Annotated in this window: 53 protein-coding genes (1 of these 53 running past the window's edge); 25 read left to right on the plus strand and 28 right to left on the minus strand. The window is 73.2% G+C overall.

All coding sequences use genetic code 11. The features are described 5' to 3' along the window. Positions 1-122 precede the first annotated feature (122 nt). Positions 123-407 carry a DUF6332 family protein gene (locus ACZ42A_RS34275; protein ID WP_468531224.1) on the plus strand — a complete coding sequence of 95 codons (285 nt, stop codon included), beginning with the start codon at positions 123-125 and terminating at the stop codon, positions 405-407. Here ACZ42A_RS34275 and ACZ42A_RS34280 read toward each other — a convergent pair. Further along, the gene (locus tag ACZ42A_RS34280) at positions 368-1,033 is read right to left on the minus strand and encodes a response regulator transcription factor (RefSeq protein ID WP_468531225.1); all 666 of its coding nucleotides are present in this window, start codon (positions 1,031-1,033) and stop codon (positions 368-370) included. The two genes, ACZ42A_RS34275 and ACZ42A_RS34280, sit on opposite strands and share 40 nt — an antisense overlap. Further along, complete coding sequence (locus ACZ42A_RS34285; RefSeq protein WP_468531226.1) at positions 1,030-2,268, minus strand: sensor histidine kinase; 1,239 nt, start codon at positions 2,266-2,268, stop codon at positions 1,030-1,032. The genes ACZ42A_RS34280 and ACZ42A_RS34285 overlap by 4 nt, the downstream gene beginning before the upstream one ends. A gap of 200 nt (positions 2,269-2,468) precedes the next feature. Between ACZ42A_RS34285 and ACZ42A_RS34290 the strand changes: the two genes are divergently transcribed. Then, positions 2,469-2,945, plus strand: a complete 477-nt coding sequence (locus tag ACZ42A_RS34290; protein ID WP_468531435.1) for an AfsR/SARP family transcriptional regulator — start codon at positions 2,469-2,471, stop codon at positions 2,943-2,945. 48 nt (positions 2,946-2,993) lie between these two features. Here the strand turns inward: ACZ42A_RS34290 and ACZ42A_RS34295 are convergent, their stop codons facing one another. Then, positions 2,994-3,692, minus strand: coding sequence for a TetR/AcrR family transcriptional regulator (locus ACZ42A_RS34295; protein ID WP_468531227.1), 699 nt, complete (start codon positions 3,690-3,692; stop codon positions 2,994-2,996). Positions 3,693-3,838: 146 nt separating this feature from the next. On the opposite strand from ACZ42A_RS34295, the gene ACZ42A_RS34300 reads away from it, so the two are divergent. Then, the gene (locus ACZ42A_RS34300) at positions 3,839-4,303 is read left to right on the plus strand and encodes a nitroreductase family deazaflavin-dependent oxidoreductase (RefSeq protein ID WP_468531228.1); all 465 of its coding nucleotides are present in this window, start codon (positions 3,839-3,841) and stop codon (positions 4,301-4,303) included. Here the strand turns inward: ACZ42A_RS34300 and ACZ42A_RS34305 are convergent. Continuing rightward, positions 4,287-5,552 carry a geranylgeranyl reductase family protein gene (locus ACZ42A_RS34305; RefSeq protein ID WP_468531229.1) on the minus strand — a complete coding sequence of 422 codons (1,266 nt, stop codon included), beginning with the start codon at positions 5,550-5,552 and terminating at the stop codon, positions 4,287-4,289. The two genes, ACZ42A_RS34300 and ACZ42A_RS34305, sit on opposite strands and share 17 nt — an antisense overlap. Positions 5,553-5,684: 132 nt before the next feature. On the opposite strand from ACZ42A_RS34305, the gene ACZ42A_RS34310 reads away from it, so the two are divergent. Next, on the plus strand, positions 5,685-7,040 hold the full coding sequence (locus ACZ42A_RS34310; protein WP_468531230.1) for a M20/M25/M40 family metallo-hydrolase: 1,356 nt from the start codon (positions 5,685-5,687) through the stop codon (positions 7,038-7,040). A 146-nt stretch (positions 7,041-7,186) separates the two neighbouring features. On the opposite strand, the gene ACZ42A_RS34315 is transcribed toward ACZ42A_RS34310, so the two are convergent. The 3 genes from ACZ42A_RS34315 to ACZ42A_RS34325 all read right to left on the minus strand — a co-directional run bounded on the left by ACZ42A_RS34315 (position 7,187) and on the right by ACZ42A_RS34325 (position 9,621). Continuing rightward, complete coding sequence (locus ACZ42A_RS34315; RefSeq protein ID WP_468531231.1) at positions 7,187-8,248, minus strand: NUDIX hydrolase; 1,062 nt, start codon at positions 8,246-8,248, stop codon at positions 7,187-7,189. 142 nt (positions 8,249-8,390) lie between these two features. After that, positions 8,391-8,588 (minus strand): hypothetical protein, encoded by a 198-nt coding sequence (locus ACZ42A_RS34320; protein WP_468531232.1) that lies wholly within the window; start codon positions 8,586-8,588, stop codon positions 8,391-8,393. Between the two features lie 79 nt (positions 8,589-8,667). After that, a complete protein-coding gene (locus ACZ42A_RS34325) occupies positions 8,668-9,621 on the minus strand; it encodes an ROK family protein (protein WP_468531233.1) in 954 nt (317 codons plus the stop codon). A gap of 187 nt (positions 9,622-9,808) precedes the next feature. On the opposite strand from ACZ42A_RS34325, the gene ACZ42A_RS34330 reads away from it, so the two are divergent. Both ACZ42A_RS34330 and ACZ42A_RS34335 read left to right on the plus strand, forming a co-directional pair. After that, entirely contained in the window at positions 9,809-10,903 is a 1,095-nt protein-coding gene (locus tag ACZ42A_RS34330; RefSeq protein WP_468531234.1) for a LacI family DNA-binding transcriptional regulator, read from the plus strand. Continuing rightward, a complete protein-coding gene (locus ACZ42A_RS34335) occupies positions 10,896-11,711 on the plus strand; it encodes a hypothetical protein (protein WP_468531235.1) in 816 nt (271 codons plus the stop codon). Before ACZ42A_RS34330 ends, ACZ42A_RS34335 begins: the two co-directional genes overlap by 8 nt. Here the strand turns inward: ACZ42A_RS34335 and ACZ42A_RS34340 are convergent. The 6 genes from ACZ42A_RS34340 to ACZ42A_RS34365 all read right to left on the minus strand — a co-directional run bounded on the left by ACZ42A_RS34340 (position 11,657) and on the right by ACZ42A_RS34365 (position 18,274). Further along, positions 11,657-13,570 carry a serine/threonine-protein kinase gene (locus ACZ42A_RS34340; RefSeq protein ID WP_468531236.1) on the minus strand — a complete coding sequence of 638 codons (1,914 nt, stop codon included), beginning with the start codon at positions 13,568-13,570 and terminating at the stop codon, positions 11,657-11,659. The genes ACZ42A_RS34335 and ACZ42A_RS34340 overlap by 55 nt on opposite strands. A 96-nt stretch (positions 13,571-13,666) precedes the next feature. Next, on the minus strand, positions 13,667-14,962 hold the full coding sequence (locus ACZ42A_RS34345; RefSeq protein WP_468531237.1) for a DUF6986 family protein: 1,296 nt from the start codon (positions 14,960-14,962) through the stop codon (positions 13,667-13,669). 194 nt (positions 14,963-15,156) lie between these two features. Then, positions 15,157-16,119 carry an electron transfer flavoprotein subunit alpha/FixB family protein gene (locus ACZ42A_RS34350; protein ID WP_468531238.1) on the minus strand — a complete coding sequence of 321 codons (963 nt, stop codon included), beginning with the start codon at positions 16,117-16,119 and terminating at the stop codon, positions 15,157-15,159. Positions 16,120-16,172: 53 nt separating this feature from the next. Beyond that, a complete protein-coding gene (locus ACZ42A_RS34355; RefSeq protein WP_468531239.1) occupies positions 16,173-16,958 on the minus strand; it encodes an electron transfer flavoprotein subunit beta/FixA family protein in 786 nt (261 codons plus the stop codon). A 218-nt stretch (positions 16,959-17,176) separates the two neighbouring features. Further along, entirely contained in the window at positions 17,177-17,716 is a 540-nt protein-coding gene (locus ACZ42A_RS34360) for a flavin reductase family protein (RefSeq protein ID WP_468531240.1), read from the minus strand. 198 nt (positions 17,717-17,914) lie between these two features. Further along, a complete protein-coding gene (locus tag ACZ42A_RS34365; RefSeq protein ID WP_468531241.1) occupies positions 17,915-18,274 on the minus strand; it encodes a thioredoxin family protein in 360 nt (119 codons plus the stop codon). Positions 18,275-18,606: 332 nt separating this feature from the next. On the opposite strand from ACZ42A_RS34365, the gene ACZ42A_RS34370 reads away from it, so the two are divergent. Further along, complete coding sequence (locus tag ACZ42A_RS34370; protein ID WP_468531242.1) at positions 18,607-19,335, plus strand: lysophospholipid acyltransferase family protein; 729 nt, start codon at positions 18,607-18,609, stop codon at positions 19,333-19,335. A gap of 256 nt (positions 19,336-19,591) precedes the next feature. Here ACZ42A_RS34370 and ACZ42A_RS34375 read toward each other — a convergent pair whose 3' ends face one another. The 5 genes from ACZ42A_RS34375 to ACZ42A_RS34395 all read right to left on the minus strand — a co-directional run bounded on the left by ACZ42A_RS34375 (position 19,592) and on the right by ACZ42A_RS34395 (position 24,201). Then, positions 19,592-20,284, minus strand: coding sequence for a B3/B4 domain-containing protein (locus tag ACZ42A_RS34375; RefSeq protein WP_468531243.1), 693 nt, complete (start codon positions 20,282-20,284; stop codon positions 19,592-19,594). A 13-nt stretch (positions 20,285-20,297) separates the two neighbouring features. Next, the gene (locus ACZ42A_RS34380; protein WP_468531244.1) at positions 20,298-20,870 is read right to left on the minus strand and encodes a transglutaminase-like domain-containing protein; all 573 of its coding nucleotides are present in this window, start codon (positions 20,868-20,870) and stop codon (positions 20,298-20,300) included. Between the two features lie 75 nt (positions 20,871-20,945). Beyond that, positions 20,946-22,016 carry a threonine aldolase family protein gene (locus ACZ42A_RS34385; RefSeq protein WP_468531245.1) on the minus strand — a complete coding sequence of 357 codons (1,071 nt, stop codon included), beginning with the start codon at positions 22,014-22,016 and terminating at the stop codon, positions 20,946-20,948. Then, positions 22,013-22,759, minus strand: a complete 747-nt coding sequence (locus ACZ42A_RS34390) for an SDR family NAD(P)-dependent oxidoreductase (protein ID WP_468531436.1) — start codon at positions 22,757-22,759, stop codon at positions 22,013-22,015. Before ACZ42A_RS34390 ends, ACZ42A_RS34385 begins: the two co-directional genes overlap by 4 nt. 44 nt (positions 22,760-22,803) lie before the next feature. Continuing rightward, entirely contained in the window at positions 22,804-24,201 is a 1,398-nt protein-coding gene (locus tag ACZ42A_RS34395; protein ID WP_468531246.1) for a DUF6421 family protein, read from the minus strand. 232 nt (positions 24,202-24,433) lie between these two features. Here ACZ42A_RS34395 and ACZ42A_RS34400 point away from each other — a divergent pair, with 232 nt between their 5' ends. Further along, entirely contained in the window at positions 24,434-25,117 is a 684-nt protein-coding gene (locus tag ACZ42A_RS34400) for a glycerophosphodiester phosphodiesterase (protein WP_468531247.1), read from the plus strand. A 9-nt stretch (positions 25,118-25,126) separates the two neighbouring features. Here ACZ42A_RS34400 and ACZ42A_RS34405 read toward each other — a convergent pair whose 3' ends face one another. Continuing rightward, a complete protein-coding gene (locus ACZ42A_RS34405) occupies positions 25,127-25,666 on the minus strand; it encodes a GNAT family N-acetyltransferase (RefSeq protein WP_468531248.1) in 540 nt (179 codons plus the stop codon). Positions 25,667-25,736: 70 nt separating this feature from the next. On the opposite strand from ACZ42A_RS34405, the gene ACZ42A_RS34410 reads away from it, so the two are divergent. The 4 genes from ACZ42A_RS34410 (at position 25,737) to ACZ42A_RS34425 (ending at position 29,039) form a co-directional block, all read left to right on the plus strand. Next, positions 25,737-26,129 (plus strand): VOC family protein, encoded by a 393-nt coding sequence (locus ACZ42A_RS34410; protein WP_468531249.1) that lies wholly within the window; start codon positions 25,737-25,739, stop codon positions 26,127-26,129. 96 nt (positions 26,130-26,225) lie between these two features. Further along, positions 26,226-27,053 carry a LolA-like protein gene (locus tag ACZ42A_RS34415; protein ID WP_468531250.1) on the plus strand — a complete coding sequence of 276 codons (828 nt, stop codon included), beginning with the start codon at positions 26,226-26,228 and terminating at the stop codon, positions 27,051-27,053. A gap of 94 nt (positions 27,054-27,147) precedes the next feature. Continuing rightward, positions 27,148-27,912 carry a VOC family protein gene (locus tag ACZ42A_RS34420; RefSeq protein WP_468531251.1) on the plus strand — a complete coding sequence of 255 codons (765 nt, stop codon included), beginning with the start codon at positions 27,148-27,150 and terminating at the stop codon, positions 27,910-27,912. 74 nt (positions 27,913-27,986) lie between these two features. Next, entirely contained in the window at positions 27,987-29,039 is a 1,053-nt protein-coding gene (locus tag ACZ42A_RS34425) for an aldo/keto reductase (protein WP_468531252.1), read from the plus strand. Positions 29,040-29,057: 18 nt separating this feature from the next. On the opposite strand, the gene ACZ42A_RS34430 is transcribed toward ACZ42A_RS34425, so the two are convergent. Together ACZ42A_RS34430 and ACZ42A_RS34435 are read right to left on the minus strand one after the other, a co-directional pair. Further along, entirely contained in the window at positions 29,058-29,612 is a 555-nt protein-coding gene (locus ACZ42A_RS34430; RefSeq protein WP_468531253.1) for a MarR family winged helix-turn-helix transcriptional regulator, read from the minus strand. Further along, positions 29,609-31,243 carry an FUSC family protein gene (locus ACZ42A_RS34435; RefSeq protein WP_468531254.1) on the minus strand — a complete coding sequence of 545 codons (1,635 nt, stop codon included), beginning with the start codon at positions 31,241-31,243 and terminating at the stop codon, positions 29,609-29,611. Before ACZ42A_RS34435 ends, ACZ42A_RS34430 begins: the two co-directional genes overlap by 4 nt. A 167-nt stretch (positions 31,244-31,410) precedes the next feature. Here ACZ42A_RS34435 and ACZ42A_RS34440 point away from each other — a divergent pair, with 167 nt between their 5' ends. The 6 genes from ACZ42A_RS34440 (at position 31,411) to ACZ42A_RS34465 (ending at position 35,797) form a co-directional block, all read left to right on the plus strand. Then, positions 31,411-31,950 (plus strand): DUF5134 domain-containing protein, encoded by a 540-nt coding sequence (locus tag ACZ42A_RS34440; RefSeq protein WP_468531255.1) that lies wholly within the window; start codon positions 31,411-31,413, stop codon positions 31,948-31,950. Positions 31,951-32,055: 105 nt separating this feature from the next. Beyond that, entirely contained in the window at positions 32,056-32,991 is a 936-nt protein-coding gene (locus ACZ42A_RS34445; protein ID WP_468531256.1) for a M56 family metallopeptidase, read from the plus strand. Positions 32,992-33,106: 115 nt separating this feature from the next. Then, complete coding sequence (locus tag ACZ42A_RS34450; RefSeq protein ID WP_468531257.1) at positions 33,107-33,778, plus strand: phosphatase PAP2 family protein; 672 nt, start codon at positions 33,107-33,109, stop codon at positions 33,776-33,778. Further along, positions 33,775-34,290 (plus strand): hypothetical protein, encoded by a 516-nt coding sequence (locus tag ACZ42A_RS34455; RefSeq protein WP_468531258.1) that lies wholly within the window; start codon positions 33,775-33,777, stop codon positions 34,288-34,290. The genes ACZ42A_RS34450 and ACZ42A_RS34455 overlap by 4 nt, the downstream gene beginning before the upstream one ends. 9 nt (positions 34,291-34,299) lie before the next feature. Then, positions 34,300-34,989, plus strand: a complete 690-nt coding sequence (locus ACZ42A_RS34460) for an HAD family hydrolase (protein WP_468531259.1) — start codon at positions 34,300-34,302, stop codon at positions 34,987-34,989. 133 nt (positions 34,990-35,122) lie between these two features. Beyond that, positions 35,123-35,797 carry a TetR/AcrR family transcriptional regulator gene (locus tag ACZ42A_RS34465; protein WP_468531260.1) on the plus strand — a complete coding sequence of 225 codons (675 nt, stop codon included), beginning with the start codon at positions 35,123-35,125 and terminating at the stop codon, positions 35,795-35,797. Here the strand turns inward: ACZ42A_RS34465 and ACZ42A_RS34470 are convergent. Beyond that, positions 35,785-37,287, minus strand: coding sequence for an LVIVD repeat-containing protein (locus ACZ42A_RS34470; protein ID WP_468531261.1), 1,503 nt, complete (start codon positions 37,285-37,287; stop codon positions 35,785-35,787). The two genes, ACZ42A_RS34465 and ACZ42A_RS34470, sit on opposite strands and share 13 nt — an antisense overlap. A gap of 192 nt (positions 37,288-37,479) precedes the next feature. Here ACZ42A_RS34470 and ACZ42A_RS34475 point away from each other — a divergent pair, with 192 nt between their 5' ends. Then, positions 37,480-38,124, plus strand: coding sequence for a DUF305 domain-containing protein (locus ACZ42A_RS34475; RefSeq protein ID WP_468531262.1), 645 nt, complete (start codon positions 37,480-37,482; stop codon positions 38,122-38,124). Between the two features lie 32 nt (positions 38,125-38,156). Here ACZ42A_RS34475 and ACZ42A_RS34480 read toward each other — a convergent pair whose 3' ends face one another. Continuing rightward, entirely contained in the window at positions 38,157-38,927 is a 771-nt protein-coding gene (locus ACZ42A_RS34480) for a DUF6214 family protein (protein WP_468531263.1), read from the minus strand. Positions 38,928-39,062: 135 nt separating this feature from the next. Here ACZ42A_RS34480 and ACZ42A_RS34485 point away from each other — a divergent pair, with 135 nt between their 5' ends. Both ACZ42A_RS34485 and ACZ42A_RS34490 read left to right on the plus strand, forming a co-directional pair. Beyond that, a complete protein-coding gene (locus ACZ42A_RS34485; RefSeq protein ID WP_468531264.1) occupies positions 39,063-40,406 on the plus strand; it encodes an FAD-dependent oxidoreductase in 1,344 nt (447 codons plus the stop codon). 130 nt (positions 40,407-40,536) lie between these two features. After that, the gene (locus ACZ42A_RS34490) at positions 40,537-41,946 is read left to right on the plus strand and encodes a nucleobase:cation symporter-2 family protein (RefSeq protein WP_468531265.1); all 1,410 of its coding nucleotides are present in this window, start codon (positions 40,537-40,539) and stop codon (positions 41,944-41,946) included. On the opposite strand, the gene ACZ42A_RS34495 is transcribed toward ACZ42A_RS34490, so the two are convergent. Continuing rightward, positions 41,866-42,258: an ArsR/SmtB family transcription factor gene (locus ACZ42A_RS34495; RefSeq protein WP_468531266.1), complete on the minus strand. Its 393-nt coding sequence runs from the start codon at positions 42,256-42,258 to the stop codon at positions 41,866-41,868. The two genes, ACZ42A_RS34490 and ACZ42A_RS34495, sit on opposite strands and share 81 nt — an antisense overlap. 76 nt (positions 42,259-42,334) lie before the next feature. Here ACZ42A_RS34495 and ACZ42A_RS34500 point away from each other — a divergent pair, with 76 nt between their 5' ends. After that, positions 42,335-43,414, plus strand: a complete 1,080-nt coding sequence (locus tag ACZ42A_RS34500) for an NADH:flavin oxidoreductase/NADH oxidase (protein ID WP_468531267.1) — start codon at positions 42,335-42,337, stop codon at positions 43,412-43,414. Between the two features lie 15 nt (positions 43,415-43,429). Here the strand turns inward: ACZ42A_RS34500 and ACZ42A_RS34505 are convergent, their stop codons facing one another. From ACZ42A_RS34505 to ACZ42A_RS34515, 3 genes are all read right to left on the minus strand, one after another. Continuing rightward, positions 43,430-47,833: an HAD-IC family P-type ATPase gene (locus ACZ42A_RS34505; RefSeq protein ID WP_468531268.1), complete on the minus strand. Its 4,404-nt coding sequence runs from the start codon at positions 47,831-47,833 to the stop codon at positions 43,430-43,432. Between the two features lie 33 nt (positions 47,834-47,866). Further along, a complete protein-coding gene (locus ACZ42A_RS34510; RefSeq protein WP_468531269.1) occupies positions 47,867-48,394 on the minus strand; it encodes a hypothetical protein in 528 nt (175 codons plus the stop codon). 165 nt (positions 48,395-48,559) lie between these two features. Then, the gene (locus tag ACZ42A_RS34515) at positions 48,560-49,888 is read right to left on the minus strand and encodes an extracellular catalytic domain type 1 short-chain-length polyhydroxyalkanoate depolymerase (protein ID WP_468531270.1); all 1,329 of its coding nucleotides are present in this window, start codon (positions 49,886-49,888) and stop codon (positions 48,560-48,562) included. A gap of 315 nt (positions 49,889-50,203) precedes the next feature. Here ACZ42A_RS34515 and ACZ42A_RS34520 point away from each other — a divergent pair, with 315 nt between their 5' ends. Next, entirely contained in the window at positions 50,204-51,025 is an 822-nt protein-coding gene (locus ACZ42A_RS34520; RefSeq protein WP_468531271.1) for a pectate lyase, read from the plus strand. A gap of 80 nt (positions 51,026-51,105) precedes the next feature. On the opposite strand, the gene ACZ42A_RS34525 is transcribed toward ACZ42A_RS34520, so the two are convergent. After that, positions 51,106-51,846, minus strand: coding sequence for a PaaX family transcriptional regulator C-terminal domain-containing protein (locus tag ACZ42A_RS34525; RefSeq protein ID WP_468531272.1), 741 nt, complete (start codon positions 51,844-51,846; stop codon positions 51,106-51,108). A 75-nt stretch (positions 51,847-51,921) separates the two neighbouring features. Between ACZ42A_RS34525 and ACZ42A_RS34530 the strand changes: the two genes are divergently transcribed. Beyond that, complete coding sequence (locus tag ACZ42A_RS34530; RefSeq protein ID WP_468531273.1) at positions 51,922-53,592, plus strand: acyl-CoA dehydrogenase family protein; 1,671 nt, start codon at positions 51,922-51,924, stop codon at positions 53,590-53,592. A 104-nt stretch (positions 53,593-53,696) separates the two neighbouring features. Then, on the plus strand, positions 53,697-55,622 hold the 5' portion of the coding sequence (locus ACZ42A_RS34535) for a HEAT repeat domain-containing protein (RefSeq protein WP_468531274.1). It continues 195 nt past the right edge of the window; the window shows 1,926 of its 2,121 coding nt (coding positions 1-1,926); its start codon is at positions 53,697-53,699; its stop codon lies off the right edge, out of view.

Genomic DNA, 55,622 nt, shown 5'->3' on the forward strand with positions numbered 1-55,622 from the left:
CACCCCCCCCCCGCGGGACACCCCCCCCCCCCCCCCCCCCTCTCCCCCCCCCTCCCCCCCCCCCCCCCCCCCCCCCCCCCCCCCCCCCCCCCCCCCCCCCCGCGGCTGTGAGAATCGCCGTCATGACGAAACACGGGGGACGGCGTGACCAGGCCGCACGGGATGCGATGACCGTCGAGATCGGGTACGCGCTGTGCAGCGCGGCCTTCGCGGCGGCGGTGGTCTTCGGGGCGGTGGCCGGGCCGGTGTGGCTCTTCTCGCTGCCGGACACCGTGGAGACCCTGCTGCTGCGCACCGGCCAGGTGATCGCGCCGGTGCTGTTCCTGGCACGCGTGATCGCGGTGCTGGTCCGCTTCCGGACCGCCCCTCAGCCCAGCCAGCCCGGCCGTACCAACCCGGACTCGTAGGCCAGCACGACGAGTTGGGCCCGGTCGCGGGCGCCGAGCTTCACCATCGTGCGGCTCACATGCGTCTTGGCGGTGAGCGGGCTGACGACCAGGCGGCGGGCGATCTCCTCGTTGGACAGGCCGATGCCGACCAGGGCCATCACCTCCCGCTCCCGCTCGGTGAGCGCGGTCAGCGCGCCGGCCGCCGCGGGCTCCTTGGAGCGGGCGGCGAACTCGGCGATCAGCCGTCGGGTCACTCCCGGGGAGAGCAGGGCGTCGCCCGCGACCACCGCGCGGACCGCGCGCAGCAGTTCGTCCGGTTCCGTGTCCTTCACCAGGAAGCCGGAGGCGCCCGCGCGGATCGCCTCGAAGACGTACTCGTCCAGCTCGAACGTGGTAAGCATGACCACCTTCACATCCGCCGGCCCCGGATCCTCGGTGATCCGGCGGGTCGCGGCCAGGCCGTCGAGCACGGGCATCCGGATGTCCATCAGGACGACGTCGGGGCGCAGTTCGCGGACCGCGCGCAGCGCCTCCTCGCCGTCGGCGGCCTCCGCGACGACCTCGATGTCGGGCTGGGCGTCGAGCAGCGCCCGGAAACCGGCCCGCACCAGGTGCTGATCGTCGGCGAGCAGTACACGGATCACCGGCCCTCCTCCTCGCGATACGGCGGCGACAGCGGCAGTACGGCGTCCACCCGGAACCCTCCGTCGGGGCGCGGGCCCGCCTCGATGGTGCCACCCAGCGCGGCGGCCCGCTCCCGCATCCCGGCCAGCCCGTTGCCGCTGCCGCCCGCGTCGGCGCCGGTCGCCGGGCCGTCGTCGTCGATCCGCAGCCGCAGCGCACCGCCCTCCCGGGCGAGCCGCACGCGCGCATGCCGGGAACCGGAGTGCCGTACGACATTCGTCAGCGCCTCCTGGACGATCCGGAAGGCGGCGAGGTCCGTGGCCGGCGGCAGCCGCGGGGCCGTGCCCTCGACCCGGACCGTGAGGCCCGCGTCCGCCGCCGCCTCCACCAGCTCGGGCAGCCGGCCGAGGCCGGGGGCGGGGGCTCGCGGCGCGTCCCCGGGGGTGCGCAGGGTGTCGAGCACCTGGCGGACCTCGCCCAGCGCCTCCTTGCTGGCGCCCCTGATGGTGGTGAGCGCGGTGCGCGCCTGCTCGGGGTCGGTGTCGAGCAGGGCGAGTCCGACGCCCGCCTGCACATTGATCACGGAGAGGCTGTGCGCGAGGACGTCGTGCAGCTCGCGGGCGATCCGCAGCCGCTCCTCGTCGGCGCGCCGCCGCGCCGCCTGGGCCCGCTCGGCCCGCTCCCGCGTCCACTGCTCGCGCCGGGCGCGGGCCAGCTCCGCGAGCGCCACGATCGCCACCACCCAGGTGGCGACCACCACCTCCTGCCCCCAGGAGGCGGGCTCGTCCCCGGAGGGCGGCAGCCACCGGTAGAGCCAGTGCGCGACCAGCATGTGCGCGGCCCACAGCGTCCCCAGCGCCGCCCAGGCAGCCCGGCGGTGCCCCGTGACGACCGCGCTGAAGCAGGCGACGGCGACCGTCAGCAGGACCGGCCCGTACGGATATCCGGCGCCCAGGTAGACCGCAACCGTCGCCGCCGTCCCGAACACCACGGCCCGCGGATACCGGTGCCGCCACAGCAGCTGCCCCGCCGCCAGGAGCAGCAGCACCCGCGCGAACGGATCGAGGGCCGCCCGCTCGCCCTCCTGGGCCCGCTCGGCGAAGTTCGAGCCGACCAGCACGAAGACGGTGAGCAGCACAGTCGAGCGCCACGGCCACCGGGCCGGCCGCCCCTCCTGCTCGGCGCGGTCCCACCACGGCGGCCCGTGCCGCCACCACATCGGCGGCCCGCCCGGCCGTACGCGCTGCTCCTCCATGACCGCCACGCTAGACCCGAGCCCAGGTAGTCGGCGTCACCCGCGGGAGGTGATCACACGTACTCCTCACGAGGTACGTCCGCTCGGGTCCCGCCGTCCTCCTTCAGCCGGACCCGGCGCAGCGGGCGCGGTGCCCACCAGTTGGCGCGGCCGGCCAGTCGGGCGCCGGGTACCGGCTGACCGGCGCGGACGTCGACGACCTGCGGGAGCGCCGCGCCCTGGTCGACGCGGCCCGTGCCGCGCGGGACGCGGGCCGGGTGGAGCGGGCGGTGGAACTCGCCCGGCGCGCGGAGGAGTTGTGGCGGGGCGAGTTCGCCGAGGGGCTTCAGGCGCCGTATCTGGCGGCGGAGCGCCTGCGCTGGGCGGAAAAGCGCCTCACCGTGCTGGAGGCGCGGCTGAGCGGCGAGATCGCACTGGGCCGGTCCTTCGAGTACGTCCACGAACTCGTCCGCCTCGTCGCCGCGCACCCGCTGCGCGAACGCCTCGTCGAACTCCTGATGCTGGCGATGTGCCGCACCGGCCGCCCTTCCGACGCCCTCACCGCCTACGAGGCCGCCCGTCACCGCCTCGCCGAGGCCCTGGGCACCGATCCGGGGCCCGCACTGCGGTCCCTGCACGCGCGGATCCTGCGGCAGGATCCGGAGGTGGTGCCGGGGGCCGCGGTCGCGGCGTCCTGAGGAGCCCAGCCCGCCCCGCAGAAAACCGCTTCGGCGCCAGTCGCCGGACTACGCGTGGACCAGGCCCACGGAGTGGGCCAGCTGAGCCACCGCGTGGCGGAAGAACGGCTCGCGGTCCTCGACGATCCGGTTGAACTGGCCGAAGACCTCGAAGCCCACCAGCCCGTACAGCTGCGCCCAGGCCGCGACGAGCATCGCCACCACCTCGGGCGGCAGATCGGGGGCGAGGTCCGCGGCGATGCGCTCGGCTTCCGTGCGGAGTCCGGCGGGCAGCGGGGTCTTGGCGACGCCCTTGCCCTGGTGGGCGTCGCGCACGATGCGGATCAGGAGGTGCCCGACGCGGGCGGCGGGCGGGACCGTGGCCTGCGGGGCGGTGTAGCCGGGCACGGGCGATCCGTAGATCAGGGCGTACTCGTGGGGGTGCACCAGCGCCCACGCGCGCACCGCCTCGCACACGGCCGTCCAGCGCCGTACCGGTCCCGCGTCGGCGACCGCGTCGTGCGCGGCCTCGGCGGCCTCGCCGAGGGAGTCGTAGGCGTCGATGATGAGCGCGGTCAGCAGGTCGTCGCGGCTGGGGAAGTAGCGGTAGAGCGCGGAGGAGACCATGCCGAGTTCGCGGGCGACCGCGCGCAGGGAGAGTTTGGCGGCGCCGTCGACCGCGAGCTGCCGGCGGGCCTCGTCCTTGATGGCCTCGGTGACTTCGATCCTGGCTCGGGCGCGGGCGCCGCGCGGGGTGCTGGTGCTCATGCGGGGAAGTCTTCCATGTTTTCGGAGCAGTGCACACAAGTGTGAGCACTGCTCTTGCTTCGGATCGCCGCTCTCGTGCACACTGCTCTCAACCGAGAGCAGTGCTCACAATGCACGGCTCACACGCCACTCCCCGGGGGAGCCCCATGTCCACCCACGTCAAAAAGCCCGGCTGGCTCACCGTCCACGTCTTCAACCGCGCCGTCGCCTGGCTGACCCGCCGCGGCATCAGCATCTGGGGCTCCCGCGTCCTCGCGGTCCGCGGCCGCAAGAGCGGCCAGTGGCGGACCACCCCGGTCAACCTGCTGACCGTCGACGGCCGGCAGTACCTCCTCGCGCCCCGCGGCCACGTCCAGTGGACGCACAACATGCGCGCGGCCGGCGGCGGCGAGCTGCGGCTGGGCAGGAACGTCGACGTCTTCACCGCGACCGAGGTCGCCGACGACGACAAGCCGCCGCTCCTGCGCGCCTACCTCAAGCGGTGGAAGGCCGAGGTGGGCGTGTTCTTCGACGGCGTCGGCCCGGACTCCCCCGACGCCGAGCTGCGCCGTATCGCCCCCGACCACCCCGTCTTCCGTATCGAGATCACGTCGGTCAGGACGACGGGCTGACCTCGGCCTCGGCTCCGGCCCCCGCCCCGGCCTCGGCCGGCGACCGGCGGTCCAGCGCGGTCAGGGCGCGCTGGGCGATCGGGCGGGTGCGGACGATCTCGCCCAGGGACGTCGACCCGCGCGTGATGTCCATGAACGCCCGCCAGGCCGGCCGGAGACCGGTCAGCGCCGCGTGGAACAGGCCGGGCCGCCGCTCGAACGCCTGGAGCAGCCGCTTGCCGACGGCCATCTCCACGCCCAGCCCCGCCTTGACGGCGAACGCGTAGTTCAGGGCCTGCCGACGGGTGTCCACGGCGTCGTGCGCCTCGGCGATGCGCACCGCCCACTCCCCCGCGAGCCGCCCCGAGCGCAGCGCGAACGAGATGCCCTCCCGGGTCCACGGCTCCAGCAGCCCCGCCGCGTCCCCGCACACCAGCACCCGCCCGCGCGACAGCGGCGAGTCGTCGGCGCGGCAGCGGGTCAAGTGCCCGGAGGAGATGCTCGGTTCGAAGCCCGCGAGGCCGAGCCGGCCGATGAAGTCCTCCAGATAGCGCTTCGTGGCGGCGCCTTCGCCACGCGCCGAGATCACGCCGACGGTGAGCGTGTCGCCCTTCGGGAAGACCCAGCCGTAACTGCCCGGGATCGGCCCCCAGTCGATGAGGACGCGCCCCTTCCAGTCCTCGGCGACCGTTTCCGGCACCGGGATCTCCGCCTCCAGGCCAAGGTCCACCTGTCCGAGCTTCACCCCGACGTGTGCCCCTATGCGGCTGGCGCTGCCGTCGGCGCCGACCACGGCCCGCGCCAGCAGGGTCTCGCCGCCCTGGAGCACCACGGCGACCGTGCGCCGGTCCGGCACCGCGGCCCCGTGCTGCTCGACCCGCTGCACGGTGACGCCGGTGCGCAGTTCGGCGCCCGCCTTCTGGGCGTGCTCGACCAGCTGCTGGTCGAACTCCGGCCGGTTGATCAGCCCGAACAGCATCTGCTTGGAGCGCCGGGTGCGGGCGAAGCGTCCGTTGTGGGAGAAGGTCACCGCGTGGACGCGGTCCTTGAAGGGCAGCTCGAAGCCGGGCGGCAGAGCGTCGCGGGAGGGGCCGATGATGCCGCCGCCGCAGGTCTTGTAGCGGGGCAGCTCCGCCTTCTCCAGCAACAGCACGCGCCGTCCCGCGACCGCCGCCGCGTAGGCGGCCGAGGCCCCCGCGGGCCCCGCGCCCACCACGACGACGTCCCACACCTGCCGCACGTCGTCCGCCGAAGAGTTCTCGCTGCTCACGATGGTCTGCCGCTCCCGATCCGCCGCCGCATCTGTCCCTCGCATCCTACGGCGGAGATCACCGAGGGCCGCTGTGGGAGGATCGGCGGTACTCACACCCGTACCAACGTCGCACCCACAAGGAGCGTGCCCATGTCGTCGAATCCGGTCGCCGAGACCGTCGCCTCGCTGATGCCCAGGGCGAAGGCGGAGCTCACCGAGCTGGTGGCCTTTAAATCGGTGGCGGACTTCGACCAGTTCCCGAAGAGCGAGAGCGAGGGCGCCGCGCGCTGGGTCGCCGACGCGCTGACCGCCGAGGGCTTCCAGGACGTGGCCCTGCTCGACACCCCGGACGGCACCCAGTCGGTGTACGGCTACCTGCCCGGCCCCGAGGGCGCGAAGACGGTCCTGCTCTACGCGCACTACGACGTCCAGCCGCCGCTCGACGAGGCCGCCTGGACCACCCCGCCGTTCGAGCTGACCGAGCGCGATGGCCGCTGGTACGGCCGCGGGGCCGCCGACTGCAAGGGCGGCGTGATCATGCACCTGCTGGCCCTGCGCGCCCTGAAGGCGAACGGCGGTGTGCCGGTGCACGTCAAGGTGATAGCCGAGGGCTCCGAGGAGATGGGGACGGGCGGCCTGGAGCGGTACGCCGAGGCGCACCCGGAGCTGCTGGAGGCCGACACGATCGTGATCGGCGACGCGGGCAACTTCCGCGTGGGTCTGCCGACGGTCACCTCCACGCTGCGCGGGATGACGCTGGTCCGCGTGCGGATCGACACCCTGGCGGGCAACCTGCACTCGGGCCAGTTCGGCGGCGCCGCCCCCGACGCGCTGGCCGCGCTGATCCGCGTCCTGGACTCGCTGCGCGCCGAGGACGGCTCGACGACGGTGGACGGGCTGACCGGTGAGGCGTCGTGGGACGGTCTGCAGTACGCCGAGGAGCAGTTCCGCAAGGACGCCAAGGTGCTGGACGGCGTGCGGCTGATCGGTTCCGGTACGGTCGCCGACCGGATCTGGGCGCGGCCCGCGGTCACCGTGCTGGGCATCGACTGCCCGCCGGTGGTCGGCGCGACCCCGTCGGTGCAGGCGAGCGCCCGGGCGCTGGTGAGCCTGCGGGTGCCGCCGGGCGTGGACGCCGCCGAGGCGACCAAGCTGCTCCAGGCACACCTGGAGGCGCACACCCCGTGGGGCGCGCGGGTGAGCACGGAACAGATCGGCCAGGGCCAGGCGTTCCGCGCCGACACCACCAGCCCCGCGTACCAGGCGATGGCCGACGCGATGGCGGTGGCGTACCCGGGCGAGGAGATGCAGTACGCGGGCCAGGGCGGCTCGATCCCGCTGTGCAACACCCTCGCGGCGCTCTACCCGAACGCGGAGATCCTGCTCATCGGCCTGAGCGAGCCCGAGGCGCAGATCCACGCGGTGAACGAGAGCGTGTCGCCGGAGGAGCTGGAGCGGCTGTCGGTGGCGGAGGCGCTGTTCCTGCGCAACTACGCGGCGAGCTGACGCGGGATCGCGGTTCTGCCCTTCATCTCCTTCGGCACGGCGTGCTGTTCACCGGGGACACGGTCGCCGAGTCCCCGGTGAACGGCACGGTGATCCGCTGGTCGGACGGTCCGGAGCGGCGCTCAGGGAGGCGGCGGAGGAGTCGCCTAGCTCTCAACCTGCCGGTCCTCGACCGGAACGCCCGCCTCCAGGTACAGCGCGGCTCCCCGTTCCCGGGCCCGCAGGGCCCAGCGCAGCCGTTCGTAGCGTACGGGGGGCAGCAGGCCGGCGGCCTCCTGTTCGGTGACGAAGCGCCAGGCGCGCAGTTCGGGTCCGGGCAGCAGGACCTGGCCGGTCTCTGCGGAGTCGAGCCGTCCGCCGTCGAAGAGGAGGCGCAGACCGCCGTAGCCGGGGGGTGCGGGCGGTTCCCAGTCGGCGACGAGCAGGCGCGGTACGTCCTCCAGGCGGATGCCGGTCTCCTCGGCGACCTCGCGCATCCCGGCCCGGGCGGGCGCCTCGCCGGGTTCCACGACGCCGCCGGGGAACTCCCAGCCGGGCTTGTAGGTGGGGTCGACGAGCAGCACGCGGTCCTGCTCGTCGAAGAGGAGGACGCCGGCGGCCAGCGTCTCGGCGGTGGGTTCGGGGGTCTGCACGATCTCGCAGACGGGTACGGCGCCCGAGGCGACGGCCTCCGCGATGCGGACGGCGGTCTCGTACGGGGTGAGGGTGCCGTTGTCGATGAGATGGGCGTCGGCGGTGAGCCAGGAGGCGAGGGCGGCGTGGTACGGCTCGATGTGGTCGTAGGACCACTGCCGTATCCGCATCTCGCCGTCGGGCAGGTCCGGGGGGACCTCGCGCTGGGCTATTCGCTCCCGCAGTATCGTTTCGGCCGGGGCGAGCAGCACATGGCGGACGGTGATCCGGCGGGCGGCGAGCCCGCCGAAGATCTCGTCGCGGTACTCCTGGCGGAGCAGGGTCATGGGGACCACGAGGGTGCCGCCGAGTTCGGCGAGCATCGCGGCCGCGGTGTCGATGACGAGCCGGCGCCAGATCGGCAGATCCTGGAAGTCGCCGACCTCGGCGAGGTGTTTGGCCGGCAGCAGCTGTGCGAGTGCGCCGCCGATGACCTCGGGGTCGAAGAGCGTGCTGTTCGGGATCAGTTCGATCAGTTCTCGTGCGGTGGTGGTCTTCCCCGCACCGAACGTGCCGTTGATCCAGACGACGGTCACGTTTCCCCCTCTTCTGTTGGCCCCCTGTGGCTTGCCCGCTCCACCCTGCCACGGAAACCAACCCCCGTTGAGGGGGCACAAACGGAAGGCGCCGGTCCCCGTGGCACGGGGAACCGGCGCCCGCCGGGCCTGAGCGGCTCGGTTACTTCTCCTGCTCGCCGGACGTGTCGTCATCTGACGTGTCCAGGCTGTCGGTGGCGAGGACCGGGTCGAGGCTGCTGACCGTGTCGCCCACGTTGAGGTCGGACAGCTGTTCCCCGAGCGCGTGCGACGGGGTGACCGCCGCGACGACGAATCCGGCGGCGAGGGAGGCGATGGCGAGCATGCTGCGCTTCTTCATGCCCCGTTCAACTGCGAAGCCGGGCCGAGGTCACGCCCGGGCCGGCAGGAGGTGGCGACGGCCGAACGTTTCCGCTCCGTCACACCCCCGCCGCCGCGGCGTCCGTGCGCCGGGTCAGCACCGCGGCGGCCGCGCCCACCAGGCCCGCGTCCGTGCCCATCTGCGCCGGGGCCACGGTGAGCTGCCGGACGAAGGAGAGGGTGGCGTAGTCGGTGAGCGACTTGCGCAGCGGTGCGAAGAGGACGTCGCCCGCGTTGGCCACACCGCCGCCGATCACCGCGATGTCGATCTCGACGAGGGTCGCGGTGGCCGCGATCCCGGCCGCCAGCGCCTGGGCGGCCCGCTCGAAGGAGGCCACGGCGACCGGATCCCCGGCCCGGGCCGCGGCGGCCACCGCGGCGGCGGAGGTGTCGCCGTCCAAGCCGGGCCGCCAGCCGTTCTCCAGGGCGCGCCGGGCGATGTTCGGGCCGCTCGCGATGCGCTCCACACAGCCGCGTGCTCCGCACGGGCACGGGTCGCCGTCGAGGTCCACGCTGATGTGACCGATGTGGCCCGCGTTGCCGGTCGGGCCGGGGTGCAGCCGCCCGTTCAGGACCAGGCCGCCGCCGACGCCCGTGGACACCACCATGCACAGCGCGTTGGCGTGCCCGCGCGCGGCGCCCTGCCAGTGCTCGGCGGCGGTGATCGCCACGCCGTCGCCGATCAGCTCGACCGGCAGCCCGCCGGTCGCCGCGCGGACCCGCTCGACCAGCGGATAGCCGCGCCAGCCGGGCACGTTCACCGGGCTCACGGTGCCCGCGGAGGCGTCGACCGGACCCGCGCTGCCGATGCCGACGGCGACCGCCCTGCTCCACAGCGGCACGGCGGCCAGCTCGGCGAGGACGTCCTCGACGGCCCGCATCACGGTGTCGCCGTCCTCCTGTGCGGGCGTCGGGCGCTGCGCCCGCACCACGATCCGGCCGCCGCCGTCCACCAGCGCGCCTGCGATCTTGGTGCCGCCGATGTCGAGCGCGGCCACGAGGTCGGTGTGCATCAGAGTCGGATCTCCCCGTCAACCAGGTGTGTTCTCCCCGTCGACCAGGGGAGACGGTCCGGCCGGTCCTGCGGTGGGGCGCGGGTCCGGAGTGTGCGGTGGACAGTGTCTCCTGGGCATGACAACGTTGTCCAGGCTCTATGCTCGACGCCACATCCTCACACCACCCCATGGACCGACGCACCCCGTGGATCACAGGACAGGACACCGCACCGTGCCCGAGACCATCCGCCGAGCCGCCGACCGTCTCCCCGGGAACCGCTACGGCAACCGGCCCACCATGAAGGACGTCGCGGCGCGCGCCGGGGTCGGGCTGAAGACGGTCTCCCGGGTCGTCAACGGCGAACCGGGCGTGACCCCGGAGACCGAGCAGCGGGTCCAGGAGGCCATAGCGGCGCTGGGCTTCCGCCGCAACGACAGCGCACGGGTGCTGCGCAAGGGCCGCACCGCCAGCATCGGCCTGGTCCTGGAGGACCTCGCCGACCCGTTCTACGGCCCGCTGAGCCGCGCGGTCGAGGAGGTGGCCCGCGCCCACGGCGCCCTGCTGATCAACGGATCCAGCGCGGAGGACCCGGACCGCGAGCAGGAGCTGGTGCTGGCGCTGTGCGCCCGGCGGGTGGACGGGCTGGTGGTGATCCCGGCCGGTGACGACCACCGGTATCTGGAGCCGGAGCTCCGGGCGGGCGTCGCCACCGTCTTCGTGGACCGGCCGGCCGGGAAGATCGACGCCGACGTGGTGCTGTCCGACAACTACGGCGGCGCCCGCGACGGCGTGGCCCATCTGATCGCGCACGGGCACCGGCGGATCGGCTTCATCGGTGACATGCCCCGCATCCACACCGCCGCGGAGCGACTGCGCGGCTACCGCGCCGCCATGGAGGACGCGGGCATACCGGTCGAGGACTCCTGGATATCCCTCGGCGTCACCGACCCGGCGCGGGTGCGCCGGGCCGCCGAGGAGATGCTCTCCGGCCCCGCGCCCGTCACCGCGGTCTTCGCGGGCAACAACCGGGTGACCGTCACGGTGATCCGGGTGCTGGCCGAGCACGGCCGCCGGGTCGCGCTGGTCGGCTTCGACGACATCGAGCTCGCCGATCTGCTCCAGCCGGGTGTCACGGTCGTCGCCCAGGACGCGGCCGCGCTCGGCCGTACCGCCGCCGAGCGGCTGTTCCGCCAGCTGGACGGCTCCCTGGTCGTCCCGGAGCGGATCGAGCTGCCGACCCGGCTGATCACGCGCGGCTCGGGCGAGCTGCCCCCGGCCGACCAAGGGACCAATGGTTGACCACCGTGACCTTGACGACTGTTCGCTGCGCGCGCTCGGCCTCGCCGTCGCGCCGCGCGACCACCCGCTGACCTACCCAGGGGCCTGGCCCGAGGAGTCCGGACTCCTCACCGGGGACCGGCTGTTACCCCTGGACCGGCTGGTGTACCAGGACCGCGTCCCCGTCCTGGCCGTCGGCTCCAACGCCTGCCCCGGCCAACTGCGCCACAAGATGGACGAGTTCGGCATCGACTCGCCCGTGCCCATGGTGAAGACCCGGGTGACCGGCCTCGACGTGGGCGTCTCCGCGCATGTGAGCCGCATGGGCTATGTGTCCGCGTCCCCGTTCGCGGCGCCCGGCGTGGTCCGGGAGCTGTTCGTCATCTGGCTGGACGCCGAGCAGCTCGCGGTCATCGACGCCAGCGAGGGCGTGCCGGTGCCGGACGGCAACTTCAGGCGGGCCTGGCTGCCCGCTCCCGAGGTGCGCATCGACCTGGCGGACGGCACGACGCTACCGGGCGCGTACGCGTATGTGAACCGGCGCGGAGTCCTGCACAACGGCACGGGCGCCCCGCGCCGGCATCCCGGCCGGCAGCACACCCTGCTCGGCGAACTCCTCGTCACCCTGCCCCGGTTACGGGAGCTGTTCGGGGTGACGCCGGAGGAGTTCTCCGCGCGGGCGCGGGCCGACCGGCGGCTGTGCGAGCGGGGGACCCGGCTGTTCGCCGAACAGAAGCTGGTGACGGTGTCCGGTCTGGAGCGGTACGTACGGCCTCAGCAGACCGGAAGTCCGGGCACCGGGGCGTCGTTGTCGCCGCCCTCGATGTAGACGTCGCTGACGTACACGCCCGTGTTGCCGCTGTCGTCGTCGGTCTTGGCCCACCAGACGTTGGTCCACTCGCCGTAGGTCTCCCGGCGGCCCAGGTTCTGCTGGCAGTAGAAGTAGTTGGTGCCCGCGTTGAGGACGCCCGCCTCGGCGCCGGAGGCGGTGTAGGACGTGGCGGTGCGCCAGACCTGGCAGTTGTACTTGCCGCCGCCGATGGGCTGGCAGGAGGGTGCGGGTGCGGTGGCACCGCCTCCGCCGGTCGTGCCGCCGTCGCCGGAACCGCCGCCGCTGCCGCCGGCCGCGGTGCGGGTCGGGGACGGCGCGCGGGACGGGGCCTCGGTCGTGGGGTCCGTCGTCCGTCCGGTGCTCCGGGTCGCGTCCGGGGTCGTCTCCGCGCCGTCCCGCTGCCCGGACGGCGTGGGTTCGGCCGAACGGGAGGCGTCGGCACGGCCGGTCGCCGAGGGTGTGCCGGTCGCGGAGGAGTCGACGGGCGCGGTGGTGCGTGCGCTCGCCTGCGGATCGCCGGACGAGTCACCGAGGAGGGCGACGGTGACGCCGGTCGCGACGAGGACGGCGGTGACGGCCGCGGCGGCGAGCAGGGCACGACCCTTGCGACGGGGCGGGGTGCCGGGCGGTATGGGGCCGGTGACGGCCGGCGCGCCGGATGTCCCCGGGGCGCCGGGTGCACCGACGGGGCCTGTCGGGCCGTATCCCTGCCCGCCCGGGGCGCCGGGGAGCCCGTGTCCGGGGGTGCCGTGGCCCGGTCCTCCGCCGGCGGCGTGTGCCTGCGGTCCGTCAGCGGCGAAGCCCTGCCCGTCACGGGCGGCGAAGCCCTGACCCTCGGGCGCGTTGAAGCCCCGCTCCCCCGCTATGGCCTGCGGCGGTCCGAAGCCCGGTGGGACGGAAGGGACCGCGCGTTCGGTCTGTACGCGCGGCGGGCCGTCGGCGGGACCGCTGTGGAGCGGTGCCGTGGGGACGTCCCTGTCCGGGGCCTGGGCGACGGCCTCCAGGAGGTCGCGCCCCCGTTCGGCGTCGGGACGGGAGTCCGGGTGCTTGTCCATCAGTTGCCGCAGTACTGGGGCGAGCGGTCCGGCGCGGCGGGGTTCCGGGAGGGGTTCGGCCACGATCGCCGTGAGCGTGGAGTACGTCGACGTACGGCGAAACGGCGAGGCACCCTCCACGGCGGCGTAGAGGGTGGCGCCGAGGGCCCAGACGTCGGAGGCGGGGCCCGGTTCGGCGCCCTGGGCGCGTTCGGGGGCCAGGTAGTCGAGGGAGCCGACGATCTCGCCGCTGCGGGTCAGGTGGGTGGCGGAGCCGTCCCCGGGGTCGTCCATGGTGGCGATGCCGAAGTCGGTCAGGACCACGCGGCCGGAGCGGTCGAGGAGGATGTTGCCGGGCTTGACGTCGCGGTGCAGGACACCGGCGCGGTGGGCGGCGGCCAGGGCGTCCATGACCTTGGCGCCGATTCCGGCGGCCTCGCGTGCGTCGAGCGTGCCGCGCTCGCGCAGCACATCGTCCAGGGACGGTCCGTCGACCAGTTCCATGACGATCAGCGGGCGGCCGTCGACCTCGGCGATGTCGTGCACGGCGACGACCCCGGGGTGGCGGACCCGGGCGGCGGCGCGGGCCTCGCGCTGCATCCGCAGCCGCAGATCGGCCAGTTCGGGACCCGCGGTGTCGGTGTAGGTGCGCAGTTCCTTGACGGCGACCTCGCGGCCCAGCACCTCGTCGACGGCTCTCCAGACGACGCCCATGCCGCCGCGCCCGAGCCGGTCCGTCACCCGATACCGCCCGGCCAGCAGCCGACCGACCCCGTCCGGCTGTCCGTACTCCCCGTGCTCCCCGTACTCCCCCGAAGACACCGCTGCCCCGTTCCCTGTGACACGTCATTGCGTGGCGTACAGGGTACGGGGCAGGAGTGACAGCGGTAGGCCGGTGGGGCCGCCGTGACCCGGTCGCTACTGGGCGGAGGCCGTCAGGTCGCCTCGCCGGGGCGCGGCGAAGCCCTCGAGGTCGGCCCGGGTCAGCCCGGTGAGCTTGGCGACCTCCGCGATGTCGAGGGCGCCGCAGTCCAGGCCGCGCAGGAGGTAGCCGCTGAGCGCCTTGGCGGTGGCGGGCTCGTCCATGACGTCGCCGTCGGTGTGGTTGGCGTAGCGGGCGAGGCGGGCGGCGGCCTGTTCGAAGCCCTCGCGGTAGAAGGCGAAGACGGCCGCGTAGCGGGTGGGGATGTGGCCGGGGTGCATATCCCAGCCCTGGTAGTAGGCGCGGGCCAGGGCACGGCGGGTGAGCCCGTAGTGCAGCCGCCACGCGTCGTGGACCTTCTCGGTGGGGCCGACCGGGAGGACGTTGGTCGAGCCGTCCGACACCCGTACGCCGGTACCCGCCGCCGCGACCTGCATGATCGCCTTGGCGTGGTCGGCCGCGGGGTGGTCGCTGGCCTGGTAGGCGGCGGAGACGCCCAGGCAGGCGCTGTAGTCGAAGGTGCCGTAGTGCAGGCCGGTGGCCCGGCCCTCGGCGGCCTGGATCATGCGGGCGACGGTGGCGGTGCCGTCGGCGGCGAGGATGGACTGGCTGGTCTCGATCTGGATCTCGAAGCCGATCCGGCCGGGCTCCAGGCCGTGCGCCTTCTCGAAGGCCTCGAGGAGCCGGACCATGGCGGTGACCTGCTCCGGGTAGGTGACCTTGGGCAGGGTGAGGACCAGCCCGTCGGGCAGTCCGCCGGCCCGCGTCAGGCCGGTGAGGAAGATGTCGAGGGTGCGGATGCCGCGGTCGCGGACGGCCGCCTCCATGCACTTCATACGGATGCCCATGTACGGGGCGGCGGTGCCGTTCGCGTACGCCTCGGCGATGAGGCGGGCGGCGCGGGCCGCGTCCCGGTCCTCGTCCGCGCCCTTGTAGCCGTCCTCGAAGTCGACGCGCAGGTCCTCGATGGGCTCGCGCTCCAGCTTGGCGCGGACGCGGGAGTAGACGGGCTCGGCGAGGTCGTCCGACAGGCCGAGGACGGCGGCGAAGGAGGCGGCGTCCGGGGCGTGCTCGTCGAGGGCGGCGAGGGCCTGGTCGCCCCAGGAGCGGATGGTGTCGGCGGCGAAGACGTCACCGGGTACGTAGACCGTGTGGACGGGCTGCCGGGTGCCGGGGTCTCCGGGGTAGAGGCGCTCCAGTGCGGCGTCGACCGGCGCGAGGGAGGCGCTGATCTCCTCGCCGACGGCGCCCGCGAGGCTCGTCGCCACCTGCTCCTGCTGGCCCTGACCCATCCCAACACCCTCCTGTTTTCCGCTGTACGGAATCAACAATCCGTAGAACGAAGTTATCCGGGGGCCTTCCCGCTGGTCAACACCCGTCCGCAGCATGGTCCGCCCTCGCCACCCCTCCCGCGCGCCGGGCCGGGACGAGACGAGGCCCCCGTGACCGTCGGCGGTCACGGGGGCCTCGGAGGCGCTGTGCGGGATCAGCCCTTGCGAGCCTTGATCTCCTCGGTGAGCTGCGGGACGACGTCGAACAGGTCGCCGACGACGCCGTAGTCGACCAGCTCGAAGATCGGGGCCTCGGGGTCCTTGTTGATGGCCACGATCGTCTTCGAGGTCTGCATGCCCGCGCGGTGCTGGATCGCGCCGGAGATACCGGAGGCGATGTACAGCTGCGGCGAGACCGACTTGCCGGTCTGGCCGACCTGGTTGGTGTGCGGGTACCAGCCCGCGTCCACCGCGGCACGCGAGGCACCGACGGCCGCACCGAGGGAGTCGGCGAGGGCCTCGATGATCGCGAAGTTCTCCTTGCCGTTGACACCACGGCCACCGGAGACCACGATCGCGGCCTCGGTCAGCTCCGGACGGCCCGTCGACTCACGCGGCGTACGGCCGGTGATCTTCGTGCCGGTGGCCTTCTCGGAGAAGGTCACGGACAGGGCCTCGACCGCGCCGGCGGCCGGGGCGGCCTCGACTGCGGCCGAGTTCGGCTTGACCGTGATGACCGGGGTGCCCTTGGTGACACGGGACTTGGTGGTGAAGGCGGCGGCGAACACCGACTGGGTCGCGACCGGACCCTCGTCGCCGGCCTCCAGGTCGACGGCGTCGGTGATGATGCCGGAGCCGATGCGCAGCGCCAGACGCGCGGCGATCTCCTTGCCCTCGGCGGAGGACGGGACCAGCACGGCGGCCGGGGAGACAGCCTCGTAGGCGGCCTGCAGGGCGTCCACCTTCGGCACGACCAGGTACTCGGCGTACTCGGACGCGTCGTGGGTGAGGACCTTCACCGCGCCGTGCTCGGCGAGCGTGGCGGCGGTGTCGGCGGCGCCGTTGCCCAGCGCGACGGCGACCGGCTCGCCGATGCGGCGGGCCAGGGTCAGCAGCTCCAGGGTGGGCTTGCGGACGGCACCGTCCACGTGGTCGACGTAGACGAGGACTTCAGCCATGGGACTTCTTCTCTCCTGCTTGCGAAGTTGAGGGGCGGTCAGCGAAGCCGGGCTCAGATGAACTTCTGGCCCGCGAGGAACTCAGCGAGCTGCTTGCCGCCCTCGCCCTCGTCCTTGACGATCGTGCCGGCCGTGCGGGCCGGGCGCTCGGCCGCGGAGTCGACCGTGGTGTAGGCACCCTCGAGACCTACCTCCTCGGCCTCGATGTCCAGGTCGGACAGGTCCCAGGACTCCACCGGCTTCTTCTTGGCGGCCATGATGCCCTTGAAGGACGGGTAACGCGCCTCACCCGACTGGTCGGTGACGGACACGACCGCCGGAAGCTGCGCCTCCAGCTGCTCGCTCGCGGCGTCGCCGTCGCGGCGGCCCTTCACGACACCGTCCTCGACGGAGACCTCGGACAGCAGGGTGACCTGCGGGACGCCCAGGCGCTCGGCCAGCAGGGCCGGTACGACACCCATGGTGCCGTCGGTGGAGGCCATGCCGGAGATGACCAGGTCGTAGCCGGCCTTCTCGATGGCCTTGGCCAGGACCAGGGAGGTGCCGATGGCGTCGGTGCCGTGCAGGTCGTCGTCCTCGACGTGGATGGCCTTGTCGGCACCCATGGAGAGGGCCTTGCGCAGGGCGTCCTTGGCGTCCTCCGGGCCCACCGTCAGGACGGTGACCTCGGCGTCGTCGGCGTCCTCCGCGATCTGCAGCGCCTGCTCGACCGCGTACTCGTCCAGTTCGGAGAGCAGACCGTCCACGTCGTCACGGTCGACGGTCAGGTCATCGGCGAAGTGCCGGTCGCCAGTGGCGTCGGGCACGTACTTCACAGTGACAACGATCCTCAAGCTCACGCCGGCTCTCCTACTGCATCGACATTTCTCGGCTGCCTCTTGCAGGCAGCATAGGCGCCCCAAGTGGCCGCTCCCGACCGGGGCGACCTGCGCTCCCAGCCGAAATATTACTCGTCAGTACACCCAGTTCGTGCCCGCTAAGCAAGCGCTTTGAACTGTGACCTTCGCAACGCAGCGTAACCGGAACTGGACGCCTTCGCAGGCCGACCCGTGCGTGATCAATCACGCAGCGCGGTGAACCGGCCCTGGTGGTAGAGCAGCGGACGGCCGGTGCCGCCGGCGTCGCCGACGACGATCTCGGCGAGCACGATGCGATGGTCCCCGGCGGGCACCCGCGCGTGGACCCGGCACACCAGCCAGGCCAGGACCTCGTCGAGGACCGGAACGCCCTCCGGACCCTCGCGCCACGCGGTGGGCGAGCCGAAGCGGTCGGCGCCGCTGCGGGCGAAGGTGGCGGCCAGCTCCCGCTGGTGCTCGCCGAGTATGTGGACGCCCACGTGGTCCGCCTCGGCGACGGCGGGCCAGCTGGAGGCGCCGGTGCCGATACCGAAGGAGAGCAGAGGAGGATCCGCGGAGACGGAGGTGAGGGAGGTGGCGGTGAAGCCGACCGGGCCGGATGCGCCTCGCGCGGTGATCACCGCGACGCCGGCCGCGTGCCGCCTGAAGACGGCGCGGAGCAGGTCGGGAGAGGCGAGCTGAGGTGTGGCTGGGTCGGGGCCGATCAGATCGGGACTGGCCAGATCAGGGGTTGCCGTCATGGGGTTGGCCTTCTGAGGGTGAGGGCGAGCGGGTCCGTGGCTGCTCAACAGCCCGGACAGCGTGCGCTCGCGGTGCGGGCGAGGTCGATGTGCGCCCGCCCGAAGAGAAGGAGTTCCGAAGGCATAAGGTCAGGCTGACGATAGCTGGCATGCACAGTCAAGTGCGTACCGGATTCTGGGAGCTGGGTCACGCCGGTCTCAGACGGCTTCGCCGAGCGCCGCGATCACATCGGCCTTGCGCGGCTGGCCGGTGGCCCGCCGGACGACCCGGCCGTCGGCGTCGAGCACCAGCACGGTCGGCGTCTTGAGGATGTCCAGGCGTCGGACGAGGTCCAGATGCGCCTCGGCGTCGACCTCCACATGGCGGACACCCGGCACCATGCCGGCCACCTCGCCGAGGACCCGCCGGGTGGCCCGGCAGGGGGCGCAGAACGCACTGGAGAACTGCACCAGCGTGGCGCGCTCGCCGAGTGCCGCGCCCAACTCGGCCGCATCGAGCCGCTTTTCCTCGTCCCGCACGCGCACGCGCACTCTCCCGCTCCGCCGTCGTCGCAGCACTCCGTGGACGCTCGCCGCGTCCGGTCATCACTGTCCTGCAGCGTTCACAAGACCGCAAAGATTCCCGGCCCCCGGAGTCTCCCGCTGCATCTCCGGTCCTCGCGAGATGTACCTGCTCGCGCGGCGCGTCACGGTACGCGCGGAGTAAAGGGCGCGTAAAAGCCCAGGTGATCATGGGGTCGACGTGACGAGGATCTCGCCGTGGACGGGCACCAGGACTGGCTCCGCGTTCGTTCTTGGGGCACGATCTGCGAGATGCCGTAAACCTACGGCTGCGTAACTTTCCACTGGGAGTCCCTTCCCAGGCAGAGAAGGAAGGGTCCACCTCGTCCATGGCAGAGCTCGTCTACCGCCCCGTCATCGGTCTCGCCCGCACGATGTTCAAGGTGTGGGACCTCAAGATCGACTGCCAGGGCTCGGAGAACATCCCGCGGTCGGGCGGCGCCGTGCTGGTGAGCAATCACATCAGCTATCTGGACTTCATCTTCAACGGGCTGGCCGCGCTGCCCCAGAAGCGGCTGGTGCGGTTCATGGCCAAGGAGTCCGTCTTCCGGCACAAGGTGTCCGGGCCGCTGATGCGCGGGATGAAGCACATCCCCGTGGACCGCAAGCAGGGTGAGGCGGCGTACGCGCACGCCCTCGACTCCCTGCGCTCCGGAGAGGTCGTCGGGGTCTTCCCGGAGGCCACCATCTCGGAGTCGTTCACGCTGAAGAGCTTCAAGTCGGGCGCCGCGCGCCTGGCGCAGGAGGCGGGCGTGCCGCTGATCCCGATGGCCGTGTGGGGCACCCAGCGGCTCTGGACCAAGGGCCACCCTCGCAACTTCAAGCGCAGCCACACCCCCATCACCATCCGGGTGGGCGAGGCGATCGAGGCGTCCCGCGACAAGTACGCCGGTGCGATCACCCGGCAGCTGCGCGAGCGCGTGCAGGAGCTGCTGGAGGCCGCGCAGCGCGCCTACCCCGTCCGCCCGAAGGACACCGACGACCCCTGGTGGCTGCCCGCCCACCTCGGCGGCACCGCCCCGACGGCGGAGCAGGTCCGGGCGGCCGAGGCACGCTGACCGCACCCCCGCGAGGGGCCGGCCCTCACCGGAGTCGGCGAGGACCAGCGGGACGGCCGTGCCGATGGCCGGCGGGGCGAGTGCGACGGCGGAGGTGAGCAGCCGGTGCCGCTTCAGCCGGTCGAACAGCCCGCCGGTCGCCTCGGTTTCGTCCGCTGCCACTCCCCATCACGCATGACTTCCGCTGCCACTCCCCCATCACGCATGGCGGGGACACCGGCGACCGTGACGGACCGGCGGCGCGGCGGGGTGCCCGTCAGGCGGGGGCGTGCACGGTGATCCGCGCGCCGGGGCTGAACTTCTCCAGCAGCTCGGCGAGTTCGGCGCCCGCCGTCTCCACGTCGGCGACCGGCATCGGCGCCAGGCTCTCCAGCAGGAAGATCCCGGAGACGGTCTCCTCGGTGAGCCGGGTGCGCGGGCCCTGGCGCCAGTTCCAGCGGCGGCAGGTCACGCCGAGGTCGTCGCGCCACACCACTTCGCCCGCGTCGGGGTGTTCGACGACCTCCTCGCCGCCCGCGACGGTCACGAAGTCCTCCTCGCCGGTGGCCCGGACGAGGCGCATCCCGCCCTCGATACGGTCGATGTCCTCGCCGCCGACCGGGATCAGATGGGCGACGCTGATGGCGTTGTAGAGGTCGACGAGGAGGTTGATCCGGGGCAGCCCGGCGTCCGAGAGGGCCCGCTTCGCCAGCGCCTCGGCCGAGTTGCGGGTGCGGGAGGGCTTGGCCCCGAAGGCCGTGTAGGCCTCGCGCCAGGCGGCCATATGCGGGTCCTCGTGCGGGGCGCGCCCGTCGAGGCGTACGGCGAGCCGGCGGGCGGCGTCGTCGAGGAGTGCCGCGCTCGCCTCCGTGCTCGGCCCGCCCACGAGTCCGTGCGCCTCGACGGCGATGTGGGTGAAGCCGGGCGCGAGGGCGCGCACCTCGTCGGACACGGTGAGCGTGAGGGTCATGGTCCGCCTTGCCTCAGAGTGCGGTGGGGAGGGTCTGCATCAGGTGCTCCCGGTCGGTGGCGGCCTTCAGGGCGCTGACGACGGCCGGGTGAGGTACAGCATACAGGACTGGATAGTCCATCTCGTTGGACTTCGGATCGGTCGCGAAAGCCAGCCGTTCGCCGTCGAGGGAGAACCGGGCGTCGATCCCGCCCACATTGCCCCGGGGGTCCTGGCGGTGCCAGGCGCCGTGGAAGCGGACGGCGACCAGGCCGTGCACCACGTCGAACTTCTGGTAGCAGAGCGCGGTGGGGATGTCCTCCGCGCGCAGCAGCGCGGTGAGCGCGTGGGCCTTGGCGTAGCAGATGCCGGTCCCCTGCTCCAGCACGTCGGAGGCCCGCCAGGTGACCCGCATGTCGCCCGAGTCCTGGGAGTGCGGGATGGCGTCACGGACGAATTCGAAGGCGGCTCGCGCATATTCATACGAGTCCGAGACATCGCGGGCGAGGCGGGCGGCCGTGTCCCGCACCAGCGGATGGTGGTGGTCGATGACCTCGTCGGCGGCCAGATAGGCGGACAGGTCAGGGGTCTGCTGGATCAGCTCCATGCCCGCAGAGCATAGGTATGCGACCACCTGGCAGTCAATTACTTTCCAGGCGGCCGCATATCTATGCATACGGCGTCAGCGGGCCATCTCCTCCTTGAGTGCCGCCACGAACGCGTCCACGTCCTCCTCGGTGGTGTCGAAGGCGCACATCCAGCGCACCACACCGGCCGCCTCGTCCCAGAAGTAGAAGCGGAACCGCTTCTGCAGGCGCTCGCTCACATCGTGCGGGAGCTTGGCGAAGACGCCGTTGGCCTGCACTGGGTAGAGGATCTCCACGCCGTGCACCGCCCGGACGCCCTCGGCGAGCCGCTGGGCCATCTCGTTGGCGTGGCGGGCGTTGCGCAGCCACAGGTCCTTGGCGAGCAGCGCCTCCAGCTGCACGGACACGAAGCGCATCTTCGAGGCGAGCTGCATGGACATCTTGCGCAGGTGCTTCATCTTCCGGACCGCGTCCGGATTGAGGACGACGACGGCTTCGCCGAACAGCGCGCCGTTCTTCGTCCCGCCCAGCGAGAGGATGTCGACGCCGACCGCGTTGGTGAACGTGCGCATCGGCACGTCCAGCGAGGCGGCGGCGTTGGCTATCCGGGAGCCGTCCAGGTGCACCTTCATGCCGTGTGCGTGGGCGTGCTCGCAGATCGCGCGGATCTCGTCGGGGGTGTAGAGGGTGCCCAGCTCGGTGCTCTGGGTGATGGACACGACCTGCGGCATGGCGCGGTGCTCGTCCTCCCAGCCCCAGGCCTGCCGGTCGATCAGCTCGGGGGTGAGCTTGCCGTCGGGGGTGGGCACGGTGAGCAGCTTCAGACCGGCCATCCGCTCGGGGGCGCCGCCCTCGTCGACGTTGATGTGGGCACTCTCGGCGCAGATCACCGCGCCCCAGCGGTCGGTGACGGCCTGGAGCGCGACGACGTTGGCGCCGGTGCCGTTGAAGACCGGGAACGCCTCCGCCGTCGCCCCGAAGTGGCTGCGGATGATCCGCTGGAGGTTCTCGGTGTACGCGTCCTCGCCGTACGCGACCTGGTGCCCGCCGTTGGCCAGGGCCAGGGCGGCGAGCACCTCCGGGTGGGCCCCGGCGTAGTTGTCACTGGCGAAACCGCGGACCTCCGGGTCGTGATGACGACGCGCGTCGGTCTTCGGGGGGTTCACGGCTTCTCGGTCAGCCACAGACGGTTTCCGTTCACTTCCGCGGCGGGCTTGTCCCAGACGTCGGCGATGGCCTCGGCGAGGTCCTTGACGTCCGTGAAGCCCGCGAACTTCGCGTTGGGGCGCTCGGCGCGCATCGCGTCGTGCACCAACGCCTTCACCACCAGGATGGCAGCCGCCGAGGTGGGCCCCTGCTCGCCCCCGGCCTTGCGGAAGTAGTCGGCCAGGGCCAGCGTCCACGCCTCGGCGGCGGCCTTGGCGGCGGCGTACGAGGCGTTGCCCGCGGTGGGGCTGCTGGCGCCGGCCGCGCTGATCAGCACGTACCGGCCGCGGTCGCTGCGCTGGAGCGCCTCGTGGAAGGCGAGGGAGGTGTGCTGCACGGTGCGGATGAGCAGCAGCTCCAGCAGGTCCCAGTCGTCCAGGTTGGTCTTGGTGAAGGTCTCGCTGCCGCGCCAGCCACCGACCAGGTGGACGAGGCCGTCGACCCGGCCGAAGTCCTTCTCGATGCGGGTGGCCCAGTCGCGGGTGGAGTTCAGGTCGAGCAGGTCGACCGTGTCCCCGACGACGGTGGCGCCGCCGTGCGCGTAGCGGGCCGCGTCCACGGCCGACGCGAGCCGCTCGGGGTCGTTGTCCGAGCCGATGACGGTCGCGCCCGCCTCGGCCAGCCGCAGCAGCGTCGCCCGCCCGGCGGGGCCGCCCGCACCGGCGACCGCGATCACCGCACCGCTGAGAGCCCCGTTCCCCATGTCCTTCGCCTCCTGCTGAGCAGTGTTCTCGGTACGGCGGTCGCTCACGCGGCGATCCGCTCGGCGCTGTCCGCCGTGATGCCGCGCGTCGACGCGATCACATTCTTCAGCTTCTTGGACAGTGCCTCATAGAACATGCTCAGCGGAAACTCGTCCGGAAGCACGTCATCCACGAGCTTGCGCGGCGGCTGGGTCAGATCCAGGGCGTCCGGGCCCTTGGCCCACTTGGAGCCGGGGTGCGGGGCGAGGTAGGTGGAGACCAGCTCGTAGCCGGCGAACCAGTGCACGAGCTTCGGGCGGTCGATGCCGTCGCGGTACAGCTTCTCGATCTCGGCGCACAGCTGGTTGGTGACCTCGGGGGCACGCTTCCAGTCGATGGACAGCTTGTTGTCCGTCCAGCGCAGCACGTCGTGCTTGTGCAGGTAGGCGAAGAGCAGCTGGCCGCCGAGGCCGTCGTAGTTGCGGTTGCGGTCGCCGGTGACCGGGAAGCGGAACATCCGGTCGAAGAGGACGGCGTACTGCACGTCACGGGCCTGCGGGACGCCGTCCGCCTCGAGCTTCACGGCCTCCTTGAAGGCGGTGAGGTCGCAGCGCAGCTCCTCCAGGCCGTACATCCAGAACGGCTGGCGCTGCTTGATCATGAACGGGTCGAACGGCAGGTCGCCGTGGCTGTGGGTGCGGTCGTGGACCATGTCCCAGAGCACGAAGGCCTCTTCGCAGCGCTTCTGGTCGTGGACCATCGCGGCGATGTCCTCGGGCAGCTCCAGGCCGAGGATGTCGACGGCCGCGGCGGTCACCCGGCGGAAGCGGGCGGCCTCGCGGTCGCAGAAGATGCCGCCCCAGGTGAACCGTTCCGGCGCCTCGCGCACGGCGATGGTCTCGGGGAACAGGACGGCGGAGTTGGTGTCGTAGCCGGCCGTGAAGTCCTCGAACTTGATGCCGCAGAACAGCGGGTTGTCGTAGCGGGTGCGCTCCAGTTCGGCCAGCCACTCCGGCCAGACCATGCGCAGCACGACCGCTTCGAGGTTGCGGTCGGGGTTGCCGTTCTGCGTGTACATCGGGAAGACGACCAGGTGCTGGAGGCCGTCCGCGCGGTGGGCGGCGGGCTGGAAGGCCAGCAGCGAGTCGAGGAAGTCCGGCACCTGGAAGCCCTCGTCGGCCCAGCGGCGCAGGTCCTTCACCAGGGCCGCGTGGTAGGCGGCGTCGTGCGGGAGCAGCGGGGACAGCGTCTCGACGGCCTCGGCGACCTGCCGTACGGCGGCCTCGGCGTCCGCGCGCCGCGGGGCGCCCTCGGCCTCGAAGTCGATCGATCCGTCCGTGGACTGCCATGGCCGGATCCGCTCCACGGCATCCTTGAGCACGGGCCACGCCGGGTGCTCCACCACCCTCGCCGCCGGAGGAACCTGGCCCTCCGCACCCACCTGCACAAGAATTTCCGTCATGTCCCATCCTCCACTGGAGAACCTTGCGTAAGGACACCGTATGCATACGGGGTTTCTTCCAGCAAGAGGAGGCTCGGGAAATTATCCTGCGCACCCCCCATGGTCACCGAACTTTTTCCTGCCGGACGCGGCGGAATGGGACGCTCCGGCAGGAGGCGTGCACGTTCGGCTCCCTTCCGGGGCAAGCCCACTAGGCTGGCGGGCCTGTCCGTCGACGGGAAGCGAGCGAACCTTGAACTTCCTCACCATCGGTCATCGCGGAGTCATGGGTGTCGAGCCCGAGAACACCCTGCGGTCCTTCGTCGCCGCCGAACGGGCGGGCCTCGACGTCATCGAACTCGATCTCCATCTGAGCAAGGACGGCGCCCTGGTCGTCATGCACGACGCCGAGGTGGACCGCACGACCGACGGCAGCGGCCCCATCGCCGACAAGACTCTCGCCGAACTGCGCGCCCTGGACGCGGGCGACGGCGAGCGGGTCCCGGTCTTCGAGGAGGTCCTGGACGCGGTGAGCACCCCGCTCCAGGCGGAGATCAAGGACGTGGCGGCGGCGCGGGCGCTGGCGGAGGTGATCCGGAAACGGGAGCTGGCCGGGCGGATCGAGGTGTCCTCGTTCCACGACGAGGCGATCGCGGAGACGGCCCGGCTGCTGCCCGGCGTACGCACCGCGCTGATCGCCAGCCGCTACAACACGGACATCGTGGACCGCGCGGTGCGGGCCGGTGCCCGGACGGTCTGCCTCAACATCCGCCGCCTCACCCTGGAGATCGTCGAGCACGCGCGCGCGGCCGACCTGAGGATCATCGGCTGGGTGGTCAACTCGCAGACACACCTGCGGCTGGTCCGGGCCCTGGAACTGGACGGCGCGACCACCGACTACCCGGACATCAAGCGCACCGGCCGCTTCACCGCGTGACCGCGGGACTCACACCAGCGGCTTGACCAGCAGCTCGAACCGGAGGTCCGGGCGCTGCGGGATGCCGAAGCGCTCGTCGCCGTACGGGAAGGGGGACGTCTTTCCCGTACGGCGGTAGCCGCGCCGCTCGTACCAGGCGATCAGGTCCTCGCGCACGGAGATCACCGTCATGTGCATCTCCCGTACGCCCCAGCCCTCGCGCGCCTGCCGCTCCGCCTCCGCGATGACCACCTTGCCGAGCCCGGCGCCCTGGAGCGTCGGGCTGACCGCGAACATGCCGAAGTAGGCGTGCTCCCCGCGGTGTTCGAGCTGGCAGCAGGCGACGACGGTGCCGTCCCGCTCCACCGTCAGCAGCCGGCTGTCCGGCGACTTGATGACCTCCAGCACGCCCTCCGGATCCGTCCGCTGCCCTTCGAGGATGTCCGCCTCGGTGGTCCACCCGGCCCGGCTGGCGTCCCCGCGGTACGCCGACTCGATCAGCGCCACCAACGTGTCGACGTCGGCGTCCGTGGCGTCGCGGAAGGTCAGTCCGGTGGTCGCGGTGTCCATGCGGTGCGTCTCCGATTCTCGGCGCGGCTCGGGCAGGGACGAGGGTAACTCCGCGACTAGGCTCCGCCACATGGTGCATGTACTCGGCAGCCGGATCCTGCTGCGCCCCATGGACCCCGAGCGGTCCCGGACCTTCTACGGCGAGCAGCTGGGCCTCGCCGTCTACCGGGAGTTCGGCACCGGTCCGGAGCGGGGCACCGTCTACTTCCTCGGCGGTGGCTTCCTGGAGCTCTCCGGCCGCTCCGACATCCCGCCCTCCCCCGCCGTACGGCTCTGGCTCCAGGTCGCCGACGTCGACACGGCCCACGACGAGCTGCGCGCCCAGGGGGTGGAGATCGTCCAGCCGCCGGTACGGGAGCCGTGGGGGCTGATCGAGATGTGGGTCGCGGATCCGGACGGGACGCCGATCGTGCTGGTGGAGGTGCCGGCGGATCACCCGCTGCGGTACCGGCCCGGGATCTGATTTCGTGATCGCACTGTTGTACGGCCACCGGTAGGATCCCGGCGCGAGGCGGTGCCGCAGTGGCCGAGTGCTCGCCCTGGACCCTCGGAGAATCCCATGCGCCGTCCTCTCGTGCTGACCGCTGCCGCCGCGCTGCTGTGCGCCGGCTGTTCCACGGCCGATACCGGAAACCGCGATGCCGGGAACCGCGAGGCCGGAAAGCGCGACAAGCCGGCGGCCGCGTCGCCCTCGTCCGACCCCGGCTCCACCGTGCGGGCGGCCGTCAAGGGCCTCCGCGAGGACAGCGCCCGGTTCCACCAGAAGATCGTGCTGGCGGGCGGGGGCGAGGAGTACGGCCTCACCGTGACGGGCGCCTTCGACTTCGCGGCGGACAAGGGGCACCTCGGGGTCGACCTCCCGGGCGGTGCCATCGACCACAGCGACGAGGTGTTCGCGGGCGGCAAGATCTACGTCAGCGGTGTCGCGGGCATCGACGAGGACGCCTGGGGAGTCATGCCCCGGGACGAGGCGGAGGTCCACTACCTGCTGCGGGCCCCGCTCAACGACCCCGAGCACGTCCTCCAGCAGATCGCCGCGATGCGTGAGACGTCCCGGGAGGGCGAGGAGACCGTCCACGGTGTCCGCGCCGTGCGCTACCGCGGCATCCTCGACCACGAGACCGTCACCCTGCGCATGGCCCCGGACGTGAGCGTGAAGATGGACCAGGCCCGCGACATGCTGGGCAGCGACCTCCCGGTCTTCGCCGACGCGTGGGTCGACGGCGAGGGGCGGCTGGTGCAGACGCGCATGAGCGTGGACATGTCCGGTGCGCGCGTGACGACGACCATGACCCTGTCGGACCTCGGAAAGCCGGTACGCGTAACGGTTCCGCAGGCCACGGACACGCTCCCCGTCACCAGCGCGACCGGCATCCTGAACGGCTGAGCCGGATGGCCGTCGGACGGGCCCGCGGCTAGCGTGCTGGACGGTGGGGCGCCTCGGCGTCCCGACGTCCTTGCCCGCCTGCGGAGGGAACGCCATGAAGCTCGACGCGCCGGTGACCGGCGGGCCCTGCTGGACGGAGCTGGGGACCAGCGACCTGGCGGCGGCCAAGCGGTTCTACGAGCGGCTGTTCGGCTGGCGGTGTGAGACGGACCCGCGCCAGGAGGCGGGCGGCTACAGCATCGCCCACCTCGGCGACGCGCCGGTCGCGGCGCTGACCCCGCGGTACCAGGAGGGGCAGCCGGTGGCGTGGAACGTGTCGTTCGCCGTGGCCGACGCGGACGCCACCGCCCGGCTGATCGAGGAGGCCGGCGGGAAGGTGCTGGTCGGGCCCATGGACGTGTTCGACCTGGGCCGTTTCGTGGTGGCCCTCGATCCGGGTGGGGCCGCCTTCCAGCTGTGGCAGGCGCGGGACTTCCGCGGCGCCGGGGTGTTCAACGCGCCCGGCTCGCTCGGCTGGGTGGAGCTGCTGACCCGCGATCCCGCACGGGCGGAGCGCTTCTACACCACGGTTCTCGGCTGGACCGTGCGCCCCTCGCAGCGCTATCCGCGGTGGGGCGTGGACGACGCCGACTTCGGCGGCATGATCACCATGGACGACAGGTTCCCGCACGAGGTGCCCCCGCACTGGCTGCCGTACTTCGCCGTCGCCGACGTCGACATCACCGCCGCGACCGCGACCGAGGCGGGCGGCACGGTGCTCATGGAGCCCACCTCGGTACCCGAGGGTCCGCGGATCGCGGTGCTGCGGGATCCGCAGGCTGCGGTGTTCGGCGTGTACCGGGCCGCCCACGGGTGGTGAGCGGCGGGGCTTGCGCTGGAGTGCGCTCCAGCCCCTAGCGTCGACCGCACGAACGGCTCGAAGGGGAAAGCGACGTGCGGTACACACTGTTCGGCAGGACCGGTCTGCGGGTGAGCGAGCTGAGCCTGGGCGCCATGGTCATGGGCGACGGGCTCGCATACGGCTCGGACAAGGACACCAGCGCCCGGATCGTCGACGCCTACGCGGACGCCGGCGGCAACTTCGTCGACACCGCGAACATCTACACCGGCGGCGCCTCGGAGCGGATCCTGGGCCAGGTGCTGGAGGGGCGGCGCGACGAGTTCGTGCTGGCCAGCAAGTACACGTGCGGGATCCGCGAGGGCGACGTCAACGCCGCCGGCAACCACCGCAAGAACCTGGTGCAGTCGGTGGAGGCGAGCCTGGAGCGGCTGCGCACCGACCGACTGGACGTGCTGTGGGTGCACGCCCGCGACAACTTCACCCCCGTCGAGGAGGTGATGCGCGCCCTCGACGACCTGGTACGGACCGGGAAGGTGCTGTACATCGGCGTCTCCGACTGGCCGGCCTGGGAGATCGCGCAGGCGAGCACGCTGGCCGAGCTGCGCGGCTGGACGGCGTTCGCGGGCTCCCAGCTGCGCTACAACCTGCTGGAGCGCACCCCGGAGCGGGAACTGCTGCCGCAGGCGCGGGCGTTCGACCAGGCCGTGCTGGCGTGGGCGCCGCTGGCGGCCGGGAAGCTCACCGGGAAGTACCTACGGGGCGAGCCGGGCCGGCTCGGCGCATCGGGCGGTACGGCCGACGCGCGGGAGGAGGCCGTCGTCCGCGCCGTCGTGGAGATCGCCGAGCAGGGCGGCTGGAGCCCGGCGCAGGTGGCGCTGGCCTGGCTGCTGGGCCGGCCCGGGAACGTGGTGCCGATCGTCGCGGCGAGCAAGGAGAGCCAGCTGGCCGACAACCTGGGCGCGGTCGACGTCCGGCTCGACGCGGACGCCGTCGCCCGCCTCGACGAGGTGAGCGCCGTACCGCTGGGCTTCCCGCACGACTTCCTCCGGGAGCCGCAGGTCACCCGGACCGTCTACGGCGACCGGTGGGCGGAGATCGACGAGCGCCGCTCCACCTACCGGCGCACCGCCCACGACGTCCTCTGAGGTGAGCGCCGGGCGGGTTCAGGTCCGCAACCCGCCCAGGCGCCCCTCCAGCTGGGCGAGCAGGTCGCCGAGCAGCGCGGCCAGTTCGCCCTGCTCGGTGGTGCCGAGGCCGGACAGGACGGTGCTCTCGTAGGCCAGCTGGTCGGGCAGGAGCGCGTCGACCAGCTCGCGTCCGGCGTCCGTGAGCCGCAGGTGGGCCACCCGGCGGTCGCGGGTGTCGCCGCGCCGCTCGACCAGTCCGCGCTCGGTGAGCTGCTTCAGCCGTTTGGTGACGGCGGCGCCCGAGGAGAAGGTCTCCCGGGCCAGTTCGCCGGGGGTCAGCTCGTGACCGGTGCGGCGCAGCGCGCCGAGCAGGTCGAACTCGGGACGGCTGAGCCCGGCCCGGCGCAGCGGGGCGTCCTCGGCCTGCTGGAGCAGGGCGGCGCAGCGGTTGACCCGGCCGACGATCTCCATGGGTCCGGTGTCGAGGTCGGGGTGGACGGCCCGCCACTGCCGTACGACGGCGGACACGGTGTCGGCCCGCACGGCCTCGCGGCCCTCTCCGGCATCCGGCCGCCCGTTCGTCGCCGTCATGGCCGTACATCCTCCGTGGTGTCGTCCGCTCGCCCCTCCAGGATCACGCCCCGGCGGCGTACCGTCTCGGCGAGCGTACGGTGTCCGGCCTGTTCGGCGCGGTCGACCCGGTTCTGGGGCGGGGTGCGCTGCCACCATTCGCCGGACGCGGCGTCGGCCGTGGCGCGCAGCTCGACCAGGGCGGCGGCGAGGGCGCGGCGGGCGGCCTCCAGGGCGCCGGGGGCGGGGTGCGGTTCGGCGAGGAGCCGGGCGGCGCGCTCGCGGGCGCGTTCGGCGGCGGCGAGGGCGTGCCCGAGGCGGGCGCCCGCGCGGCGGTTGGTGACCGCGACGGCGGCGGCGAGGCCGACCAGCGCGCCGACGAGGGTGTCCACGATCCGCTCGGTGACCAGGTCGCCGGGGTCCTGGTAGCCGGTGAACTCGGTGATGAGCAGCGCCATCGGGGTCACGCAGACGCTGCCGAGCCAGTAGTTGCGGCTGATCAGCGCCTCGGCACCGAAGCTGAAGGCGAGACAGCACAGCACGAGCGCGGCCTGGCCGAGGTGGGCGAGCGGGGCGACGGCGGCGAAGACGAGGACGCCGGCCAGATTCCCGACGACCCGCTGCACGCTCCGGCTCCAGGTGAGGGCGAGGTTGGCCTGGTAGAGGGCGGCGGCGGTGACCAGGGCCCAGTAGGGGCGGCCGATGCCGAGCGCGAGGGAGGCGTATCCGGCGAGGGCGCAGCCGAGGGCGGTGCGGGCGGCGATGGGCGCGAGCGGGACCAGCCGGTGCCACAGCCGTTCGGCGCGGCCCTCGTCCGCGTCCGGCTCGGGGGCCGCCGGCTCGCCGTCGTGCGGGATGGGGCCGGTGCCGCGCAGCGAGCGGGCCCAGGTGCGCAGCCGCTCCGGGTCCGCGTCGGCGGGGGCGGCGAGGGCGATCTCGGCGCGGACGAGGAGGTGCGCGAGAGCGGGGCGGGCGGACGCCGAGCGGGCGCCGCCGGCGAGCAGGGCCTGCCGGGCGGCGAGGACGGCGGCGGTGGCGGCCGTACGGGCGCGGGCGTGCCCGGCGCCGGTGCCGCGGGTGGCGGCGTACGCGGCGGCGGCGTTCAGGGCCTGGGCGGTGGCGCGGCGCTCGGGGCCGTGCGGGCGCAGCAGCCCGGGCGCCATGCACACCAGCCAGGCCCAGCCGCCCGCCGCGAGGCCCAGTGCCAGATGGCCGGGGACCTGGCCGAGGCTCTGCGGGGCGAACAGGGCGGCGGAGCTGACGAAGGTGAGCACCACGTTGCCGGGCGGCCCGAGGCGGGTGGCGTCGCAGAGCGCCTTCTGCGCGGCGGCGAGCAGCGCGCCGACGGTGACGAGCACGGCCGCGTTCCCGGTGAGCGAGGCCGCGACCAGGGACACCGCGAGGCCGCCCAGCATGCCGAGCACCACCAGGGCCAGGACGCGGGCGCGGGCGGCGTACGGGCGGTTGTGGGCGTAGAGCGCGCAGAGGGACCCGGCCATCGTGTACATGGCCAGGTCGAGGCGGCCGAGCGCCAGCAGGGTCAGGTTGGGCGGCGCGATCGAGACGACGACGCTGAGCGCGGGCTTGAACCAGATCTCGGACGGGCGGCCGAGGCGCAGGGCGGCGACGAGCGGGAGGGGACAGACGGGCATACTCACAAATTTAGCAGGTGTTTTACTTGTGAATAAACTTCAGTGGCCGTGATCAGCTGCTCCCCGCGCTCCGCCGAACGCTCCCCGTGTACACCCTTGCGCTCGCATGCGCGCCGCACGGCCCGGGCATCGCTTCCCGTGGACCGACGTCGAGCGGGGAGGTGCCTGTGCACGGACCGGCTTCGCCCGGCTGGCTGCTGGTCGCGCTGTGCGCGGCGACCGGGGCGTACTGCCTGCTGAGGATGCGCAGCGCGGTGGAGGAACAGCGCCGGGCCGCGGGTGCCGAGGCGCTGATGGGGTTCGGCATGGCCTCGATGGCGGTGCCGTCGGCGGCGTTCACCCCGCCGGGGTGGGCCGGACCCGTCTACGCGGCGGTGTTCGGCGCGGCCGTGCTGCACGCCCTGTGGGCGGCGCGGCGCAGCGCCCACCATCTGCACCATCTGGTGGGAGCCGCGGCCATGGTCTACATGGCGGTCGCCCCGGGGGGCCACCACGGGGGCGGCGGCTCCGGCGTTCCGCTGGTGACGGGCGCCCTGCTGCTCTACTTCACCGGGTACGTGCTGCTGACCGGCGCCCGGCTGATCCCCGTCCCCGTGCCGGCGGGCGCGCCCCGCGCGGCCGTGGGCTGGGGCGACCGGCCGGAGCTGGCGCGGGCGTGCCGGCTGTCGATGGGGATCGCGATGGTCGCGATGCTGATGCCGATGTGAGGACCGCCTCGTGGGCGGGCCGCGCGACGAAATCCGTCGTGGTCTGCGTCACTTTGCGGCACCGGGCCGTACCGCCGAGTAGCCGTCGCTCATAGGGTTGACCCCATGATGGTCCCCGCGGCACTGCTGCTGCTCGGCGCCCTGACCGCCGTGGCGGCCCCCCGGCTGCTCGCCCGGGCCGACTGGCCGGACCGTGAACCGGTGGTCGCCCTGTGGGTGTGGCAGTGCGTGGTGGCTGCGGTGCTGCTGTGCTGCGCGCTGTCGATGACCCTCAGCGCGGCGGCCGCCTGGCAGGCGGTGCGCGGGCATGTGTTCGCACCGGCGCCGCACGCCGTCGTGGAGGCCTACGCCCTCGGCGCGGCCGGCCCCTGGGCGGCGACGACCGCGGTGACGCTCGCTCTCGGCGGGGTGTGGACCGCGGCCATGCTGGTCCGCGAGGTGGTACGGGCTCGCGCCCGGCGTCGGCACCGGCGCGCCGAACTCCTCCTGCGGGCCCCGCTGTTGCCCGGCGAGGAGGCCGGGGAGGGACGGCTCGTGGTGCTGGAGGGCGAGCGGCCGGACGCCTGGTGGCTGCCGGGCACGGCACCCCGGCTCGTCGTCACCACCGCCGCGCTGCGCCGGCTGAAAGGGCGTCGGCTGGATGCCGTACTCGCCCATGAGCAGGGCCACGCGCGGGCGCGGCACGACTGGCTGCTGCACTGCTCGGGCGCGTTGGCAGGCGGGTTTCCGCAGGTGCCGGTGTTCGCGGCGTTCCGGGACGAGATGCACCGGCTGGTGGAGCTCGCCGCCGACGACATGGCCTCGCGGCGCTTCGGCCGGCTGACGACCGCGCTGGCGCTGGTGGAACTCAACGAGGACCGGGGCGTCTTCGGGCCCGGCCCGGCCCCGCAGGCGTACGTCCCGCAGCGGGTGCACCGCCTGCTCACTCCCCCGGACCGCCTCACCGCGGCCCGGAGACTGGGGCTGACCGCGACGGCGGCGCTGGTACCGGTGGTTCCGGTGCTGGTGGCGTTCGTCCCCGGGCTGCGGGCGCTGGGATAGGCGCACGGAGGGCGTACGGCGGGCCCTGCCGCGGAGGTCCGGGCGGACGCGCCCAAGCCCGGCCTCGTACCCCCCGGTTTGACCGCCCGCCCCGCCCGTCCGCGAGGATCGCACCATGCACACCCGCTCCGTCGACGCCCCGCCCCGTCCTCCGCGGCAGCGCCGCGCCGTGCGCGCCGGTTCCGGTCTGGCGCTGTGTTCGGTGTTACTCCTCGTCCTCGTCGCCGCCGAGTGGCGGCCGTTGCTCTCCTTCGACGGCGATGTCGCCCGCACCACCCACCGCTGGGCGGTCGACGAGCCGGGACTCACTCATGCCTGCCGGATCCTGACGGACTGGGTCTGGGATCCGAACACCATGCGGATCCTGTGCGGGGTCGCCGTGGTGTGGCTGGTGTGGCGGGCCAGAGACCGGTGGACGGCCGTGTGGCTGGCGGTCACGGTGGCGCTCGGCACCGCGCTCCAGCAGTCCCTGAAGGCCGCGGTGGGCCGCGCCCGGCCGGTCTGGCCCGACCCGGTCGACTCCGCCCACTACGCCGCCTTCCCCTCCGGTCACGCCATGAGCGCGACCCTCGTGCTGGGCCTCTTCCTCTGGCTCCTGCACCGCCACGGCGCCGGCCGCACCCTGTGGCGTACGGCGGTCGCCGTGGTGGCCGTCTCGGTGGCCGGCGTCGGCCTGACCCGGATCTGGCTGGGCGTCCACTGGCCGACCGACGTCCTCGGCGGCTGGCTGCTCGGCGCGACGGTGGCCGCCCTGGCGGTCGCCGTACACCAGCGACTGCGACCATGAGTACGCCGGCACGGCGGTACCGCTACGTCGGCCCGGAGGACCTGCACCGCGCGGTCCCCCCGGGCACGACGGGCCACGTGCTCCGCACCGCCGCCGACCTCGACGCCTGGGCGGTCGAACGCGCGGGCGCGGAGCAGGCGGAGCCGTTCACCTTCGTCGTCACGCCGGACGCTCTGCTGCGCCTCGCCCCGCGCCGCAGCGAGCACGTCGCCTGCGCCGGCGGCGGAGACGTCCTCGCGGCGGGCGAGATCTCCTTCAGCCGCGCGGCGGGACGCTGGACCGTGTCCGAGGTGAGCAACCAGTCGACCGGCTACTGCCCCGACCTCGACTCGTGGGCCGCCGTGGCCGCCGCCCTGGACCGGGCCGGCGTCGGCCGTCCCGAAGGCTTCACGCAGGAACTCGTGTTCCGGCGCTGCGTTGGCTGCCGGGAGCTCAACGTGGTGCGTGAGGCCCATTTGGTCTGCGTCTTCTGCGACGAGGACCTGCCCCCGCACTGGAACGTGGCTCCGTAGGATCACCGCATGACCGCCGTACTCTTCGACTTCTCCGGGACCCTCTTCCGTATCGAGTCCACCGAGTCCTGGCTGCGTGCCGTGCTGGCCGAGCGGGACATCGCGCTGCCCGAGCCCGAACTGGCCGAGGTGGCGCGGGCGTTGGAGGCGGCGGGGGCGCTGCCGGGTGGGGCGAATCCGCGGCGACTGCCCGCGGAGATCGCCGAGTTGTGGGAGGTCCGTGACGAGAGCTCCGAGGGGCACCGGGCCGCCTACACCGGCCTCTCCCGCCAAGTGCCGCTGCCGGACGAGGACTTGCACGACGCGCTGTACGACCGTCATATGAGCCCGGCCGCCTGGACGCCGTACCCGGACGCCGTCGAGGTGCTGGCCGGTCTGCGCGAACGCGGCGTCGCCGTCGGGGTGGTCAGCAACATCGGCTGGGACCTGCGCCCCGTCTTCCGCGCACATGGACTGGACCGGTTCGTCGACACGTACGTCCTGTCGTACGAGCACGGCGTCCGCAAGCCGGACCCGCGGCTGTTCCAGGTCGCCTGTACGGCCCTCGACGTCGACCCGCGCACGGTGCTGATGGTGGGCGACGACCGCCGCGCGGACGGCGGTGCCGCCGCCCTGGGCTGTGCCGTGCACTTCGTGGACCACCTGCCGGTCGACCGGCGCCCCGACGGACTGCGCCCGGTCCTCGACCTGATCCCCTGACAGCCGCCGACCGCCTCGGACGATCCCCCGCGTCGCCCGAGGCGGTCGGCACTCCCGACCAGGCCCGGGCACGGGCCGGTCAGGATGCGCTGAGTATAGTTGGCTGGCAGCCAGTCAACGCAGGAGTTACAGGATGTCCCCTCGAAGCGCCGCGGTCAATGAAGAGTTGCGGCGTCGTTCCCGGGAACGCCTGCTTCAGGCGGCGGTCGAACTCGTCAACGAACGCGGGTACGACGCCACGACCTTGGGAGACATCGCGGACCGGGCGGGCTCGGCGCGCGGACTGGTGTCGTACTACTTCCCCGGCAAGCGCCAGCTGGTGCAGTCGGCCGTGCACCGGCTGATGCACCGCACGCTGGAAGAGGCGCTGGAACGCGAACCGCGTACCGAGGACGGCCGGGAGCGGATGGCGCGGGCCATCGACGCGATCCTCGGCCTGGCCCGCGACCGTACGGTGCTGATGCGTCAGCACATGGCGGGCCTGTTGCAGGCGGAGGGCTTCGTGCAGTGCCCGGAGCAGCAGCGGCTCGCGGAACTGCTGCGCGACACCGTGGCCCGGCACGGCTCACGGGACGCCGGCACCGACTACCCGATGCTGCGGGCCCAGCTCATGGGCGCCGTCTACGCGATGGTGCTGCCGAACGTGGGGATGCCGATCTCCCCGCTGCGCGCCGAGCTGTTCCGGCGCTACGGTCTCGACTGGGACATGGGCTCCCCGCCGGACACCGTGGCGCCCGGCGGGGAGTGTGAGCGGGATCTGTCACGGTTCTTCGCGACGGAGTCCCCGGCCGTCGATCAGTCGAAGTAGTCCGGCTGCGTCTGGACGTTCAGCTCGCTCATCCGCACCCGCTTGGCGGGATCCGTGAGCCGGTCGTCGATCCTCAGGACGTCGAAGCCCTTCGCCATGTCGTTCGAGTAGATGTGGCCGTTGTAGTAGTACGCCGACCAGGAGCCGCCGCTCGTCAGGCGCTCGGTGCTGATCGGGCCGCGCTCGAAGTAGGCGATCTCCTTCGGCTTGGACGAGTCGGTGAAGTCCCAGACGGAGACGCCGCCCTGGTACCAGGCCTGGACCATGAGGTCCTTGCCCTTGACCGGGATCAGCGAGCCGTTGTGGGCCACGCAGTTCTCGGTGTCGGCCTGGTGCCGGGGGATCTTGTAGTAGCTGCGGAAGACCAGCTTGCGGTGGTCGCCCTTGCCGACGATGTCGTAGATGCCGTCCGCGCCGCGGTTCGGGCCGATGGCCGCGTTGCAGGTGGCCGCGCCGCCGCCGCCCAACTCGTCCGTGAAGACGACCTTGTTGGCCTTCTGGTTGAAGGTCGCCGAGTGCCAGAACGCGAAGTTGACGTTGTCCTGCACCTGGTCGAGGACCTTCGGGTGCTCCGGGTCCTCGATGGAGAACAGGATGCCGTCACCCATGCACGCGCCCGCCGCCAGGTCCTTGGACGGCAGCACGGTGATGTCGTGGCAGCCGGTGGTCTTGGAGACGCCGGGGTTGGTCGGCCCGCCCGGGTTGCCGCCGCCGTCGGGGCCCTCACCGGGGAACAGCACCGGGAAGCCCACGACCGCCGCCTTCTCGGGGGCGTTGCGCGGCACCTTGATGACCGAGATGCCGTCGTGCGGTGGCCGGCAGTCGGGGTACGCGGCGTTCGGCGAGTACGAGGAGACGTAGATGTAGACGTTGCGGCGCTCGGGCACCAGCGTGTGGGTGTGCGAGCCGCAGGCGGTCTCGACGGCGGCGACGTACTTCGGGTTCCGCTTGTCGCTGATGTCGAAGACCTTCATGCCCTCCCACGAGGACTTCTCGGTCGCCGGCTGGGTGGTGCTGTTGCAACTGCTGTCGCTGCGCGAGGAGTCGGTGGACAGGAACAGCAGGTCGCCCGAGACGGAGATGTCGTTCTGCGAGCCGGGACACAGCACCTGGGCGACGGTCTGCGGGGCCTTCGGGTCGCTGATGTCGAAGATGCGGAAGCCGTCGTAGTTGCCCGCGAAGGCGTACTTGCCCTGGAAGGCCAGGTCCGAGTTGGTGCCCGGCAGCACGTCCTTGGGGATGTTCGTCAGGTGCTGGATGTTGGCGGAGTGGACGATCTGGTCCTGGGCGGGTATCTCCCCGTTCTCCACCGCCTCCTTCACTTCTTCGCGGGTGCTCTCCGACACCCGCTTCTCGGCGGCCGGCGAGTCCCCCGGGTCGGGGGTGGCGACCGCGGGCTGTGCGGTGATCAGCGCGGCCAGGAGCCCGGCGGCAGCCGTGGCGATTCCCAGGCGTCTGCGCCGTGTTCGGGGATTACTCAACAGGGTCACTGCATCCTCCCTTGTTCCGTTCGCAAGGGAACGGTTCACGGACCCCCGAAGTATCGTCTTCATCATGCACAAATCAACAGGGGGCAACAGAGATGTAATGAATGTTTTCAACGAACACTGCTCACCGGCGTGTTAAGACGGTCTCCGGCACTCACGAGGTGCCCCGCATCCCGCCCGTCACAGGAGGTCGTCGTGCTCTTCCGCCGCACGTTGCGTGTCACGGTCCCGCTGACCGCTCTGGCCGTACTCGGACTCGGCGCCTGCGACGCGCAGTCGACACCCGAACCGGACCGGGCGAGCGGCCCCTCGGTGCTCGTCCCGGGCGAGCCCGGGGAGGCGAACCGGACGCTGTCCGCGGAGGAGGCGGCTCAGCAGCGCGCCGACGACGACACACCCAACTCGGCGGACGTCGACTACGCCCGGATGATGATCCTGCATCACACGCAGGCCCTGGAGATGACCGAACTCGCCCCGGACCGCGCCGAGTCGACGCAGGTGAAGAAGCTGGCCGAACGCATCGCGGCGGCCCAGGGGCCCGAGATCGGCGTGATGAAGGCCTGGCTGAAGGAGCACGGCAAGAAGGAGGCGGACGAGGGGCATGAGCACCACGCCATGCCGGGGATGGCGACCGAGGCGCAGTTGAGGAATCTGCGCGCGGCGCGCGGGAAGGCCTTCGACGAGCTGTTCCTGACGCTGATGATCACCCATCACGAGGGGGCGATCACGATGGCCACGGACGCCAAGTCCCAAGGGAACAACGTGAAGATCGAGGAGATGGCGGACGATGTGATCGCGCAGCAGACCAGCGAGATCACGCGGATGCGGCGGATGCTCTGACGTCCCTCGGCCGTCGCCGCTCCGCCCCTCCCTCAGCCGCGCCGGGCGTGACGCGGCGTCAGGAAGCCGTCGTCACGCGCCTGGGCGATCAGCCTGAGGGACTTGCGGCGGCTGTGCCCCGTCGCGCACATCACCGCGAGCACCGGGTCGACGCCTTCCTCCTGGGCGGCCCGGTACTGCCGCGCGACCAGCCGCCGCCCCTCGATGCCGCGCGGCCACGGCGGCCGGGCCCGGCGCGGCCCCGCGCCCTCGCCTGCCTCCGCGCAGTCGTCGTCCGCGTCGCAGCCGTCTTCCTGGGCGGCGGCCTCGGACGCGACCGGGCAGTCGTCCACGGCGCCGGTCGGGACCCGGCGCTTGTCGGCGGCCTGGGTCACGGTCCGGCACGTGTCGGCGGGCTCGGTCGCGACCCGGCACTCGTCGACGGCCTCGGTCGCGACCCGGCACTCGTCGACGGCCTCGGTCACGGCCCGGAACTCGTCGACGGCCTCGGTCACGGTCCGGCGCTTGCCGACGGCCTCGGTCGCGATTCCGCAGGCCTCGGACAGCGGCCCCTCGATCCAGTCGGCGAGCACCGCCAGATCGTCGAGGGAGAGCGCGGGGCGGGCCCGGACGTCCTCCAGGGAGACGTTCCCGTCCGCGGCCACGGCCAGCGCCTCCACCTCGGCACCGTCGGCGAAGGCCAGCCGCACCTGGAACCAGGCGGTCGAGCCGCCCTCCTCCCGCACCTCCCACGCGGGCCACACGGACACCGCGCCGTCCTCCGGCCGACGGTCGGAAAGATCAAGAAAGGATGCTTCAAGCACACACGGAACGTAACCGCATGATCACACTCCATACGAACGGACACGCGCCGCTCCCCGGTACGGCACCCTGTCAGCGCAGCCCCGGCGGTGCGATGCTGGAAGCGACCAGCGAACACGGGACAAGGGAGTTCCGCCGTGCTGCGTATCGCCGTCGTGGGCTCCGGGCCCAGCGGGGTCTACTCCGCCCAGACCCTCGTCCAGCAGGAACCGCTGGCCCGGGTCGACGTGCTCGACCGGCTGCCGTGCCCGTACGGCCTCGTGCGGTACGGCGTGGCGCCGGACCACGAGAAGATCAAGTCGCTCCAGAACAATCTGCGCACGGTGCTGGAGCACGACCGGGTGCGGTTCCTGGGCGGCGTCCAGGTCGGCGCCGGCGGGGTGCCGGCCGAGCGGCTGCGGGAGCTGTACCACGCGGTGGTGTACTGCGTGGGCGCCGCCACCGACCGGCGGCTGGGGATCCCCGGCGAGGATCTGCCGGGCAGCTGGTCGGCGACACAGTTCGTGTCCTGGTACAGCGCCCACCCGGACGCCGTCGACGACGGATTCGTGCGGGACGCCCGGTCGGCCGTGGTCATCGGGGTCGGGAACGTCGCGGTGGACGTCACCCGGATCCTGGCGCGCGGCGCGGCCGAGCTGAGCCCCACCGACATGCCGGACGCCGCGCTGCGCGCGCTCGCGGCGAGCCGGGTCACCGAGATCCAGATGGTCGGGCGGCGCGGACCGTCCCAGGCCCGGTTCACCACCAAGGAGCTGCGCGAACTGGGCGCGCTTCCGGAGGCCGACGTGACCGTCGACCCGGCCGAGCTGGCGCTGGACCCGGCCTACGCCGACCCGTCGGCGCTGCCCGCGCCGCAGCGCCGCAACGTGGAGGTGCTGCGCGGCTGGGCGGACCAGGTGCCGCGGGGCGCGCCGCGCCGGATCCGGCTGCGGTTCTTCCTGCGCCCCGTCGAACTGCTCGCCGAGGAGGGGCGCGTGGGCGCGGTGCGGTTCGAGCGGACGGTGCCGGACGGGCGGGGCGGGGTGACGGGCACGGGCGAGTTCCAGGTGGTCGAGGCGCAGGTGGTGCTGCGCTCGGTCGGCTATCGCGGACTGCCGCTGGAGGGGCTGCCGTTCGACGCCGACAGCGGCACGGTGCCGCATCAGGCCGGGCGGGTGCTGCGCGGCGGGATCGTCGCGCCGGGCGAGTACGTCGCCGGCTGGATCAAGCGGGGCCCGACGGGCGTCATCGGCACCAACCGCCCGTGCGCCAAGGAGACGGTGACGTCGCTGCTGGAGGACGCCCCCCTGCTGGTCCGCCGTGAGGTGCCGGATGATCCGCTGCCCGCGCTGCGCGCCGAGGGCGTCCAGCCGGTGGAGTGGGAGGGCTGGCGGGCGATCGAGCGCGCGGAGGCGGAGCTGGGGGCCTCGCTCGGGCGCGGCGTGGTCAAACTCCCCGACTGGCAGTCCCTCATGACGGCGGCGCACGGCAACGCCCTTTAGGGGCGCGGGGCTGTATCCATATGCGGCTCCGCCGCGTGGGCGCGAGCAACCATCCACGACCGGCACCGGGAAACCAATCAGCAACACCCCCGAAATCAACAAACTGTTCAACGCGCCTACGGTCTCGGGCATGGCTCAAACCACCCCTGCGCACCCCGTGGACGAAGTTCCCCCCGTCCGCCAACTCGCCGCCTTCGGCCTGCAACACGTCCTCGCGATGTACGCCGGCGCGGTGGCCGTACCCCTGATCGTCGGCGGAGCCATGCGGCTGCCACCCGCCGACCTTGCGTACCTGATCACCGCCGACCTGCTGGTGTGCGGCATAGCCACCCTCATCCAGTGCATCGGCTTCTGGCGTTTCGGCGTCCGGCTGCCGATCATGCAGGGCTGTACGTTCGCCGCGGTCTCGCCGATGGTGCTGATCGGGACGACGGGCGGCGGACTGCCCGCGATCTACGGCTCGGTGATCGTCGCGGGCCTCGCGATCGTGCTGCTCGCGCCCGTCTTCGGCCGGCTGCTGCGCTTCTTCCCGCCGCTGGTCACCGGCACGGTGATCCTGATCATCGGCGTCTCGCTGCTGCCGGTCGCGGGCAACTGGGCCGCGGGCGGCGTCGGGGCGGAGGACTTCGGGGAGCCGAGGAACCTGGCGCTGGCCGCCTTCGTCCTGGTGGTGGTGCTGGGTGTGCAGCGGTTCGCGCCGGTGTTCCTGAGCCGGATCGCGGTGCTGATCGGGATCGTGGTGGGGCTCGCGGTGGCGGTGCCGTTCGGGTTCACGGACTTCGACGGGGTCGGGGACGCCGACTGGGTCGGCATCAGCACGCCGTTCCACTTCGGGGCGCCGGTCTTCGAGGTGTCGGCGATCGTGTCGATGCTGGTCGTGGCGCTGGTCTGCATGACGGAGACGACCGGTGACTTCATCGCCGTCGGCGAGATGACCGGACGCAGGCTGGAGCCCCGCGCCCTCGCGGACGGGCTGCGCGCCGACGGTCTGTCGACCGTGCTCGGCGGTGTCTTCAACACCTTCCCGTACACCGCCTACGCGCAGAACGTCGGTCTGGTCGGCATGACCCGGGTGCGCAGCCGCTGGGTGGTCGCGGCGGCCGGCGGCATCCTGGTGCTGCTCGGGCTGCTGCCCAAGCTGGGCGCGGTGGTGGCGGCGATTCCGGCGCCGGTGCTGGGTGGCGCGGGTCTGGTGATGTTCGGGACGGTCGCGGCGAGCGGTCTGCGGACGCTGGCCGAGGTCGACTTCAGGGGCAACCACAATCTGACGGTGGTGGCCGTCTCGGTGGCGGTCGGCGTGCTGCCGGTGGGCGTGCCGACGGTCTACGACAAGTTCCCCGACTGGTTCCAGACCGTGATGCACAGCGGCATCAGCGCCGGCTGCCTGACCGCGATCGTACTCAACCTGCTCTTCAACCACCTGCCCGGGAAGGGCGACCGCGTGCCCGCGAAGGGCGGTTCAGCCGTCGCCGAGCCGGGCGGACTGGCGGGCGGCGGCGGCGAGGAGGGCGTCGAGAAGTCCCGGGAAGAGATCGTCTAGGTCGTCCCGGCGCAGGCCGTTCATCTTGGCCGTGCCCCGGTAGATCTGCCGGATGACCCCGCTCTCGCGCAGCACCCGGAAGTGGTGCGTGGTGGTGGACTTGGTGACCGGCAGCACGAAGTGCGAACAGGAGAGCTCGTCGCCGTCGGCGGCGAGCTCTCGCACGATCCGCAGCCGCATCGGGTCGGACAGCGCGTGGAGCACGTCTTCCAGCCGGATCTCGTCGCGTGCCGGGTGGGGCAGGGTGCGGCTGGCACTGGCGGTGGTCACGGCTGGCTCCACTTCGTCGGGACTCCATTGTACGAGAGTCATCGTAGTTTGACATCTGCCGTACTACGATGCCTATCGTACGAGTGAAGCCCCCGGTCCATGACGAACGGAGCCCTCCGTGACCGCCCTCTTCGAGCCCTACGCCCTGCGCGACGTCACCATCCCGAACCGCATGTGGATGCCGCCGATGTGCCAGTACTCCGCGGCCCCCGAGGGGCCGGAGACCGGCGTGCCCCACGACTGGCACTTCGCGCACTACGCCGCCCGCGCGGCCGGCGGCACCGGCCTGATCATCGTCGAGGCCACCGCGGTCAGCCCCGAGGGCCGTATCTCGCCGTACGACCTGGGCCTGTGGAACGACGCGCAGGTCGAGGCGTTCCGCCGGATCACGCGCTTCCTGGCCGACCAGGGCACCGTCCCCGCGATCCAGCTCGCCCACGCCGGCCGCAAGGCCGCCACCGACCGACCCTGGAAGGGCGGGGCGCCGCTCGGTCCGGACGCGTACGGCTGGCAGCCGCTCGCGCCGAGCCCGGTCGCCTTCGACGAGCGCCACCCGGTGCCGAGCGAGCTGACGGTCGAGGAGATCCGGGAGATCGTCGGCCAGTTCGCCGACGCCGCCCGCCGGGCCCTCGCCGCCGGTTTCGAGATCGCCGAGATCCACGGCGCCCACGGCTATCTGATCCACGAGTTCCTGTCCCCCTACTCCAACCACCGCACCGACGCCTACGGCGGCTCGTACGAGAACCGCACCCGGTTCGCCCTGGAGGTCGTCGACGCCGTACGGGCGGTGTGGCCGGACGACAAGCCGCTGTTCTTCCGTATCTCGGCGACCGACTGGCTGGAGGAGGGCGGCTGGACCGCCGACGACACCGTCCGCTTCGCCCGCGACCTCCAGGCGCACGGCATCGACCTGCTCGACGTCTCCACCGGCGGCAACGCCTCCGCCGTCCGCATCCCCACCGGCCCCGGCTACCAGGTGCCCTTCGCCGCCCGGGTGAAGGCCGAGACCTCGCTGCCGGTCGCGGCCGTGGGTCTGATCACCGATGCCGAGCAGGCCGAGAAGATCCTCGCCAACGGCGAGGCGGACGCCGTGCTCCTGGGCCGGGAACTGCTGCGCAACCCGTCGTGGGCCCGGCATGCCGCCCGGGAGCTCGGCGGGGAGGTACGGGTGCCGGACCAGTACCACCGGTCGGTCTGAACACCCGCCCGCCGTTCACTCGACGGCCGCGGACACCTCGGTCACGGCCGGTGCCGGCCGCGCCGGACCGAGGCGGGCCGGTCGGTCCTGGGACCTGCTCTGTGAACCGCCCGCACGGGCCACCCGGAGCACCGTCCGCTCCAGCTCCGGCAGCACCCGCTGCCCCGCCACCGCGAGGGTGATCGCCATCGCGACGCCCGCCCAGGCGACCGGGCCGAGCGGGGTGCAGCCGACCAGACGGCTGGCGCCGGGGGTCTCGACGAGGACCACCAGGGCGGCGGCGGAGCCCAGGGCGGTGAGCTGGACCAGTGGGCTGTCGCGGCGGTCGAGCAGGGTCTGCACCAGCTGGGTGCCGACCACGGCGCACAGGGCCATCGTCGTCGTACGGCGGGCCGTACCCGGGGTGAACCGGCCGAACAGCCAGGCGGCGACCGCGCCCAGGCAGGTGGTCAGCGCCCGGTGCCGGATCTGCCGCATCAGCGGCGCGCCCAGCAGCGAGGTGCCCAGCGGCCCGCCCGACTGCGTGTCGGCCGGGTCCTGCTTCGGGGTGACCGCCACGGCCATCGCCGGGAACAGGTCGGTGAACAGGTTCACCAGCAGCATCTGACGGGTCGACAGCGGCGCGGAGCCCGCGAGCAGCGTGCCGAGGATGCCGAACCCGACCTCGCCCGCGTTGCCGCCGATCAGGATGGCGACGGCGTCGGCGACGCTGTGCCACAGGGCGCGGCCCTCGCCGACCGCCTCCACGAGGACGGTCAGGTCGGCGTCGGTGAGCACCAGGTCGGCGGCGTTGCGGGCGGCGGCCGAGCCACGGGCGCTGATGCCCACGCCAACGTCGGCGGCCCGGATGGCGGCCGCGTCGTTGGCGCCGTCGCCGACCATCCCGACGACCCGGCCGGCGTCCCGCAGCGCCTCCACGACCTGCAGCTTCTGCTCGGGCGCGACCCGCGCCACGACGTCCGCGTCCCGCAGCATCCGGGAGCGCTCGGCGCGGTCCGCGGCGGCCAGGTCGTCGCCGGTGACGACGGCGGTGTCCTCGGGCCAGCCCAGATCCAGGGCGATCGCCCGGGCGGTCTGCGGATGGTCGCCGGTCAGCATCACCGGGCGGGCGCCCGCCGCGCGCAGCCCCTGCACCAGGGCGGTGGACGTCTCGCGCGCCACGTCGGCCAGCGCGAGCAGCCCGGTGAACTCCAGGTCGCGGGGCGGCTCGTCGCAGACGTCCGTGTCGCTCTCGGCGTCGGCCAGGCGCCGCTTGGCCACGGCGAGCACCCGCAGACCGTCGCGCGCCAGCGCCTGCGCGGTCTCCGCCGCGTGCTCGGGCAGGTCGCGGCAGGCGGGCAGGACGGTCTCGGGGGCGCCCTTGACCGCGAACACCCGGACGCCGTCCGCCGCGCGGCCCACCGCGGCCGCGTAGCCGCGGCCCGCCTCGAACGGCCGCGCCTCGGTCTGCGTCCACTCCGGGTCCTGGCCCGCCGCCTCCAGCACCGCCTCGTCGGTGGCGTGCACCGGCTTCTCCCCGTCGCCGTTGAGCTGCGGACACGCGCGTACGGCGATGCGCAGCACCTCGGAGTCGCCCGCCTCGCCCGTCTTGCGGACCGTGCCGTCGGCCTCGGCGACCCGGACCAGGCGCAGCCGGTTCTCGGTGAGAGTGCCGGTCTTGTCGAAGCAGATGGTGTCCATCCGGCCGAGCGCCTCCAGGGTGCGCGGGGTGCGCACCAGGACGCCGCGCCGGCTGAGCCGCCGGGCCGCCGCCAGCTGGGCCACCGTCGCCACCAGCGGCATGCCCTCGGGGACGGCGGCGACCGCCACGGCCACGCCTCCGCTGACCGCCTCGCGGATCGGGGCACCGCGCAGCAGCGACAGCCCGGTCACGGCGGCGCCGCCCGCCATGGTGAGCGGCAGGGCCTGGCGGGTGAGCTCCTGCAGCCGGCCCTGGACGCCCGCGGCCGGCGGGGTGCGGGCGGCGAGGTGCACGGCGCGGGCGGCCTCGGTGCGGTCGCCGGTCTCGACGACGACGGCCCGGGCCTGCCCGGCCACCACGGTCGTCCCCTCGAACACCATGCAGCGGCGGTCCGGGACGGCGGCGCTCGGGGTCGGCTCCACCTGCTTGTCGACCGGCAGCGACTCGCCGGTCAGCGCCGATTCGTCGACCTCCAGGCCGTCCTCCCACAGCAGCCGGGCGTCGGCGGGCACGACGTCGTCGGCGTTCAGCTCGATCACGTCGCCGGGCACCAGCCGGGCGGCGTCCACGGTGCCCGGGCCGTGCCGCCGCCGGTCGCGGCGTTCCACGGCCGGGCCGATGCCGTCGGCCGTCACCCGCGCCTTCTGCTTCTGCTCGGCGACCAGTCCGGACAGGGCCCGCTCGGCCCGCAGCCGTTGCAGGCCGCCGACCAGGGCGTTGAGGTCGAGCGCGCCGACCACCAGCAGTGCGTCCGCGACCGAGCCGAGGATCGCCGACGCCGCCGAGCCGACCGCCAGCACCGGGGTGAGCGGGTCGTCCAGTTCGTTGCGTACGGCGCGGGCGAGCCGGAACGACCAGCGGGCCGGAGCCATGGCCGGCTTCCGCCCGAGGGTGCCGACCGCCTCGCGCACCCGGCCCACCGCCTGCTCCACGGCGGTCTCCTCGGCCTCCAGCCGGTCGGCCAGCCGGGCCTGCACCGAGCGCGGGTCCAGCGCGTGCCAGGCCACCCGCGGCCGGGGGTGCGGGGCCCGCGCCAGCGCCACGCCGACGGCCGCGCGCACCCCGCCGAGCAGGGCCGCCGCGGCCGCGGCGTCGACGGGCGCGTGGCGTAGTCCGGGCAGCCACGGGTTGCCGCTCTGCCGCCGCTGTTCGCCGACGGCGACGAGCAGCCCGGACAGGGCGGCGCCGGACCGGGCCAGCGTCTGCGAGCGGCGCCCGACCCGGCGGGCGGCGGGCACCGCGGCCAGCAGCCGCCACACGTCGGGCAGGCCGTCCGGGGTGAGCACGTCCGCGCCCCAGGCGACGGCCGCGTCGCGGTCGGCGAGCGCGACGGCCAGGTCCCCGGCGAACAGTCCCTCCAGGACGTCGATGTCGTCGGAGGACGCGGGCCGGGCCACGGTGATCACACAGCCGCCGTCGCGCAGCCGCTCCACCGCCTCGGCGGGCGGTCGGCCGGCGGGCACGATGTGGTCGGCGAGGCCGATGAAGTCGGCGAGGGCGGGATCATCGCCCACGACCACGCGCAGCCCCGCGCGGCGGGCCGCGTCGAGGACCGGCTCGGCCCACGGGTCCGCGTCGCCGTCCGCGGTGCGCAGCGCGCTGGGGTGCAGGAAGACCGTCCCGGCCGTCTCGAGGCGGCGCAGCCGCTGCTGGTCGCGGATCATGACGCCGGTGCGGGCCAGCGCGCAGCTGAGGGCGGCGTGGAAGGCGGCGGGCCCGTAGCGGGCGGCCTTCGGGGAACCGGCGAGCACCGCCTCCGCGGCCTCCGTCGCGTCGTGCTTGACCATCAGGGTCGCGAGGGCGCCCACCAGGCTGCCGGACTCGGCGTGCACGGCGTACTCCTGGGCGGGCGTCCGGCGCAGCGGCGGGCGCGGGAACCGGTCCATGGCCACACCGTCCCGGTAAGGCACGCACAGCCGGTCGTGGACGGCGTCGAACGCGGCCGCCCGGGTCAGCGTCTCGGCCAGCGCGCAGGTGCGCAGCGAGCCGTCGAGCAGCAGGGCGACGGGGTTCTGTCCGGCGCCGTGGACGACCGCGTTGAGGGTGGCCAGCACGAGGTCCGCGCGGGAGTCGCCCAGCCGCCCGCGCAGCCAGGAGCGGAACCGGGGGTGCTCACGGAGCAGGGTGTTGCCCGCCGTCACGAACTTCGGCGAGGGCGGCAGCCGCAGCGCGGAGGCGGTGAACGCGGCCCCGAGGCCGAGCGCGTCGGCGCCCAGCGCGGCCACGGCGGTGCGCACCCCGATCGGGTCGCCGGGGTGCGCGAACTCCTCCACCGACTCGTCGTCGGGGGTGAGCCCGTACCGTTCGGCGAGGTCGGCCGCCTTCTCCAGCACCGTGTCGGCGACGGCGGCCTCACTCGCGGCCACGACCAGGCGGGACAGCCCGCCGTCCCAGTACGCGTAGGCCACGTCGGGCCGCTCCATGAGGGCGGCGGCCACCCGCCGGGCGGCGTGCGCCGTCCCGCCCTCCTCGCGCGTCCGCTCGGGTGCGGCGGTCTTCAGCGCGAGGTGCGCCCGCCGCCCCGACCGCCAGTCACGCCGCTGGCCGGGCAGCGCGGCGGCCCGCGCCACCCGGGCGACCCGGACGGCGGAGTCCGCCCCGCGCACTCCGGCCCGCGCGCCCACCGCCGCGGCGCCCGCGGCCATGCCCACGGCGGGCGCGGTTCCGCGCGCCAGCAGCCGGGGCCCGGCCAGCAGGGCCCCGGACACAGCCGTCACCGGCCCCGTCAGCAACCCCATCGCCCATCCTCGGTTCGTGTGTGTCACCTGGGTTCAGCTCGTGGTCGCGGTGTGCCGCCGGGACGCCGTGCGCCGGTGGGCGGTCGCCGCCTTGATGGTCGTCATACCGGCCCCGTGCGTCTTCAGCGTCGTACGGCCGGGGGATGCCGCCGTAGGGGTGTCGGACGGCGGTTCACCCATGGCCCGGCTCGTCGTCATCGACGTCGTACTGCCGCCGGACGCCGCCCGCTGCGAGGCGGCGCTGGTCGTCGCCCTGGCGGCCGGCGCGCGGCCTGCTCCGGCTTCCTGCTTCTCCTCCTGCTGTCCGGGCTTCGGCTGGGTCAGCCAGGCCACCGCCGCCCCGGCGATCGCGACGGGCCATTCGACGACGCCCGCGACGCCGAGCAGCCCGGCTCCCGTGTAGACGGCGATCCGGCGCCCGCGCGGTGACACGGCCCCGACCGTGTCCAGCGTGCTCTCGGCGGCCTTGCTCACCATTCCCGCGCCGGGCACCCGGCGCAACGCCGAACCGGTGAACCGCACCGGCTCCGTGATGACGGACGACGGCTTCAGCCGTGTCATGACGCTCCCCGCCTCCCTGCAGATCGGCTTGTGCACGGGCCCGAGTTCCCGGAAAACACCTAGTCACCCGTGGGGAGCGGAGGAAACACGAGTGGCCGGGGCACTTTCCCCGGCCACTCCGCGCGGCGCCCGTCGACCGGGCGGCCTTCGGAACGCTCCCGTCGGTCAGGCGGTCGTACAGGCCGTTCCGTTGAGCGTGAAGGCGCCCGGCGACGCGCTGGTGCCGCCGTGGTTCGCCTGGTAGCCGATGCTCACGCTCGCGTTCGGCGCGATCGTGCCGTTGTAGGCGGCGTTCGTGGCCGTCACCGCCCCGGAGGCCGGTGCGTACGTGGCGCCCCAGCCGTTGGTGATGGTCTGGCCGGCCGGGAGGGTGAAGCCCAGCTTCCAGCCGTTGATCGCCGTGGTGCCGGTGTTGGTGATGGTCACGGAGGCGGTGAGGCCGGTGTTCCAGGCGCTGGTGGTCACCGTCACCTTGCAGCCGGCCGGCTGCGGCTGCGGGGCCGGGCCCTGGCCGTCCAGGCCGAAGAAGGTGAGCACGCGGGCGCCCATGGTGCCGTAGGCGTACAGGTTGTGCCCGACACCCTGGAGGCTGACCGCCTCCACGGGAGCCCGGTCACCGGTGCCGCCGTAGCGGGTGCGGGTCCAGCCGGTGGCGGGGGTGTCGGTGGACGCCGGGGTCTGGCTCACGCCCAGGACGTTCGTCCACTGCTTGATCTCCTCGCCGAAGTTCGGGTAGCGCAGCACGTCGTCCTCGGTGCCGTGCCACAGCTGCATCCGGGGCCGCGGGCCGGTGTAGCCGGGGTACGCGCCGCGGACCAGGTCGCCCCACTGCTGCGGGGTGCGGGTCACGGTGCCGTTGGCACAGGCGCTGTTCCACTCGGAGCCGTCGGTGGTGGCGAAGCAGCCGAAGGGGACGCCGGCGAAGGCGGCGCCCGCGGCGAACACGTCCGGGTAGACGCCGAGCAGGACGTTGGTCATCATCGCGCCGGAGGAGATGCCGGTGGCGAAGACGCGCTTCGGGTCGGCGTCGTAGGTGGTGAGGACCCAGTCGACCATCGACTTGATGCCGACCGGGTCGCTGCCGCCGCCGCGGCGCAGCGCCTGGGGCGAGGAGACGTCGAAGCACTTGCTGGACCTGGTGACCGACGGGTAGACGACGATGAAGCCGTAGCGGTCGGCGAGCGAGGCGTACTCGGTTCCGTTGTACATCGCCGGCCCGGAGCCGGTGCAGTAGTGGACGGCCACCAGGACCGCCGGGTTCGGGGTGACGCTCTCCGGGACGTACAGGTACATCTGGAGGTTGCTGGGGTTGCTGCCGAAGTTCGTGACCTCGGTGAGGGTCGCGTAGGGCACGTCGGCGGCGGCGTCGGTGCGGGCGGCGGCCGGGGGCGCGGTGAGCAGCAGCGCGGCGAGCAGCGGCACCAGCGCTCCGTAGAGCGCGACGAGTACCGAACGCAGAGGTCTCCTCGCGGTGTTGCCGGCGGTGGCGGACACGTGGTTGTCCCTTCCTGATCGCGGCTCGGGGTCATCGGTGAAGGGAACGCGATCCCGTGGAAGCGCTCCCACACCGTCACACGGGAGCCGCCGCGCCAACGTTCAACCGGGCCCCCTTCGCCTCAGGACTGGCCGAATCCGTTCTGCGCGAAGCGTTGACCAGAAAGCGCTTGCCCTCTACGGTCCGTTCAACAGTGTGACCGGCTGGCATCCGCCAAGGCCGAAAAGGTCAAGTCAGTCACACCGGGCGTTCAGCAAGGAGCACGACAGTCACATACAGGAACGACGCCAGCACTTCCGAAGGGACGCACCCGCATGCGTACACACCCCCACACGAGGAATCGGGGCACGGCCTCCGCGACACGACCGCGCGACCGCCGGCGCGCACTGACCGGCGCGCTGGCCACCCTCGGGGTCTCGGTTGGCATGCTCATGACCACCGGGGCTCCGTCGGCGAACGCCGCCACCTGGCCGACCCCGACCAGCAGTCAGCCGGTGACCGCCACCATCACCCTGAACGCCTCCAAGGACTACGGGATGCAGCGCCTGTACGGCAGCGGCGCCCTCGGCACGGGTGACCAGGACGAGAACCAGCAGCCGATCCTCAAGCTGGCCGACGGCGTCACGCTGAAGAACGTCATCATCGGCGCGCCCGGCGCCGACGGCATCCACTGCATGGGCAGCTGCACGCTGCAGAACGTCTGGTGGGAGGACGTCGGCGAGGACGCGGCCACCTTCCGGGGCGGCACCAGCGCGACGTACCACGTCATCGGCGGCGGCGCGAAGAAGGCCACCGACAAGGTCTTCCAGCACAACGGCGGCGGCACGGTGAACATCTCCAACTTCGCCGTGCAGGAGTTCAAGACCCTGTACCGGTCCTGCGGCGACTGCTCCACGCAGTACACCCGCAAGGTCAACCTCAACACCATCGAGGTGACCGGGACCGGCACCACCGCGCGGCTGGTCGGCATCAACGTCAACCGCAACGACGTGGCGACGCTGCGGAACATCACGATCCTCAACGACGCGAGCCGCAAGGTCATCCCCTGCCAGAAGTACAACAACAACACGGCGGTGGGCACGGGCCCGGACAGCACCAACTGCCTGTACTCCACCTCGGACATCACCTACCGCTAGGAGCGGTGTCCCCCGGTGAACCCGGCCGTACGAAGCGCCCCCGCACGGCGCTTCGTACGGCCGTCACGCTGTCCGGCGCGTCAACCGCGCTCCACGCGCGCGTGGACCTGCGCCGCCAGCTCCCGCTGGTAGTCCGTGTAAGCGGCCCGCAGTGCCGTACCCGGCCAGTCGGCGGGCAGCAGCGGTGCGGGCAGCACCGGGTCGGCCAGCAGATGGCGGACGACGGCCGCGAACGCGGTGAGCCGCTCGACCGGTCCGGGGGCGCGGTCGACCCGGTCGAGCAGGGTCCGCGCGGTGGCCGCCCAGGTGTCCAGCGGCCACAGGGCCGCGGCCAGTTCGGCGGCGGGCCGGCCGGGGCGGGCCGTGTAGTGCTGGGCCACCCGGTCGAGGTCGTCCGGCAGCGGGCGGCGCAGGTTGGCGGGGCGCAGCCAGACGCCCTCGCGCAGCTCGGCGAGGCGCAACGAGGCCAGCCGGGCGCGCAGCTCGGCGCGTTCGGCGGGCCCGCGGCCGGTCGCCGTGACGACCACCATCTCCCAGTCGCCGTCCCACGCGCGCGTGTGCGGCCGTACGGCCTCGTCCTGGCGGCGCTGGCGTTCCAGCAGCCGGTCACCGATGCGGTAGCCGGTGCCGGTGCGCCGCAGATCCCCGGCGGCCGTCATCCGGCTGAGCGCGGCCCGCAGCGTCGAGCCGCCGACGCCGAACGGCGCCACCACGCGGGCGAGGTCCTTCGCGGGCAGCTCCGGGGGGTGCGCGCCCAGCAGCAGGCTCAGCACGACCGACCGCGCGGACAGCGGGCGCAGGTCGGGTTCGTTCGTCGGCATGGGCTCGTACTGTACGGGGCGGAGCTGGGTGTTGCAGTATTGCTGCGGTCGCAGCATAAGTGCAACACTCCCTCCATGGCCTCGACAGTCGCGCACCCGCAGCAGGACGCCGCCCACGCCGAAACCCACGCCGTCACCAACCAGCCTCCGCCCCTCGCGCCGTACGACGCGGCGGACGACGTCGCCCTCCTGGAAGGCCTGCGTCGCGAGGGTGCCGGGTGGGCCGAGGAGGACATCCGGCGGCTCGGCCGGCGGGCCGGGAGCGAGCAGGCACAGGAGTGGGGCGACCTGGCCAACCGGCACGAACCGGTGCTGCGCACCCACGACCGCTACGGCCACCGGATCGACGAGGTCGAGTTCCATCCCGCCTGGCACCACCTGATGGAGGTGGCCGTCGCCGCAGGGCTGGCCGGAGCGCCCTGGGCGGACGACCGGCCCGGCGCCCATGTCGCGCGGACGGCGGGCGGGCTGGTGTGGGGACACGCTGAGGCCGGCCACGGCTGTCCGACGTCGATGACGTACGCGGCGATCCCCGCCCTGCGCCGCGAGCCCGGGCTGGCCAAGCTCTACGAACCCCTGCTCACCAGCCGGGAGTACGAGCCCGGCCTGCGGATCCCCACGGAGAAGCGGGGACTGCTGGCCGGGATGGGGATGACCGAGAAGCAGGGCGGGTCCGACGTACGGACGAACACCACGACCGCCACGCCCACCGCCGAACCCGGCGTCTACACGCTGCGCGGGCACAAGTGGTTCACGTCGGCGCCGATGTGCGATGTCTTCCTGGTGCTGGCGCAGGCCCCGGACGGCCTCTCCTGCTTCCTCGTCCCGCGCGTGCTGCCGGACGGGACCCGCAACACGTTCCGTATTCAGCGGCTGAAGGACAAGCTGGGCAACCGCTCCAACGCCTCCTCCGAGCCGGAGTTCGACGGCACCGTGGCCTGGCTGGTCGGCCCCGAGGGACAGGGCGTCAAGACCATCATCGAGATGGTCAACTGCACCCGCCTGGACTGTGTGATGGCCTCCGCGACCCTGATGCGCAAGACCCTGGTGGAGGCGGGGCACCATGTGCGGCACCGGACCGCGTTCGGGGCGCGGCTGCTCGACCAGCCGTTGATGCGCAACGTGCTCGCCGACCTCGCCCTGGAGTCGGAGGCCGCGACGACCCTGACCCTGCGGCTGGCGGGCGCCGCCGACCGCGCGGTGCGCGGGGACGCCGGGGAGCGGGCGCTGCGCCGGATCGCCACCGCCGTCGGCAAGTACTGGGTCACCAAGCGCGGCCCGGCCTTCACCGCCGAGGCGCTGGAGTGCCTGGGCGGCAACGGCTACGTCGAGGACTCCGGGATGCCCCGGCACTACCGCGAGGCTCCGCTGCTGTCGATCTGGGAGGGCTCCGGGAACGTCAACGCCCTCGACGTCCTGCGGGCGCTGGGCCGCGAACCCGCCGTGGCAGAGGCCCTGTTCGCCGAACTCGCCCTGGCCCGCGGGGCGGACCCTCGGCTGGACGCGACGGTCAGCGGGCTGAAGGACGGCCTCGCCGAGGCGTCGCCCGTCGGGGCCCGCAGGCTGGTGGAACGGATGGCGCTGGCCCTCCAGGCCTCCCTGCTCGTCCGGTTCGCGCCGTCGGCCGTCGCCGACGCCTTCTGCGCGACACGGCTGGGCGGCGACGGGGGCTACGCGTTCGGCACGCTTCCCGAGGCGGCCGACCTCGACGCGATCCTCGACCGGGCGCTCCCCGGCGACGGCTGACCGCCCGCGCGGGGTTTGGCGCACGGTCGCCGGTCGCTTCCCGCGTTGTCAGTGCCGTGGTGCAGACTCACGATCGACCGGCACCACGCCTGGGGGAGGACGACGTGTTCACGGGGATCGACGAGGTCGACTGGGCCTCGATGCGGCATGCGTACGGCAGCGCGCAGGACGTGCCCGGACTGCTCCGGGGCCTCGCCTCCGCGGACCCCGCCGAGCGGGAGACCGCGCTCGACGGGATGTACGGCGCGGTGCACCACCAGGGAGACGTGTACGACTCGACGCTGGCCTGTGTGCCGTTCCTGTTCGCGCTGATCGCGAGCGAGGAGGTGGCGGACCGGGGCGGCATCGTGGAGCTGCTGGTCAGCATCGGAGGGTACGGCGAGGACGAGGACGAGGACTGGGACAACGGGGAGGACGACTCGGACGACGGGGACGACGAGGACGGGGCCGGCGACTCGGACGACGGGGACGACGAGGAAGACGACGGCGACGACTGGGAAGACGACGAGGACGACCCCGGCAGGCACCGCGCCGCCGCCCGGGCCGCCGTGCGGGCGGGCGCCGAGGTCTTCGCACGGCTGGCCGGGGACGCCGACCCGGGTGTGCGGCAGGCCGCCGCGCAGGCGCTCGTGCCGTTCCTGGACGAGCCCACGCGCGTGCTCGCCCTGCTGCGGGAGCGGATCACGGCGGAGCGGGACGACCGGGTCCTGCTCGCCCTCACCGAGAGCCTGGGCCGCTTCGTCCGGCGCCACCCCGGGCACGCCGACGGCGCCGTGGAGCTGCTGGTCGGGCAGACCGCGCCGCCGCACGGCCCCGGTCTGCGGCTCGCCGCGCTCGGCCAGCTCGCGGGCAGCGCGCCCGACCGTCTCCCGGCCGACCTCGTGCCCACCGTCGTACGGCTGCTGCGGGAGCGGTCCGGGCGACGGCCCGGCGGTCCCGGCGAGCCCGACCGTCCGGACACCGACACGCTGGTCGGCCGGCTGCGGCGGCTGCGCCCCTCGGACGAGGAGGGCTCCCGGCTGCTGCGCACCCTGCACAACGCGCTCGACGACCGCGTGGACGACCGGATCGCCCTGCTCAACGGGCAGTTGACGAGCCCCGACGCCGTCGACCGGTGCAACGCGGTGTGGATGTCCGCGGGCCTGTTCCGCACCTGGCGGGCCGACTACGCCCGCCCCGTCGCGCTCATCGGGGAGCAACTGGGCGAGGAGGACGACCGGTTGCGGGACGCGGCGGTGGCCGTGCTCGAGGACCTGTTCGCCCTGGCCGCCCCGGCCGCCGACCCGCTCGCCGCGCTGGTGACCTCGCGCCCCGATCTGTGGATACGGCGGTGGGAGCACGGCGCGCCGAGCCTGGGCCACCCGCTCAGGGCCCTGGCCCGGACCGGGGACGTGCGGGCCGTCCCGCTGCTCGCCGAGGTGCTGGCGGGACCGGTCGTGCCGGACGACACACCGGCGGCGGTCGTCCACCTGGGCCCGGCCGCGGCCCCGCTCGCCCCGGCGCTGCGGCACCGGCTCGAGGAGTCCCCGCTCGACGGGCCGGAGCCGGTCACCCGGATCGCGTGGCTGCTGTCGGCGCTCCGTGAGCTGGGCGACGCGGAGGCGTCCCCGGCGGTGCTGCGGCTGCTGCGGCGGCTGCACAACGGCTCCCACCCGTCCGCCGGCACACTCGTCCCGCTCGCGCTCCGGACGCTCGCCGCGTTCGGTCCGGCCGCCCGGGAGTCCCTGCCGCTGATGCGGCGCCTGCTGCGCTCGGAGTATGCGGTCGCCGCCGCCGAGGCGTGCTGGGCGGTGGAGCGGGACGCCGACGTGGTCCTTCCGGTGCTGGTGCGCGCGCTGGAGACGGACGTGCGGGCGGCCGCGCGGGTGCTGGAGCGGCTGGGCCCCGAAGCCCGTCCCGCGGTGCCCGCGCTGCGGGGCCTGACCGGGGCCGAGCGGCTGTGGGACCGGACGGCCGCCGCGAGCGCGCTCGCGCGGATCACCGGCGACGCCGCCTCGGTCGCGCCCGTCCTGCGCGGCGCCTGGGAGGAG

It is taken from the genome of Streptomyces sp. NPDC030838, assembly GCF_055572035.1.

Coding starts and splice junctions, on each gene's coding strand:
- ACZ42A_RS34275 (WP_468531224.1), top strand. CDS start 123: ATGACGAAACACGGGGGACGGCGTGACCAGGCCGCACGGGATGCGATG.
- ACZ42A_RS34285 (WP_468531226.1), bottom strand. CDS start 2,268: ATGGAGGAGCAGCGCGTACGGCCGGGCGGGCCGCCGATGTGGTGGCGG.
- ACZ42A_RS34295 (WP_468531227.1), bottom strand. CDS start 3,692: ATGAGCACCAGCACCCCGCGCGGCGCCCGCGCCCGAGCCAGGATCGAA.
- ACZ42A_RS34300 (WP_468531228.1), top strand. CDS start 3,839: ATGTCCACCCACGTCAAAAAGCCCGGCTGGCTCACCGTCCACGTCTTC.
- ACZ42A_RS34310 (WP_468531230.1), top strand. CDS start 5,685: ATGTCGTCGAATCCGGTCGCCGAGACCGTCGCCTCGCTGATGCCCAGG.
- ACZ42A_RS34320 (WP_468531232.1), bottom strand. CDS start 8,588: ATGAAGAAGCGCAGCATGCTCGCCATCGCCTCCCTCGCCGCCGGATTC.
- ACZ42A_RS34325 (WP_468531233.1), bottom strand. CDS start 9,621: ATGCACACCGACCTCGTGGCCGCGCTCGACATCGGCGGCACCAAGATC.
- ACZ42A_RS34335 (WP_468531235.1), top strand. CDS start 10,896: ATGGTTGACCACCGTGACCTTGACGACTGTTCGCTGCGCGCGCTCGGC.
- ACZ42A_RS34345 (WP_468531237.1), bottom strand. CDS start 14,962: ATGGGTCAGGGCCAGCAGGAGCAGGTGGCGACGAGCCTCGCGGGCGCC.
- ACZ42A_RS34350 (WP_468531238.1), bottom strand. CDS start 16,119: ATGGCTGAAGTCCTCGTCTACGTCGACCACGTGGACGGTGCCGTCCGC.
- ACZ42A_RS34360 (WP_468531240.1), bottom strand. CDS start 17,716: ATGACGGCAACCCCTGATCTGGCCAGTCCCGATCTGATCGGCCCCGAC.
- ACZ42A_RS34370 (WP_468531242.1), top strand. CDS start 18,607: ATGGCAGAGCTCGTCTACCGCCCCGTCATCGGTCTCGCCCGCACGATG.
- ACZ42A_RS34375 (WP_468531243.1), bottom strand. CDS start 20,284: ATGACCCTCACGCTCACCGTGTCCGACGAGGTGCGCGCCCTCGCGCCC.
- ACZ42A_RS34380 (WP_468531244.1), bottom strand. CDS start 20,870: ATGGAGCTGATCCAGCAGACCCCTGACCTGTCCGCCTATCTGGCCGCC.
- ACZ42A_RS34390 (WP_468531436.1), bottom strand. CDS start 22,759: ATGGGGAACGGGGCTCTCAGCGGTGCGGTGATCGCGGTCGCCGGTGCG.
- ACZ42A_RS34395 (WP_468531246.1), bottom strand. CDS start 24,201: ATGACGGAAATTCTTGTGCAGGTGGGTGCGGAGGGCCAGGTTCCTCCG.
- ACZ42A_RS34405 (WP_468531248.1), bottom strand. CDS start 25,666: ATGGACACCGCGACCACCGGACTGACCTTCCGCGACGCCACGGACGCC.
- ACZ42A_RS34410 (WP_468531249.1), top strand. CDS start 25,737: ATGGTGCATGTACTCGGCAGCCGGATCCTGCTGCGCCCCATGGACCCC.
- ACZ42A_RS34415 (WP_468531250.1), top strand. CDS start 26,226: ATGCGCCGTCCTCTCGTGCTGACCGCTGCCGCCGCGCTGCTGTGCGCC.
- ACZ42A_RS34420 (WP_468531251.1), top strand. CDS start 27,148: ATGAAGCTCGACGCGCCGGTGACCGGCGGGCCCTGCTGGACGGAGCTG.
- ACZ42A_RS34430 (WP_468531253.1), bottom strand. CDS start 29,612: ATGACGGCGACGAACGGGCGGCCGGATGCCGGAGAGGGCCGCGAGGCC.
- ACZ42A_RS34435 (WP_468531254.1), bottom strand. CDS start 31,243: ATGCCCGTCTGTCCCCTCCCGCTCGTCGCCGCCCTGCGCCTCGGCCGC.
- ACZ42A_RS34445 (WP_468531256.1), top strand. CDS start 32,056: ATGATGGTCCCCGCGGCACTGCTGCTGCTCGGCGCCCTGACCGCCGTG.
- ACZ42A_RS34450 (WP_468531257.1), top strand. CDS start 33,107: ATGCACACCCGCTCCGTCGACGCCCCGCCCCGTCCTCCGCGGCAGCGC.
- ACZ42A_RS34455 (WP_468531258.1), top strand. CDS start 33,775: ATGAGTACGCCGGCACGGCGGTACCGCTACGTCGGCCCGGAGGACCTG.
- ACZ42A_RS34460 (WP_468531259.1), top strand. CDS start 34,300: ATGACCGCCGTACTCTTCGACTTCTCCGGGACCCTCTTCCGTATCGAG.
- ACZ42A_RS34465 (WP_468531260.1), top strand. CDS start 35,123: ATGTCCCCTCGAAGCGCCGCGGTCAATGAAGAGTTGCGGCGTCGTTCC.
- ACZ42A_RS34490 (WP_468531265.1), top strand. CDS start 40,537: ATGGCTCAAACCACCCCTGCGCACCCCGTGGACGAAGTTCCCCCCGTC.
- ACZ42A_RS34495 (WP_468531266.1), bottom strand. CDS start 42,258: ATGACTCTCGTACAATGGAGTCCCGACGAAGTGGAGCCAGCCGTGACC.
- ACZ42A_RS34505 (WP_468531268.1), bottom strand. CDS start 47,833: ATGGGGTTGCTGACGGGGCCGGTGACGGCTGTGTCCGGGGCCCTGCTG.
- ACZ42A_RS34510 (WP_468531269.1), bottom strand. CDS start 48,394: ATGACACGGCTGAAGCCGTCGTCCGTCATCACGGAGCCGGTGCGGTTC.
- ACZ42A_RS34520 (WP_468531271.1), top strand. CDS start 50,204: ATGCGTACACACCCCCACACGAGGAATCGGGGCACGGCCTCCGCGACA.
- ACZ42A_RS34525 (WP_468531272.1), bottom strand. CDS start 51,846: ATGCCGACGAACGAACCCGACCTGCGCCCGCTGTCCGCGCGGTCGGTC.
- ACZ42A_RS34530 (WP_468531273.1), top strand. CDS start 51,922: ATGGCCTCGACAGTCGCGCACCCGCAGCAGGACGCCGCCCACGCCGAA.